General features: G+C 65.3%; 51 protein-coding genes (1 of these 51 cut by a window edge). 22 read left to right on the top strand and 29 right to left on the bottom strand.

Features of this window, described 5'->3' with window-relative positions:
* Together AC1ROX_RS16825 and AC1ROX_RS16820 are read left to right on the top strand one after the other, a co-directional pair.
* Window positions 1–28, top strand: the 3' end of a protein-coding gene (locus tag AC1ROX_RS16825) for a Bug family tripartite tricarboxylate transporter substrate binding protein (RefSeq protein ID WP_493127133.1). 941 nt of this gene lie to the left of the window's left edge; 28 of the gene's 969 nt are visible here — the last part of the coding sequence; the start codon falls outside the window, past its left edge; its stop codon occupies window positions 26–28.
* Window positions 29–82: 54 nt separating this feature from the next.
* The gene (locus AC1ROX_RS16820; protein WP_493127132.1) at window positions 83–1,975 is read left to right on the top strand and encodes an acyl-CoA synthetase; all 1,893 of its coding nucleotides are present in this window, start codon (window positions 83–85) and stop codon (window positions 1,973–1,975) included.
* On the opposite strand, the gene AC1ROX_RS16815 is transcribed toward AC1ROX_RS16820, so the two are convergent.
* Window positions 1,972–2,886, bottom strand: coding sequence for a LysR family transcriptional regulator (locus tag AC1ROX_RS16815; protein ID WP_493127130.1), 915 nt, complete (start codon window positions 2,884–2,886; stop codon window positions 1,972–1,974). The two genes, AC1ROX_RS16820 and AC1ROX_RS16815, sit on opposite strands and share 4 nt — an antisense overlap.
* Before the next feature lie 98 nt (window positions 2,887–2,984).
* On the opposite strand from AC1ROX_RS16815, the gene AC1ROX_RS16810 reads away from it, so the two are divergent.
* From AC1ROX_RS16810 to AC1ROX_RS16790, 5 genes are all read left to right on the top strand, one after another.
* Window positions 2,985–3,845, top strand: a complete 861-nt coding sequence (locus AC1ROX_RS16810) for a TauD/TfdA dioxygenase family protein (protein WP_493127128.1) — start codon at window positions 2,985–2,987, stop codon at window positions 3,843–3,845.
* A gap of 89 nt (window positions 3,846–3,934) precedes the next feature.
* Window positions 3,935–4,930, top strand: a complete 996-nt coding sequence (locus tag AC1ROX_RS16805; protein WP_493127126.1) for a tripartite tricarboxylate transporter substrate-binding protein — start codon at window positions 3,935–3,937, stop codon at window positions 4,928–4,930.
* Between the two features lie 68 nt (window positions 4,931–4,998).
* Complete coding sequence (locus tag AC1ROX_RS16800) at window positions 4,999–6,384, top strand: SrfA family protein (protein WP_493127124.1); 1,386 nt, start codon at window positions 4,999–5,001, stop codon at window positions 6,382–6,384.
* A 95-nt stretch (window positions 6,385–6,479) separates the two neighbouring features.
* The gene (locus AC1ROX_RS16795; protein WP_493127122.1) at window positions 6,480–7,205 is read left to right on the top strand and encodes an AzlC family ABC transporter permease; all 726 of its coding nucleotides are present in this window, start codon (window positions 6,480–6,482) and stop codon (window positions 7,203–7,205) included.
* Window positions 7,189–7,497, top strand: coding sequence for a hypothetical protein (locus AC1ROX_RS16790; RefSeq protein ID WP_493127120.1), 309 nt, complete (start codon window positions 7,189–7,191; stop codon window positions 7,495–7,497). Before AC1ROX_RS16795 ends, AC1ROX_RS16790 begins: the two co-directional genes overlap by 17 nt.
* Before the next feature lie 3 nt (window positions 7,498–7,500).
* Here the strand turns inward: AC1ROX_RS16790 and AC1ROX_RS16785 are convergent, their stop codons facing one another.
* Together AC1ROX_RS16785 and AC1ROX_RS16780 are read right to left on the bottom strand one after the other, a co-directional pair.
* Window positions 7,501–7,680 (bottom strand): YdcH family protein, encoded by a 180-nt coding sequence (locus tag AC1ROX_RS16785; protein ID WP_493127118.1) that lies wholly within the window; start codon window positions 7,678–7,680, stop codon window positions 7,501–7,503.
* A gap of 129 nt (window positions 7,681–7,809) precedes the next feature.
* Window positions 7,810–8,373 (bottom strand): TIGR02444 family protein, encoded by a 564-nt coding sequence (locus tag AC1ROX_RS16780; RefSeq protein WP_493127116.1) that lies wholly within the window; start codon window positions 8,371–8,373, stop codon window positions 7,810–7,812.
* A gap of 108 nt (window positions 8,374–8,481) precedes the next feature.
* Here AC1ROX_RS16780 and AC1ROX_RS16775 point away from each other — a divergent pair, with 108 nt between their 5' ends.
* Genes AC1ROX_RS16775 through AC1ROX_RS16765 form a run of 3 tightly spaced genes read left to right on the top strand, consistent with a single transcriptional unit; the run spans window position 8,482 to window position 10,339 of the window.
* On the top strand, window positions 8,482–8,706 hold the full coding sequence (locus AC1ROX_RS16775; RefSeq protein ID WP_493127114.1) for a YdcH family protein: 225 nt from the start codon (window positions 8,482–8,484) through the stop codon (window positions 8,704–8,706).
* 8 nt (window positions 8,707–8,714) lie between these two features.
* Complete coding sequence (gene purE / locus AC1ROX_RS16770; RefSeq protein ID WP_493127112.1) at window positions 8,715–9,248, top strand: 5-(carboxyamino)imidazole ribonucleotide mutase; 534 nt, start codon at window positions 8,715–8,717, stop codon at window positions 9,246–9,248.
* Window positions 9,248–10,339 carry a 5-(carboxyamino)imidazole ribonucleotide synthase gene (locus AC1ROX_RS16765; protein ID WP_493127110.1) on the top strand — a complete coding sequence of 364 codons (1,092 nt, stop codon included), beginning with the start codon at window positions 9,248–9,250 and terminating at the stop codon, window positions 10,337–10,339. The genes purE and AC1ROX_RS16765 overlap by 1 nt, the downstream gene beginning before the upstream one ends.
* Here the strand turns inward: AC1ROX_RS16765 and AC1ROX_RS16760 are convergent.
* The gene (locus tag AC1ROX_RS16760) at window positions 10,296–10,946 is read right to left on the bottom strand and encodes a COQ9 family protein (RefSeq protein ID WP_493127108.1); all 651 of its coding nucleotides are present in this window, start codon (window positions 10,944–10,946) and stop codon (window positions 10,296–10,298) included. The genes AC1ROX_RS16765 and AC1ROX_RS16760 overlap by 44 nt on opposite strands.
* 124 nt (window positions 10,947–11,070) lie before the next feature.
* On the opposite strand from AC1ROX_RS16760, the gene rpsU reads away from it, so the two are divergent.
* Window positions 11,071–11,274 carry a 30S ribosomal protein S21 gene (gene rpsU / locus AC1ROX_RS16755; RefSeq protein WP_020696578.1) on the top strand — a complete coding sequence of 68 codons (204 nt, stop codon included), beginning with the start codon at window positions 11,071–11,073 and terminating at the stop codon, window positions 11,272–11,274.
* A 408-nt stretch (window positions 11,275–11,682) separates the two neighbouring features.
* Here the strand turns inward: rpsU and AC1ROX_RS16750 are convergent, their stop codons facing one another.
* From AC1ROX_RS16750 to AC1ROX_RS16725, 6 genes are all read right to left on the bottom strand, one after another.
* Window positions 11,683–12,306, bottom strand: a complete 624-nt coding sequence (locus AC1ROX_RS16750; protein WP_493127106.1) for an HAD family hydrolase — start codon at window positions 12,304–12,306, stop codon at window positions 11,683–11,685.
* Entirely contained in the window at window positions 12,303–13,703 is a 1,401-nt protein-coding gene (locus AC1ROX_RS16745) for a hypothetical protein (protein ID WP_493127104.1), read from the bottom strand. Before AC1ROX_RS16745 ends, AC1ROX_RS16750 begins: the two co-directional genes overlap by 4 nt.
* Window positions 13,688–14,956: a hypothetical protein gene (locus AC1ROX_RS16740; RefSeq protein WP_493127103.1), complete on the bottom strand. Its 1,269-nt coding sequence runs from the start codon at window positions 14,954–14,956 to the stop codon at window positions 13,688–13,690. Before AC1ROX_RS16740 ends, AC1ROX_RS16745 begins: the two co-directional genes overlap by 16 nt.
* 109 nt (window positions 14,957–15,065) lie before the next feature.
* Complete coding sequence (locus tag AC1ROX_RS16735; protein WP_493127101.1) at window positions 15,066–16,475, bottom strand: NAD(P)(+) transhydrogenase (Re/Si-specific) subunit beta; 1,410 nt, start codon at window positions 16,473–16,475, stop codon at window positions 15,066–15,068.
* Between the two features lie 16 nt (window positions 16,476–16,491).
* Window positions 16,492–16,914, bottom strand: coding sequence for an NAD(P) transhydrogenase subunit alpha part 2 (locus AC1ROX_RS16730; protein ID WP_493127100.1), 423 nt, complete (start codon window positions 16,912–16,914; stop codon window positions 16,492–16,494).
* A 134-nt stretch (window positions 16,915–17,048) separates the two neighbouring features.
* Window positions 17,049–18,197, bottom strand: coding sequence for a Re/Si-specific NAD(P)(+) transhydrogenase subunit alpha (locus AC1ROX_RS16725; RefSeq protein WP_493127098.1), 1,149 nt, complete (start codon window positions 18,195–18,197; stop codon window positions 17,049–17,051).
* Window positions 18,198–18,340: 143 nt separating this feature from the next.
* Here AC1ROX_RS16725 and AC1ROX_RS16720 point away from each other — a divergent pair, with 143 nt between their 5' ends.
* Window positions 18,341–19,357 carry a 2-hydroxyacid dehydrogenase gene (locus tag AC1ROX_RS16720; protein WP_493127096.1) on the top strand — a complete coding sequence of 339 codons (1,017 nt, stop codon included), beginning with the start codon at window positions 18,341–18,343 and terminating at the stop codon, window positions 19,355–19,357.
* Here AC1ROX_RS16720 and AC1ROX_RS16715 read toward each other — a convergent pair.
* Window positions 19,354–20,010 (bottom strand): SanA/YdcF family protein, encoded by a 657-nt coding sequence (locus AC1ROX_RS16715; protein WP_493127094.1) that lies wholly within the window; start codon window positions 20,008–20,010, stop codon window positions 19,354–19,356. The genes AC1ROX_RS16720 and AC1ROX_RS16715 overlap by 4 nt on opposite strands.
* 46 nt (window positions 20,011–20,056) lie before the next feature.
* Here AC1ROX_RS16715 and AC1ROX_RS16710 point away from each other — a divergent pair, with 46 nt between their 5' ends.
* On the top strand, window positions 20,057–21,682 hold the full coding sequence (locus tag AC1ROX_RS16710) for a thiamine pyrophosphate-dependent enzyme (protein ID WP_493127092.1): 1,626 nt from the start codon (window positions 20,057–20,059) through the stop codon (window positions 21,680–21,682).
* Here the strand turns inward: AC1ROX_RS16710 and AC1ROX_RS16705 are convergent.
* The 4 genes from AC1ROX_RS16705 to AC1ROX_RS16690 form a co-directional block, all read right to left on the bottom strand.
* Window positions 21,679–21,870 (bottom strand): DUF6726 family protein, encoded by a 192-nt coding sequence (locus AC1ROX_RS16705; protein ID WP_493127090.1) that lies wholly within the window; start codon window positions 21,868–21,870, stop codon window positions 21,679–21,681. The genes AC1ROX_RS16710 and AC1ROX_RS16705 overlap by 4 nt on opposite strands.
* Before the next feature lie 35 nt (window positions 21,871–21,905).
* Window positions 21,906–22,820: an NAD-dependent epimerase/dehydratase family protein gene (locus tag AC1ROX_RS16700; RefSeq protein WP_493127088.1), complete on the bottom strand. Its 915-nt coding sequence runs from the start codon at window positions 22,818–22,820 to the stop codon at window positions 21,906–21,908.
* Window positions 22,817–24,148 carry an ABC1 kinase family protein gene (locus AC1ROX_RS16695; RefSeq protein WP_493127086.1) on the bottom strand — a complete coding sequence of 444 codons (1,332 nt, stop codon included), beginning with the start codon at window positions 24,146–24,148 and terminating at the stop codon, window positions 22,817–22,819. The genes AC1ROX_RS16700 and AC1ROX_RS16695 overlap by 4 nt, the downstream gene beginning before the upstream one ends.
* An 80-nt stretch (window positions 24,149–24,228) precedes the next feature.
* Complete coding sequence (locus tag AC1ROX_RS16690) at window positions 24,229–25,998, bottom strand: M3 family oligoendopeptidase (protein WP_493127083.1); 1,770 nt, start codon at window positions 25,996–25,998, stop codon at window positions 24,229–24,231.
* A 552-nt stretch (window positions 25,999–26,550) separates the two neighbouring features.
* On the opposite strand from AC1ROX_RS16690, the gene AC1ROX_RS16685 reads away from it, so the two are divergent.
* Window positions 26,551–30,057 carry an indolepyruvate ferredoxin oxidoreductase family protein gene (locus AC1ROX_RS16685; protein ID WP_493127081.1) on the top strand — a complete coding sequence of 1,169 codons (3,507 nt, stop codon included), beginning with the start codon at window positions 26,551–26,553 and terminating at the stop codon, window positions 30,055–30,057.
* A gap of 1,071 nt (window positions 30,058–31,128) precedes the next feature.
* A complete protein-coding gene (locus AC1ROX_RS16680) occupies window positions 31,129–31,887 on the top strand; it encodes a hypothetical protein (RefSeq protein ID WP_493127080.1) in 759 nt (252 codons plus the stop codon).
* A 379-nt stretch (window positions 31,888–32,266) separates the two neighbouring features.
* Here the strand turns inward: AC1ROX_RS16680 and AC1ROX_RS16675 are convergent, their stop codons facing one another.
* Entirely contained in the window at window positions 32,267–32,428 is a 162-nt protein-coding gene (locus tag AC1ROX_RS16675; protein WP_493127078.1) for a type II toxin-antitoxin system VapC family toxin, read from the bottom strand.
* 36 nt (window positions 32,429–32,464) lie between these two features.
* A complete protein-coding gene (locus AC1ROX_RS16670; protein WP_493127076.1) occupies window positions 32,465–32,617 on the bottom strand; it encodes a FitA-like ribbon-helix-helix domain-containing protein in 153 nt (50 codons plus the stop codon).
* Window positions 32,618–32,921: 304 nt separating this feature from the next.
* Between AC1ROX_RS16670 and AC1ROX_RS16665 the strand changes: the two genes are divergently transcribed.
* Window positions 32,922–34,139, top strand: coding sequence for an LLM class flavin-dependent oxidoreductase (locus AC1ROX_RS16665; RefSeq protein ID WP_493127074.1), 1,218 nt, complete (start codon window positions 32,922–32,924; stop codon window positions 34,137–34,139).
* Between the two features lie 6 nt (window positions 34,140–34,145).
* On the opposite strand, the gene AC1ROX_RS16660 is transcribed toward AC1ROX_RS16665, so the two are convergent.
* Window positions 34,146–34,628: an Lrp/AsnC family transcriptional regulator gene (locus AC1ROX_RS16660; protein WP_493127072.1), complete on the bottom strand. Its 483-nt coding sequence runs from the start codon at window positions 34,626–34,628 to the stop codon at window positions 34,146–34,148.
* 123 nt (window positions 34,629–34,751) lie between these two features.
* On the opposite strand from AC1ROX_RS16660, the gene AC1ROX_RS16655 reads away from it, so the two are divergent.
* From AC1ROX_RS16655 to AC1ROX_RS16645, 3 genes are all read left to right on the top strand, one after another.
* Window positions 34,752–35,138, top strand: coding sequence for a nuclear transport factor 2 family protein (locus AC1ROX_RS16655; RefSeq protein ID WP_493127070.1), 387 nt, complete (start codon window positions 34,752–34,754; stop codon window positions 35,136–35,138).
* A gap of 177 nt (window positions 35,139–35,315) precedes the next feature.
* Complete coding sequence (locus AC1ROX_RS16650) at window positions 35,316–35,594, top strand: hypothetical protein (protein WP_493127068.1); 279 nt, start codon at window positions 35,316–35,318, stop codon at window positions 35,592–35,594.
* 97 nt (window positions 35,595–35,691) lie between these two features.
* A complete protein-coding gene (locus AC1ROX_RS16645; RefSeq protein WP_493127066.1) occupies window positions 35,692–36,054 on the top strand; it encodes a PRC-barrel domain-containing protein in 363 nt (120 codons plus the stop codon).
* A gap of 72 nt (window positions 36,055–36,126) precedes the next feature.
* On the opposite strand, the gene AC1ROX_RS16640 is transcribed toward AC1ROX_RS16645, so the two are convergent.
* From AC1ROX_RS16640 to alaS, 4 genes are all read right to left on the bottom strand, one after another.
* On the bottom strand, window positions 36,127–36,543 hold the full coding sequence (locus tag AC1ROX_RS16640; protein WP_493127064.1) for a hypothetical protein: 417 nt from the start codon (window positions 36,541–36,543) through the stop codon (window positions 36,127–36,129).
* A 68-nt stretch (window positions 36,544–36,611) separates the two neighbouring features.
* On the bottom strand, window positions 36,612–36,902 hold the full coding sequence (locus AC1ROX_RS16635) for a hypothetical protein (protein ID WP_493127062.1): 291 nt from the start codon (window positions 36,900–36,902) through the stop codon (window positions 36,612–36,614).
* A 1-nt stretch (window position 36,903) separates the two neighbouring features.
* Window positions 36,904–37,248 carry a hypothetical protein gene (locus tag AC1ROX_RS16630; protein ID WP_493127060.1) on the bottom strand — a complete coding sequence of 115 codons (345 nt, stop codon included), beginning with the start codon at window positions 37,246–37,248 and terminating at the stop codon, window positions 36,904–36,906.
* Window positions 37,245–39,914, bottom strand: a complete 2,670-nt coding sequence (gene alaS, locus AC1ROX_RS16625; protein ID WP_493127058.1) for an alanine--tRNA ligase — start codon at window positions 39,912–39,914, stop codon at window positions 37,245–37,247. The genes AC1ROX_RS16630 and alaS overlap by 4 nt, the downstream gene beginning before the upstream one ends.
* A 56-nt stretch (window positions 39,915–39,970) precedes the next feature.
* Between alaS and AC1ROX_RS16620 the strand changes: the two genes are divergently transcribed.
* Window positions 39,971–40,666 (top strand): YkgJ family cysteine cluster protein, encoded by a 696-nt coding sequence (locus tag AC1ROX_RS16620; protein WP_493127056.1) that lies wholly within the window; start codon window positions 39,971–39,973, stop codon window positions 40,664–40,666.
* Between the two features lie 179 nt (window positions 40,667–40,845).
* Here the strand turns inward: AC1ROX_RS16620 and recA are convergent, their stop codons facing one another.
* From recA to AC1ROX_RS16605, 3 genes are all read right to left on the bottom strand, one after another.
* A complete protein-coding gene (gene recA, locus AC1ROX_RS16615) occupies window positions 40,846–41,916 on the bottom strand; it encodes a recombinase RecA (RefSeq protein WP_493127054.1) in 1,071 nt (356 codons plus the stop codon).
* A 371-nt stretch (window positions 41,917–42,287) separates the two neighbouring features.
* Window positions 42,288–43,478 (bottom strand): CaiB/BaiF CoA transferase family protein, encoded by a 1,191-nt coding sequence (locus AC1ROX_RS16610; protein WP_493127052.1) that lies wholly within the window; start codon window positions 43,476–43,478, stop codon window positions 42,288–42,290.
* Window positions 43,479–43,493: 15 nt separating this feature from the next.
* Window positions 43,494–44,141 carry a hypothetical protein gene (locus tag AC1ROX_RS16605; protein ID WP_493127050.1) on the bottom strand — a complete coding sequence of 216 codons (648 nt, stop codon included), beginning with the start codon at window positions 44,139–44,141 and terminating at the stop codon, window positions 43,494–43,496.
* Between the two features lie 47 nt (window positions 44,142–44,188).
* Between AC1ROX_RS16605 and tcuA the strand changes: the two genes are divergently transcribed.
* Both tcuA and AC1ROX_RS16595 read left to right on the top strand, forming a co-directional pair.
* Window positions 44,189–45,679 (top strand): FAD-dependent tricarballylate dehydrogenase TcuA, encoded by a 1,491-nt coding sequence (tcuA, locus tag AC1ROX_RS16600; protein WP_493127048.1) that lies wholly within the window; start codon window positions 44,189–44,191, stop codon window positions 45,677–45,679.
* Window positions 45,680–45,775: 96 nt separating this feature from the next.
* Window positions 45,776–46,753 carry a Bug family tripartite tricarboxylate transporter substrate binding protein gene (locus AC1ROX_RS16595; protein ID WP_493127046.1) on the top strand — a complete coding sequence of 326 codons (978 nt, stop codon included), beginning with the start codon at window positions 45,776–45,778 and terminating at the stop codon, window positions 46,751–46,753.
* Window positions 46,754–46,838: 85 nt separating this feature from the next.
* Here AC1ROX_RS16595 and AC1ROX_RS16590 read toward each other — a convergent pair whose 3' ends face one another.
* The 4 genes from AC1ROX_RS16590 to AC1ROX_RS16575 are packed head-to-tail and all read right to left on the bottom strand — an operon-like array spanning window position 46,839 to window position 56,101.
* Window positions 46,839–47,102, bottom strand: coding sequence for a carboxymuconolactone decarboxylase family protein (locus AC1ROX_RS16590; RefSeq protein ID WP_493127044.1), 264 nt, complete (start codon window positions 47,100–47,102; stop codon window positions 46,839–46,841).
* Window positions 47,103–47,147: 45 nt separating this feature from the next.
* Window positions 47,148–47,390 carry a hypothetical protein gene (locus tag AC1ROX_RS16585; RefSeq protein ID WP_493127042.1) on the bottom strand — a complete coding sequence of 81 codons (243 nt, stop codon included), beginning with the start codon at window positions 47,388–47,390 and terminating at the stop codon, window positions 47,148–47,150.
* 40 nt (window positions 47,391–47,430) lie between these two features.
* Window positions 47,431–47,862, bottom strand: a complete 432-nt coding sequence (locus AC1ROX_RS16580; protein WP_493127041.1) for a hypothetical protein — start codon at window positions 47,860–47,862, stop codon at window positions 47,431–47,433.
* 55 nt (window positions 47,863–47,917) lie between these two features.
* Entirely contained in the window at window positions 47,918–56,101 is an 8,184-nt protein-coding gene (locus AC1ROX_RS16575; protein ID WP_493127040.1) for a beta strand repeat-containing protein, read from the bottom strand.
* Between the last annotated feature and the right edge of the window lie 27 nt (window positions 56,102–56,128).

Raw genomic sequence — 56,128 nt, 5'->3', positions numbered from 1 at the left:
GAAGGACCTCGATATCAAGCTGGAATAGGCGCGGCGCCCTGTGAGACAGTGCCGCCGCACAGGGAGGCAGACGGAAGCGATCATGGCCAAGCGCAAGACGGGAAAAGGCAGCAGCAAGTCGAAGGCTCCGGCCAAGCGCAAGGTCGCCGCCAAGGCGAAGAAGCCTGTCCGGCGGGTCGCCAAGAAAGCGGCACCGAAGAAGGCCGCCTCGCCGAAGAAGGCGCCTGCTCCCAAGAAGCTCGCCACCCAGAAGCCGATCGCCCGTCCGGGCCTGCGCCGCTCGGTCAAGAGCCGTACGTCGGTGACCCGCCTGGCCTCGCCGCGTCCGGTCTCGCACAAGACCGTCCTCGCCGCGCAGAACATCTACGAGCGCGATCTCGACAGGACACAAGCCAACTATGCGGCGCTCACCCCGCTCCAGTTCATCGAGCGCACCGCCAGCGTCTATCCCGACCACGTCGCGCTGATCCACGGCGAGCGCCGCCAGAGCTGGGCCGAGACCTATGCGCGCTGCCGTCGCCTCGCCTCGGCGCTGGTCAAGGTGGGCATCGGCGTCGGCGATACGGTGGCGATCATGGCGGCCAACATTCCGGAGATGTACGAGGCGCATTTCGGCGTGCCGATGACCGGCGGCGTGCTGAATTCGCTGAACACCCGCCTCGATGCGGCGATGGTCGCCTTCATCATCGACCATAGCGAGACCAAGGTGTTCCTGGTCGACCGCGAGTATCATCGCGTCGTCACCGAGGCGCTGGCGATCGCCAGGACCCAGCCGCTGGTCGTCGACATCGACGATCCCGAATGCGAGGACCGCGCGCAGATCGGCGACACGACCTGGGAAGAGTTCATTGCCGACGGCGATCCCGATTTCGCCTGGTCCTATCCGTCCGACGAATGGAACGCGATCACGCTCAACTACACGTCGGGCACGACCGGCAATCCCAAGGGCGTGGTCTACAGCCATCGCGGCGCCACGCTCTCGTCCTACGGCAATGCCACGCAATGGCCGATCGGCCTGCACCCGGTCTATCTCTGGACCCTGCCGATGTTCCACTGCAACGGCTGGTGCTTCCCCTGGACCCTGGCGCTGGTCGCCGGCACCTCGGTCTGCCTGCGCCGCCCGGCGGCCAAGTCGATCTTCGACGCGCTGGCCGACAACGATGTCAGCCACATGTGCGGCGCGCCGATCATCATGCAGCTCATCATCAACGCGACCGACGCCGAGCGCCGGCCGCTGGAGCGCAGGGTCGAGTTCATGACCGCGGCCTCGCCGCCGCCCGCCGCCGTGCTCGAGGCGCTGGAGAAGCAGAATTTCCGCGTCACCCACGTCTACGGTCTCACCGAGGTCTACGGCCCGGCCACGATCTGCTCCTGGCACGAGGATTGGGATGCGCTGCCCGCGCACGAGCGCGCCCGGCTGAAGGCGCGCCAGGGCGTGCGTTATGCGGCCCAGGACGGCGTGACCGTGATGGAACCCAAGACCATGAAGGAAGTGCCGCGCGACGGCACGACCATGGGCGAGGTGATGTTCCGCGGCAACATCACCATGAAGGGCTATCTCAAGAACCCGGCAGCCACGCGCGACGCTTTCGCCAACGGCTGGTTCCACTCCGGCGATCTCGGCGTGATGCACGAGGACGGTTACATCGAGCTGCGCGACCGCTCCAAGGACATCATCATCTCGGGCGGCGAGAACATCTCGACCATCGAGGTCGAGGGCGTGATCATCGCCCATCCCGCCGTCGCCAATGCCGCCGTGGTCGCCAAGCCCGACGAGAAATGGGGCGAGACGCCCTGCGCCTTCGTCATGCTGAAGCCCGGCGCCACGGCCACGGCAGAGGACATCATCGCCCACTGCCGTGCCAATCTCGCCGGCTACAAGTGCCCGCGCTATGTCGTGTTCCGCGACCTGCCGATGACTTCGACCGGCAAGGTGCAGAAGTTCGTTCTCCGCGAATGGGCCAAGGCGGCCTAGGCCGCTGCTTTGGTCTTGCCGGCGACGGCTCTCAGGATCTGGATGAAGGCGCGCGCCGCCGGGCCGCGTTCGTTGCGCCGGAAGGCCGCCGCGAGCTCGGAGATGATCGGCGTCCCGCTCATCGGCCGGTAGGCCAGTCCCGGCAGGCGCAGGCATTTGCTCATCGACGCCGGCACCACCGCGACACCCAGCCCGAGCGCGACCAGCCCCACGACCGCGAAGAGATTGCGGCCATAGATGTCGATGCGCGGCGTGAAGCCGCCACGCTTGCCGAAATCGATCGTGTGCTGCCAGTAGCTGATGCCGATGCCATGGTCGGCCGTGATGAACGGCGTGTCGGCGAGGATCGATGGGTCGATCGCCTTGCGCCGCGCGGCCGGATGGTTCGCCGGCAACGCCAGCACGATCGGCTCGCGCATCAGCGTCAGATCGGTGAGGCCCGGCCCGTAGTCGATGGGCGGCCGCACGAAGCCGATGTCGATGCGCCCCTCCTCCAGTTCGCGCAACAGCACCTTCATCTCGAGTTCGCGCACGCGGACATCGACGTTGGGATGTTTGGCGCGGAAGGCATGGACGGTGGAGGAGAGCACGTCGGTGTAGATCGCGGTGGTCACGATGCCGACCTCGACGATGCCCATCTCGCCGCGGCCGGCGCGCCGCCCGACCGTTTCCGCCCGCTCGACCTGGCGCAACGCGACGCGCGCCTCTTCAAGAAAGAGCAGGCCGGCGTCGGAAAGCTCGACCGTGCGCTTGGTGCGATGGAACAGGACGGCGCCCAGCATGCGCTCCAGCGACTGGATCTGCTGCGTGAGCGACGGCGGCGCGATGCCCAGCCGTTCCGCGGCGCGCGTGAAGTGGAGCTCTTCGGCAACGGCGATGAAGTAGCGTAGGTGCCTTGTGTCGAGGGACATGGCTTATCTTAGGTAAATCCTAATTATATGCCATTCACAATATAGTAGCGCCTAAGATCGGACTGGCTTCTAGTTCTCCTGCAAGACGGGAGGAAACAATGCAAATCGAAGTTCTGCCGACGAATGCCGGACTGGGCGCCGAAGTCCGCGGCATCGACATGCGCAAGCCGCTCTCGGCCGAAGAGCTCGAGGCGTTCCGCGCCGCCTGGCACCGTCACGTCGTGCTTCTGGTGCGCGACTGCCCGGTGAACGACGAGCAGCTCATCGCCTTCAGCCGCCAGTTCGGCGACCTGCAATTCTCCCCCAGCACCGAGGTCACCGAGAAGTTCGGCGAGTTCGGCGCCGTCGCGCCCGAGATCACCGTCGTGTCCAACATCCTCGAACAGGGCAAGCCGATCGGCACGCTGGGTTCGGGCGAGGCCTTCTGGCACACCGACAGCTCGTTCATCGATACGCCCGCCGCCTACAGCATCCTGCACGGCATCGAACTGCCGTCAGCCGGCGGCAACACCGAGTTCGCCGACATGTACAAGGCCTACGACTCCCTGCCGGAGGCCCTGAAGAAGCGCATCGAGGGGCTGAAGGCGATCCACAGCTTCACGCACACCTCCTCCGGCGTCCTGCGCAAGGGCTACGAAGAGATCACCGACGTCAGCAAGGCGCCGGGCGCGCATCATCCGCTGGTCCGCGTCCATCCCGAGACCGGCCGGAAGGCCTTGTTCCTCGGCCGCCGCCTCAACAGCTACGTGCTCGGCCTGCCCGTCGAGGAGAGCGAGAAATTGCTCGACGAGCTGTGGTCCTACGCCACGAAGCCCGAAAACACCTGGAGCCATGCGTGGCGTCCCGCCGACACGGTCATGTGGGACAATCGCTGCGCCATGCACCGGCGCGACGCCTTCGATGCGTCGCAGCGGCGCCTGCTCCATCGCACCCAGACGAAGGGCACACGGACTTCCTGAGCCGCCGCCGACGGAAGCACGGTTTCGACAACCCCAATCAACGAGGACATCAGCGGCACAAAGAAAGACGTAAAGGGAGGAAAACAAGAATGCGGCACTTTGCAGTCGGCAAGGCGCTGGTCGCACTCTGTGCGATCGCGTCTTTCTTCGCGTTGCCCCTGCCGGTACAGGCGCAGAACTATCCGAATCGTCCCATCACCATCGTGAGCCCGTTCGCCGCCGGCGGCCCGAGTGACGCCGTCACACGCGTCATAGCGCAGTCGATGTCCGAGAATCTTGGCCAGCCGGTGCTGATCGACAACACCGCCGGCGCCGGCGGAACGATCGGCACGGCCAAGGTCGCCCGCGCCACGCCCGACGGCTACATGCTGCTGCTGCACCATATCGGCCACGCCACGAGCGTCGCGCTCTACAAGAAGCTGCCCTACGACCCGATCGCCGACTTCGCGCCGATCGGCATGGTCGCCGTGGTCCCGAGCGTGATCAGCACGAAGAAGGACCTCAAGCTCGAGAACATCGCGGGGCTGGTCGAGTATCTGCGCAAGAACGCCTCGACCGTCATCGTCGGCGATGCCGGAATCGGCTCGGCCTCCCAACTCTGCAATTTCCTGCTCGCCGAGACTCTCGGCGTGAAGCGCTTCGAGTCGGTGAGCTACAAGGGCACCGGCCCCGCCATCAACGACCTGCTGAGCGGCCAGTACGACATGCTCTGCGACCTCGTCTCGATCGTCTCGACCTACATCCAGTCGGGCCGCCTCAACGGCTATGCCGTCACGACGGTCGGGAAGGTCCCGACCCTGCCTCAGCTTCCGACCCTGGACGCGTCCGGCTTCGCAGGGTTCGACTTCAGCACCTGGTACGGGCTTTACGCGCCCGCCGGCACACCCGAGCCGATCATCGCAAAACTCTCCGAGGCGCTGGCCCATGCCCTGCAGGATCCGCAGGTGAAGGCACGGCTGGAACCGCTGGGCGCCGAACCCTATCCGGTCAGCCAGGCCACGCCGGCGGCACTGCGCACCTATCTCAAGTCAGAGATCGATCGCTGGACGAAGATCCTGCGAGCCGGGGGAGTCCAGCCAAACTGACGCGGCCCCTGCGGCAACAACGGCAAACCATCGCGCCGCCATAATCGCCGGGCTAGTTTCTGTATCCCATGCCCGGCGAAGCAACGCTCATCGTGACGACCCGCAGCGGCGTGCGCCCCCTGGGCGTGCGCGGCGAGCCGTTGCACAACGCCGCGCCCCAGCTCCGCCGCGTCGTGCGCCGGCGGCTGGGCGACGAGGCCGCCGACCTGCTGGCCGATCCCCAGCTCCATGAAAACGACCAGGGCATCGACTGGTACGCCGGCTGGTCCGGCCCGGTGCGCGCCGTCAGCGATCTCGCGCCGGCCGAGCGCGACGCGGTGCTGGCCGCTGTCGAGCGCACGCTGGCCGAGATCCGGCGGCTGGGCGACATGCTGGCGGGCCACGGTCCGAAGGAAGAGACCGGCGTCGTCGGCCTGTCGCTGAAGCTCGCGGCGCGCGCGCCCTCTCCCTCCTTCGTCTTCCTGGTCGGTGATCGTCCTGTGATCGTCGCCTGGGGCTACGAGAAGGAAGCGGCCAACGCGCTCCTGCCGCTCGCCCTGCCGCGCGTGCCCGAGGCACGCGCGGCCAATGCGCAAATCCTGGAGCGGCGCCCGGTCCTCGAAGCCGCGCAACGAGCGCCGGTGTCCACCCTGCCTGCCGTCATTCCGGCCGCCGGCATTCCCTGGTGGCGCACGCTCGCCGCCGCCCTGCCGCTCCTCCTGCTCCTGCTGGCGGGCGCCTGGGCGTTGCGCGGCCTGCTGCCCGTCCCGCCCGACGTCGCCATCGCCACCCTCGAGGGGCCGGACGCTCCGCCGGCGCCGGACGCCCCGCCCGATCCGTTGCCCGCGCTGAAGGCCTCCTACTCGGCCGAGCAGTCGCGCGAGCGCGTCCTGAAGGTCGAGCTGGGGCTCGCCGAGGCGGAACTGAAGCGGCGCATCGCCGACTGCAAGCCAGCCGAGCCGCCCAAGCCGCCGCAGGTCGCCGTCGCGCCGCCGCCCCCACAACCACCCGCTCCCGCCCCTGCGCCGCCGAAGGTCGCACCGCCGAAGCCTACCCCCGCACCGGCGCCGGCACCGCAGCCGCGCAACCCGGCCGACAATCGCCTGCGCCTGCCCAACGCGCCCACTAACGACTATTCCTTCATGCAGGGTTGCTGGCGTACCGATCCGTTCCGCCACGAGACGGGCCAGATGCAGCCCGGCATCTCGTCCTACTGTTTCGATGCCGGCGGCGGGGGCCAGCTCGAATGGCGGCGCGGCCGCACCGCCTGCCGCACGCGCGCCCAGGCGCGGTTCGAGGGCGCCGTACTGCGCCTGCGCGACGCCGACTCGACCTGCAACGACGGCTCGCGCTGGTTCGCCGACCAGCTCGTCTGCCAGCGCGGCGCCGACAATGTCGCGATCTGCAGCGGCCAGTCGCGCAACGCCTATGGCGCGCCCGTCACCTGGTCGGTCAACCTGCACAAGCTGAACTGACCCGACTAATGGGCGGCTGAGGTAAACTCGGTTCCGGGGCGGTTAGGCCTCCCCTAGAGTGCGCGCCGCACCCCCATCTTCATCCGGTAGTTTCAGTGTCCCTTTCCGCGCGCGTGACGTGGCGCAGTTTTCAGGCCGGCGCCCTGCGCATGATCTTTCCCGGCCTTGCTTCCTTCCCCTTCGGCATCGGCTTCGGCGTCGCCGCGGCCCAGAAGGGCCTCAGCGCCTTCGAGACGACCTTGATGAGCTTCACCGTCATGGCGGGCACCAGCCAGATGGTGGCGCTCGACATCTGGGCGCAGCCGCTGCCGCTGATCGCGCTGGCCGTCTCGGTGTTCGTGGCCAATCTGCGCTATTTCGTGATGGGTGCGGCACTGCAGCCGCACATGCCGCATCTGCCGTGGTGGCTGCAGCCGCCGGTCTGGTACGTCACGGTCGACCAGAACTGGGCGGTCAACATCGCGGAGTATCGCCGCGGCCACGGCGATCTCGGCAAGTTCCTGGGCGGCGGCTTCATCATGGCTTGCATCTGGTCGGGCTCGACCTTGGCCGGCCACCTTGCGGCCGGCGGCATCCTCTCCGACCCCACGATGGCGCGACGCCTCGGCCTCGACTTCGTCGGTGTCGCGGTCTTCGTCGTGGTGGCCACCATCCTGTTCCGCGGCAAGCGCGACGTCGCCCCGTGGATGGTGGCGATCGCAGCCGCCCTTGCCGCCCGATGGGTGATCGGCGGCAACTGGTACATCGTGATCGGCGGCCTGGCCGGTGGACTCTTCGGCGCGCTGCGAGACCTCAGGAGAGACAATGTCCGCCAGTCCTGAGAATCTCGTCGCGATTTTCGTGATGGCGCTCGCGGCGATGGCCGCCAAGGGCGGCGGATTCATCGCCATGCGCTGGCTTGGCCGCCATCGCTTCGTGACCGCATTGCTCGATCACGCGCCCGGCGCCGTGCTGGTGTCGGCCGCGATCGTGCCGCTCACGCAGACGGGCGGCGCGTTCGTGGTCGGCGCGGTTGTCGGCGCCGTGCTCACCCGCAAGGTCGGAGGGTTCACCCCCGGCCTGTTCGGTGGCGTCGGCGCCGTGGCGCTGGCCCGCTGGGCGGGCCTCACCTGAAGATTAGTGGGATGTTGGCTCGCTGAGCCTGACGATCTCGTCCTTGATCATGAGCTTGCGCTTCTTGAGGCTGCAGATCGCATCGTCGTCGGGATGCGGCCTCGAATTCTCTTGCTGGATCGCGTGCTCAAGATTGGCGTGCTTGCTCTTGAGCGCTTCGATGTGATGGTCCGCGGTGCTCATATCGGATACCTCCGAGTTTGTTGACGGGGACGAGAGAACTCTGACTCCGACATTGGGGCGGTGTCACGCCAAATCAACCGATCCATCAACCGGTCGTTAAGAATTGTGCATAACCCTGAAACAGACCGCTCAGGCCGCCAGGCCCACGGCCTCCGCGACTTCCAGCGGCGCGAGCGCGGGAAACGTCGCACGCATCAGGGTTGCGACCGCCTTGCGGTCCTCGTCGTCGGGCACCACCCCGAGGCACACGGCATAGACGCCGAGATTGCCCACGGCGGCGCGCAGGCGCTTTTCCGGCAGCCGGTCGCGGTCGGCGGGTGGCGTGTGCAGGCCTGCCAGCTTGAGTTGCTCGGCATGCTCGGCCGCCAGTTCCGCATCGGCGACGCGGCGGCGGACGGCGTCGACCGTCTCGGGCAGGGCACCGGGCCAGACCTTGTCCTTGAGCCGCCGCCGCATCTCGCGCAACGGCTTCACGACCTCGGACTGCCAGGCGTCGCTTGCGGCGAGGATGGCGCGCAGCCGGTCGGCGGTCAGGGTCGGCCGGCCCGAGGCGCCCAGCCAGCAGCAGAACAGCAGGACGTTGACGTCGCAGCCGCGCCGCTCCTGCAGGTCGAGGCAGGCTTCGGCCACGCCGTCGCCGGCATAGATCTCGAGCGAGAAGTTCCAGAACGGATGGGGGAGAAAATCCGACACGGTTGCCTGTGACTTGCTGGGGGCCTTTGGGCGCTTCCCTTTGGGCGGGCTACGGGGTACACGGCCGGGAGCGACGTGGCTAGCCTGCCCTGGACGAGTGCGCCCCGCATGAACGACCTGACGTCCTCGGAACCGCCGGACGCCCAGACCATCAAGGCCAAACTGGAGGCCCTGAAGAGCGAGCATCGCGACCTCGACGAGGTGATCGATCGCCTGATCGAGAAGCCGCCGTTCGACCAGCTCCAGCTCCAGCGCCTCAAGAAGCGCAAGCTCGGGCTGAAGGACCAGATCCTGCGACTGGAAAGCCAGCTCATTCCCGATATCATCGCCTGAGAAGAGTCATGGCCACGAAAACAACCAAACGCCGCCCGGCTGCGAAGCCGGTGGTCGGCCTCATCATGGGCAGCCAGTCCGACTGGGCGACCATGCGCCACGCCGCCGAGACGCTGGAGGCGCTGGGCGTCCCCTTCGAGGCGCGCATCATTTCCGCCCACCGGACACCCGAGCGCATGATGGACTATGCCTCGGGCGCCAAGGGACGCGGCCTGAAGGTGATCATCGCCGGCGCCGGCGGTGCCGCTCACCTGCCGGGCATGACGGCGGCCATGACCCCGCTGCCCGTCCTGGGCGTTCCGGTCGAAAGCGCCGCCCTGAAGGGCCAGGACAGTCTTCTTTCCATTGTCCAGATGCCGGCCGGCATTCCCGTCGGAACCCTGGCGATCGGACGTGCCGGATCGATCAATGCTGCCCTTCTTGCTGCATCCATCGTCGGTCTTGGCGACACCAAGATCATGGCGGCACTCGAAGCCTGGCGCACCCGCCAGTCGCTGGCCGTCGCCAAGATCCCCTCCGACGACGCCCCAGCCCACCGCTGATGCCTGCGTTCCGACCTCTGCCGCCGGGATCGACCATCGGCATCCTGGGCGGCGGCCAATTGGGCCGTATGACCGCGCTCGCGGCCGCGCGGCTGGGCTACCAGTGCATCGTCTACGCTCCCGATGAGCATCCGATCGCCGCGCAGGTCTGCGCCGGCCATGCCCGGGGCGCCTATGAGGATGCCGGGGCACTGGCCCGCTTCGCGGCCCAAGTCGACGTCGTCACCTACGAGTTCGAGAACGTGCCCGAGAGCGCCGTCCTCGAATGCGGGAAGCTGAAGCCGGTGCGGCCGGGCGTGAAGCCCATCCACTTCGCCCAGCACCGGCTCCGCGAGAAGGACTTCCTGCGCAAGCTCGGCATCGGCACGGCCGACTACCAGCCCATCCGCTCCGAGGCAGACATCGCGGGCGCCACCGCCCTGCCCGGCATCCTCAAGACCAGCACCGAGGGGTATGACGGCAAGGGCCAGGCGCGCGTGGCCGACCGGGTCGGGTTGGCGGCGGCCTGGAACAAGCTCGGCCGGCGCGAATGCATCCTGGAGGCGATGGTCGATTTCGACTGTGAGGTCTCGGCCATCGTGGCGCGGGGCCTCGACGGCACGACGCGCTGCTTCCCCATCGGCATCAACGGCCACCGTGATGGCATCCTGCGCACCACGACCGTGCCGTCAGGACTGCCGGCCAAGACACTGGCCACCGCCGAGCGCTTCGGTGTCGAGTTGGCCCGGGGCCTCGAGCTGGTGGGCCTGGTGGCGCTGGAGATGTTCGTGACGAAGGACGGAAGCGTGCTGGCCAACGAAATGGCGCCGCGGCCGCACAATTCGGGGCACTGGACGATGGACGCCTGCGCCACCAGCCAGTTCGAGCAGCTGGTGCGCGCCGTCTGCGGCCTGCCGCTGGGGTCCGTCGACGTGCTGGCGCCGTCGCGCATGGAGAACCTGATCGGCGACGAGGCCAACGACTGGCCGCGCTATCTCGCCGATCCGACGGCCCGCCTGCATCTCTACGGCAAGGCGGAGGCCCGCCCCGGCCGCAAGATGGGTCACGTCACCTACGTGTTGCCGTCCGCTTGGGCCCACCCCAAGACCTGATCTGCCCCTTCAGCTTCTCGAACTTCATCACATCGTCGATGCGGCGGTCGAGGAAGGCCCAGGTGGCCTCGGCGCCCGGCGAGCGGTCGTTCAGCCAGTAGAGCAAGGTCGAGGAATAGACGCCCGCCAGGGTCGCCCGCTTGGTGTAGAAATTGAAGTCGGTGCTGGTGTCGCCGGCCGCGTACCACATCGCGTCGACCGTCCTGTAGAGCAGCTTCAGCGCCAGCCCGGCATTGAACGGCAGCGACAGCATCGACAGCGCCCGCCGCGCCGCCTCGCGCTGGCCGGCATGACGCTCCAGCCGGATGCGGACGGCGCGCGTGATGCGGTCCCGGATTTTGAGGGCCGAGGCGCCCTCCTTCTCCATGTCTTCGACCATGCGCTGGTCGGCGCGCTCACTGACATAGGTCACGACCTGGAGTGGCCCACCCGGGAACAGCCGTTCGGCCTCGCCCACCGGCAGGTCGAGCGTCCTGCCGCTCGCCGCCAGCGCCGTCCGGGTCCACCCCTCGAACGCGGCCTCGGCCATCACTGCGTCGGCCAGTCGGTCCCGCAGGCCGGCGTCGGGGTCAATTTCCGCTAAATTTGGGGTGTTATTCTCGATCATATCGTGAATATAAGCCCCAGACGGGGGGTTCCCAAGGGTATCCCCCTGTGATACCTACGCCGCCTCTGAATTCCGGCCCCGGACGATCCGCAGGGCCAAGCCGCATTGGAAGGAAGCGATCGAAGTGCAGGTTCTCGTTCGTGAAAACAACGTCGATCAGGCGCTGCGCGTCCTGAAGAAGAAGATGCAGCGCGAAGGCATCTTCCGCGAGATGAAGCTCCGCCGCAACTACGAGAAGCCCAGCGAGCGCCGCGCCCGCGAGCGCGCCGAGGCCATCCGCCGCACGCGCAAGCTGATGCGCAAGCGCATGGAGCGCGAGGGCTACTAGTCCTCCCTTGTCGACACGAGACGACAACCCCCGGCATTCCCGGGGGTTTTTGTTTGGTTAGCGCGAAGACTGAGTTTCGGAGCGCGCCACTCCAATGGCGCTCATACCTTCGAGTGACGAAGCTTGAGCGCCACTGGAGTGGCGCGCTCCAATGAGGCCTTATCGAAAGATCAATTTAGGTTCGACGCCTCAGCGACGACTGCCGCCATATGGTGTTCGCGCAGTCGACGGAAGACTTCCCGGGCCGGAATGCTTGGCCTCGGATCAGTAAATGCTTCTTTGACCGTCCGTCTCAATTCATCTGCCGACGCACATGCGCCGGGGTTCACACGACGAAGCGGATTACCTTTGCTGGACATGGCTTTCCTGCGTATTGACGCGTGAGTTAAAATCTCGGCGCCGCTTTCTTCAAGTCATGAGCGCGACGATAGCTGCCTCCAACTCAGCCACATCGGTCACGACCGCATCGGGTATCTCCGCCTCCGAGCGTGGCCGCTGACGGCGCCAGCGACCGGAGCGGAACTGGATCGTGGCCATGCCGGCAGCCTTGGCCGGCGCGATGTCGGCGTCGATGCGGTCGCCGACCAGGATGCATTCGGCCGGTGGGACGTCGTGATCGCGCGTGAACAGGCCGGCGATCCCGGCCCGCTCCAATCGCTCCCAGCGTGGCTCGCGCGCACCGAGCACCAGGCCGCGTGCCTTGAGACGTTTCAGCAGATACTCGATCTCGGGCCGGATCTGGAAGGCATCGAGTTGTCCTGTCATGGCCTCGACCCTCCGCGCCACACGAGCCATCGTCGTGGGCTCGCCGCCGCACAGCGTCTCGATCATGTGGTGCACGACATCGGGCGCAAAGGCAGCCACCGCCTGCTCGGAGGCTTCCTCGACCATCGCCGGATCGACGCGGATGCCTTCCAGCCCACAGGCCGCCGCAATGGCGCCATCGACCGCCATCTCCCAGGCGAACTCGAGATCGACCGCGCCCCCGATGTCGAAGATGACGGCGCGATAGGCCGATTCCCTGGGGTTCATCGAATCCGACATCCCCACGGCTCGCTCCTGACAGGGCTATCGTAACGCCCGGGAAGAACCGTCCACAGACAATCCCATCTCTCTTGCTCTTGCAGGCGTGCTAGCTCCGCGTCGACAGGTTTACCGTCCTTCCACGTACCTTCGAAACGCCGGCCGTCACGTGTGACGAACACGCCTGCTCCCTGCGGAACGCCGTCGGCCCAGTTGCCCTTGAACTCGCCCTGCCGTCCCTTCGCGGTTCCCTCGCCCGTCAGCCTTCCCGCATACCATCGTCCGTCCCACTGCCATCCCCCAGGCATCGTCAACACGCCGGTGGCCCACTCCCCCAGGTTCCAGGTTCCCCGGTACTGCCGCTCGTCAGGGAATGTCACCGCCCCCTCCAGCAAGACGCCATCCTTCCAAAGGCCGTCGTATCGGATCTCGTATTTTATAAGCTGACCCAGTCCCCATACTGTGTCGTATTCTGTACGCTCGCCGCGCCCCGTGATTCGACCACCTTCCATTTGCCCCGAATAGCGAACAACCCTCTTTCCATCGCGGAACCACTCGAGAGTGCCTTCGCCATCGGCGCGCCCGTCGACACACCGCCCCGTCCAGACAGCACGCATCCGTCTCCACGGATTGCCAGAATTCCTTCTCGGCCACCAATTGCGCGCATACGGATTGCTCACGTCGCAGTTTTCGGCCGCCTCGATCCACTGCGGCGGCCTCAAGAGGGCATAGGGTGCGGCCAGTAGGGCAATGGCAATCACCACGCCCATGACGATCAGAGGCACCGGGACCGGCGACCAGTTGGCGAAGGCCCGATAGCTCGTCTGCGGCCGCAAATCGGGATTGGCGCTCCCCCATCTGCGGATGCCATCTTCGAAAAGCTTGAGCAGTTCCAGTCGTGGAATATCCAGTCCGCTGGAGTAGATCGGATAGCAGTTCGGACGCGCTCTCGAACTGCGCCAGTACCATCCACGCTTGTCGCTTTCGAGCCGGGCATAGAAGGATTCCGGATCGACGAGCTGTAACGCGACGATCTCGTCGCGCCCCCGGCTCCCGATGGTGGCAGTATGCGCTCCCCTTAGATCTGACCACCGGATCAGGTCTGGCGAGTGCCTGCCAAGAACCGTGATCCCTTCACGGCCAATTAGGAGAGCGACCGGTCGCCGAATCGCCAGCCCGATCCCTTGCCAGAGGCCGAATATCGCGACGCCAATGTATATCGCGCCGTAAACATAAGCGGCGATCGGATGGGTGGAGACTGCAGTCGACCAGAGGAGGTAGCCAAGGCCCCCGAAGAAGACGCCGGCGCCGATTGCCTTCCATCCGACGATCGCCTTGTGTCGAATGGCGATCGGTTCGGGCGGAGGGCCTTCTCCGGGTGTCACGGAGATCACAGGTTTCGACATCTCGCCGTTCCGACACCCGTGAAGCGGTCTCCGAATGGCCTTGAGGCTCTATCCCACAGGCAATCCCATTTCTCCTGATCCTGGAGACGAGCGACTTCGGGATCGACGGGCCGACCATCGCGCCACTTCCCTTCGAAGCGTCGGCCGTCATGTGTCACGAAAACGCCTGTGCCCTCGGGAACGCCGTTGGTCCAGTTACCTTCGTACTGCCCCTGCGGTCCGCGAGCGACGCTCTTGCCCGTGAGCTGTCCTCGGTACCAGCGATCCTCGAGATGATAGCCGCCCGGCGCTGTCAGCACGCCTCTGGTCCAGCTCCCCAAGTCCCATTTGCCGCTGTAGCGCCGGCCGTCAGGATAGGTCGCGCTCCCCTCCTGCAATTTGCCGTCCTTCCACGTGCCTTCGTATTTGATTTCCGATTTGGCCAACTCGCCTTGTCCGGTGATCCGGCCTCCTTCCAGGTGTCCGGAATACCGCACCGTCAACACGCCATCACGAAACCATTCGAGCATACCCAACCCTTGAGCGCGGCCATCGACGCACGGTCCCGTCCAAGTGACGGTCGTCGTTTTCGCACGTCTCCACTCCCTACCATCGTACCGATTGCGCACTTCGCAATTCTCCGCCGCGTCGATCCAGCGTGGCGGACTGAATAGCGCGAAGGGTGCCGCCAGAAAGGCAACCAGCAGCACCAGACCGATCGCGAACGGTGCCCGCCCCGGTAAGCGGGTGAACAGGGTCTGGTAGCTCGTTTCGGGCGATGGATCGGGATTGGCCGTGCCCCACCGACGGATCGACTCGTTGACGGCCAGGAGAACCTGCCCCGGCTTCAAATCGAGCCCGGTACAGGTGAGAGGATAGTACTCGGGCCGCAGTCCGGTGTCCGGCCCCAGCCATCGTGGCTTGTCGGCGTCGAGGCGGGCATAGAAGGATCGGGGATCGACGAGTTGCAGCGCGACGATCTGCTGGTTGTCCTGCTTTCTCCCGATGACGGCGGCGTGTGCTCCCTTGATGTCGGACCACAGGATGAAATCCGGCGTGCGCCCCCGGTAAGCCGTGATCCCTTTTTCGGAGATCTGGATAACAAAAGGCACGGGCCGGATCAGGTTCCTGACGATGGCGCAAACACCAAGCGCGCCAAGCGCGAGGATGAGGAAGCCGTATACATGGGCCGCTACCGGGTGCGTCGAGACGAACGACCGCCAGACCCACCAGGCGAGCACCGGAAGTCCGATGACCACGACAATGCTGAACACCCCGCCCAGGACCTGCCGGCCGAGCGTCGTCCTCTGGCGAATGGTGATTGTCTCTGACGGGGAAGGCCTGGCTCCTTCCCCCGGCGTTGCGTCGGCTGTCGCCGATTCGCTAATGCGCGGAGCCCTCCAGCGCCTTCACGATGTTCTCGCACATCACCTTGGCGTCGGCGAAGAGCATCATCGTGTTGTCGCGGAAGAACAGTTCGTTGTCGACGCCGGCATAGCCCGAGGACATGCCGCGCTTCACGAACAGCACGGTCTGCGCTTTCTCGACGTCGAGGATCGGCATGCCGTAGATCGCGCTCTTGGGGTCGGTCTTGGCGGCCGGGTTGGTGACGTCGTTGGCGCCGATCACGAAGGCCACATCGGTCGAGGCGAAGTCGCGGTTGATATCGTCGAGTTCGAAGACCTCGTCGTAGGGGACGTTGGCCTCGGCCAGCAGCACGTTCATGTGGCCGGGCATGCGGCCCGCCACCGGATGGATGGCGTAGCGGACCTGCACGCCTTCCTTCTTCAGGAGGTCGGCCATCTCGCGCAGCGCGTGTTGGGCCTGCGCCACCGCCATGCCGTAGCCCGGCACGATGATGACGGACTGCGCGTTCTTCATCAGGAAGGCCGCATCCTCAGCGGAGCCCGCCTTGACCGGCTTGTCGTTCTTCACGGCCGGGCCGCCGGCTGCTGCACTGTCGGTGCCGAAGCCGCCCAGGATCACGTTGAAGATCGAGCGGTTCATACCCTTGCACATGATGTAGCTCAGGATCGCGCCCGAGGAGCCGACAAGCGCGCCGGTGACGATGAGCGCGGTGTTGCCCAAGGTGAAGCCGATGCCCGCCGCCGCCCATCCCGAATAGGAATTGAGCATCGACACTACAACGGGCATGTCGGCGCCGCCGATCGGCAGGATCAGCAGGAAGCCCAGCGCCAGCGACAGCACGACCAGCAGGACGAAGGTCGAGGTATGGCCGCGCATGGCGAACCAGACCAGCAGCACGATCAGCGCGATGCCGAGCAGCGCGTTCAGCGGATGCTGGCCCTTGAAGACCAGCGGCGAGCCGGTGACCAGGCCCTGCAGCTTGGCGAAGGCCACGACCGAGCCGGTGAAGGTGATGGCGCCGATCACGGTACCCAGTCCCATCTCGATCAGGCTCTGGGCCTTGATCTTGCCGGGCAGGCCGATGCCAAACGCCTCGGGTGAAAGGAATGCAGCGGCGGCCACGAAGACCGCGGCGAGACCGACCAGTGAATGGAAAGCCGCCACGAGTTGCGGCAGCGCGGTCATCTGGATGCGCAGCGCCACGAAGGTGCCGACCGCGCCACCGATCACGAGGCCGGCGAGGATCAGCCAGGGCGAGACGACGCCCGGCGAGAGCACGGTGACGCCGATCGCGATCACCATGCCGACGATGCCGTAGAGGTTGCCGCCGCGCGAGGTGGTCGGCGAGGACAGACCGCGGAGCGCCATGATGAAACAGATGGCGGCGATCAGATAGCCGTAGGCGGCCAGTTCCTGGGTGAACATTCCCTGCTGCTCCCGCCTACTTCTTGACCGGCTTCTTCTTGAACATCGACAGCATCCGGTGCGTGACGATGAACCCGCCGAAGATGTTCACCGCGGCCAGCGCCACGGCGATGAAGCCGAAGAGCTGGGCGGCGCCCAGGCCCTTGAGGCCGGCCGCCAGCAGCGCGCCGACGATGATCACGGAGGAGACGGCGTTGGTGACCGCCATCAGCGGCGAATGCAGCGCCGGCGTCACCCGCCAGACCACGTAGTAGCCCACGAAGCAGGACAGGGCGAAGATCGTCAGCAGCGCCACGAACGGCATGTGGCCGTCGGGAACGGCGACCGGGCTCGCCGCCGCCGCATCGGTGATTTGCTGCGCCAGGGCCTTGAGCTGGGCGGCGACGTCCTGCGCCTGGGTCGCGAGCTTGGAAGCTTCGCCTGCGATCTTGTCGTCCATCTATCGGCTCCCGAAGCTCAGCGAAAGGTTGTCATCCCGAGCGAATGCGAGGGATCCTTCATCAGGCATTGCCAAGGATCCCTCGCTGCGCTCGGGATGACAGCTCATGTTGGATGAAGGCCAAATCTGCATGCCTAAGCCTGGGTCAGCGAGGGATGCACGATCTGCCCGTCGCGGGTGACCAGCGTGCCCTTCACGACCTCGTCCTCGAGGTTGATCGTGAGCGCCTTGGTCTCCTTGTCGACCATCGGCGTGATGAAGTTGAGCAGGTTGCGCGAGAACAGGGCCGAAGAGTCGGTCGCCAGCTCGCCCGGGAGGTTGGCCGGACCGACGATTTTCACGCCGTATTTCTCGACCACCTTGCCGAACTCCGAGAGCGGGCAGTTGCCGCCCTGCTCCACGGCCATATCGACGATCACCGAGCCGGGCTTCATGGTCTTCACCATCTCCTCGCTGACCAGTATCGGCGCCTTGCGGCCGGGGATCAGCGCCGTGGTGATCACGATGTCCTGCAGCTTGATATGGTCGGCGACGAGAGCCGCCTGCTTGGCCTGGTACTCCGGGCTCATCTGCTTGGCATAGCCGCCCGCGGTCTCGGCCGCCTTGAATTCGTCGTCCTCGACCGCCACGAACTTGGCGCCGAGCGACTGGACCTGCTCCTTGGTGGCCGGGCGCACGTCGGTCGCGGTGACGACCGAGCCGAGGCGCCGCGCCGTGGCGATCGCCTGCAGGCCGGCGACGCCGACCCCCATGATGAAGCTGCGCGACGGCGCCAGGGTGCCGCCGGGTGTCATCATCTGCGGGAAGATGCGGCCGTAATTGTTCGCAGCCAGCAGCACGGCCTTGTAGCCGGCGAGATTGGCCTGCGAGGAGAGGATGTCCATCGACTGGGCGCGCGTGATGCGCGGGATCAGTTCGAGTGCGAACGAGGTCACGCCGCGCGAGGCCAGCGCCTGCACCAGCTCCCGATTGGTCAGCGCGCCGAGCGGCGACATCAGGGTCTGGCCCTGGCGCAGCAGTCCGAGCTCGTCGAGCCCTTCCTCGGCCGTCATCGGCCGCTGGATCTTGAAGACGATATCGCCCGCGGCGATGGCCGAGGCCGCGTCCGGCACGATGGTTGCGCCGGCCTCGCTATAGGCCTGGTCGGTATAGGCGGCGACCGTTCCGGAGCCCGCCTCTATCGTGATTTCCGCGCCCAGCGCCTTCAGTTTCTTGACGGTCTCGGGAGTGGCGGCCACGCGGGTCTCGTGGGGCCGGCGTTCTTTGACAATGGCGATTTTCATGGAGCGCTTCAGATCCGTTTGAACGCGGCAGGACGCTTTGTGCGCTGCACCTTGCACAGCGATTTGTTCTTTGCCAAGCCGGTTTTTTGCCGCGCAAGAGAGCGCGATTTAACTGCAATGAAACGCGCGTCATACTTAGGCCCATGCCCGCTCCAGCTTCCGCCCGCCCCGCCCTCCTCACCGGCTTCCATTTCACCAAGGCCACCCTCGCCGCCTTCTCCGAGCGCGGCGACATCGTGGGACAGATGGTCAGTCCCACGCCCACGGTGGCCGACATCCCGCCCGGCACGGCCGAAACCGTGCAGGCGATCGTCAGCACCGGCAGCGTCGGCATATCGGATGCAATGATGGCCGCCCTGCCGCGGCTCTCGCTGTTCTGCTGCTACGGCACGGGCTATGAGAGGGTCGATCTCGAAGCCGCCCGTCGGCGCGGGATCATGATCACGCACGGCGCCGACGCGAACGCGCCGGACGTGGCCGAACTGGCGCTCGGGATCCTGCTCGCCTCGACCCGCCGGCTGGTCCGTGCCGACAAGATGATCCGCCGGGGCGAGTGGAAGCAGCGCATTCCCAACCGCTTCGGCGCCATCGCCGGCCTGACCGGCGGCAGGGTCGGCATCCTGGGCCTCGGCGCGATCGGCCTGGAGTTCGCCAAACGCATCAAGGGCTTCGACGTCGAGATCGGCTACTGCAACCGCAGCAAGCGCAGCGACGTCGACTTCCAGTATTTCCCCGACGTGATGGCGCTCGCCACCTGGTGCGATTACCTGATCGTCTGCCTGCGCTCGGATGCCTCCAACCGGCACATCATCAATGCCGAGGTGCTGAAGGCGCTGGGCCCGCGCGGCCACGTGGTCAACATCTCGCGCGGCTGGGCGGTCGACGAGGCCGCGCTCGCCCATGCGCTGCGCAACGACATCATCGAAGGCGCCGCGCTCGATGTGTTCGACGAGGAGCCCTACACCGGCACCGAGCTGCTCGACCTCGACAACCTGGTGATGACACCCCACTTTGGCGGCGGCACGCAGCACGCCCAGCGCCGCATGACCGATCTCGTGTGTCGCAACCTCGACAACCATTTCGCCGGCAAGCCCGTCGCATCGCCGGTGCCGGAGTTCCGCGACTGGGCAAACTCCCCCGAGGCGCCGAAGCCGCGCTAGTTCGGCGGGTCCTTGCCGATGGCGATTCGCGGCCCCGTGTATCTCGGCGGCGTGTCGAACCAGACGTCGAAATAGGCGCGCAGGGCCGAGGGATAGCGGCGCAGGATCGTGACGATGCTGTAGGCGCGCACCACGTCCTGCGATTCGAAGCCCCAGGCTTCGATGCCCTGCTGCCGGGCGAGGAAGATCGCGCGCGCGAGGTGGAAGCGCTGCGACACGATGATCGTGCGTGACTGGCCGAACACCGATTCGACCCGCACGATCGAATCCCAGGTCCGCACGCCCGCGAAGTCGCGATAGATCGCCTCGGCCGGCACGCCGCGCTCGATCAGGCCGGCGCGCATCGCCGTCGGCTCGTCATAGTCGGGGCGGCTGTTGTCGCCGCTCACCAGCAGGTACTTCACCTTGCCGGCCTTGTAGAGCGCCGCCGCCGCATCGAGCCGATAGACGAAGTAGCGGTTCGGCCCGCCTTCCGGGCCGATCGGCGCAGCACCCAGGACCAGCGCGACGGGCACGTCCGGCAGCTTCGCCGGATCGGTGGTGATGTACGGCGCGGCCAGCGCTTCGAGGCGACGCTCGGCTGCCCACGATAGGAGAGACAGCAGGAGCGCTATCGCGCCCAGCGCGAGCACCGCGTACAACATCAACCGCATGTCATCGCCTTGATCCGCACTCCCTGCCGCCCCTAGAGAGCCCAGCATGCCCCGCCTCAGCACCGCCGAAGCCACGGTCGAAACCCTCCTGCGCCACGGCCTCGACACGGTCTATGCCCTGCCCGGCCTGCATCAGGATCCGTTGTTCGACGCCTTCTATCATGCTTCGGACCGGCTGCGGGTGATCCATCCGCGTCACGAGCAGACGGCCGCCTACATGGCGCTGGGTGCGGCGCTCGCGACCGGCAGGCCGCAGGCCTTCAGCGTCGTGCCCGGTCCCGGCCTGCTGAACGCCGGCGCAGCGCTCCTCACCGCCTACGGCATGAACGCGCCGGTGATCGGCCTGATCGGTCAGATCCCGCAGGCCGACATCGACAAGGGCCATGGCTATCTGCACGAGATCCACGATCAATTGGGCCTGATGCGCCACATCACCAAGTGGGCCGAACGCATCCGCAGCCCGCAGGAGGCGCCGACCCTGGTCAGCCAGGCGATCTGGCACGCGACCTCGGGCCGGCCTCGTCCCGTCGCGCTGGAATGTGCGCTCGATACATGGGCCAAGCGCAGCGAGGTGGCGATCCCCGACTCACCGCTGCCCCTGCCGCCGGAAACGATCGACGACGAGGCCGTCGAGACGGCCGCGAAGATCCTCGGACAGGCCGAGCACCCGATCATTGTGCTGGGTGGTGGCGCCATGGATGCCACGGCCGAGATCATCAAGCTCGCCGAGATGCTCGAAGCGCCGGTCAGCTCCTACCGGCGCGGGCGCGGCATCATCCCCTCCTCGCATCGCCTCGCCGTCGACATGCCGATCGGCCATCGCCTGTGGAAGGACGCCGATGCCGTGCTGGCGGTCGGTACGCGCTTCTTCATCCAGAACGGCAACTGGGGCATCGACGACAAGCTCAAGGTCGTCCGCGTCGATATCGATCCCGACGAGCCCGAGCGTTTCCGCAAGCCCGACGCCGCTCTCGTCGGCGATGCCGCGCCGCAGCTTCGTGCGCTGATCGCGGCGCTCGTCAAGCACAATCGCAAGCGCACCTCGCGCGCCGAGGAGCTGAACGGCCATCGCGCCTGGTTCGCCGAGCGCCTGTCGAAGCTGGAGCCGCAGCTCTCCTTCCTGAAGGCGATCCGCAACGCGCTGCCGGAGGACGGCATCTTCGTCGACGAAGTCTCGCAGATGGGCTTCGCCTCGCGCGTGGCACTTCCCATCGAGAAGCCGCGCACTTTCCTGTCACCCGGCTATCAGGACAATCTCGGCTGGGGCTTCGGCACGGCCCTGGGCGCCAAGGCCGCGCTGCCGGATCGCAAGGTGCTGGCCATCGCGGGCGACGGCGGCTTCATGTACCAGGTCGGCGAACTCGCGACCGCCGTCCGCCACAATATCGCGGTCGTCGTCGTGGTGTTCGACAACGGCGCCTTCGGCAACGTGAAGCGCATCCAGCAGGAGCGCTACGGCAACCGGCTGATCGCCTCTGATTTGCAGAACCCGGACTTCGGAAAGCTGGCTGATTCCTTCGGCGTCGCCTCGTTCAAGGCGCTCGATGACAGGCAACTGGAAGGCGCGCTGCACAAGGCATTCGCGCTGAACGCGCCCGCCCTCGTCTGGGTCCCGCACGGCGATGTGCCGAGCCCCTGGGACATGATCATGATGCCGAAGGTGAGAGGCTAGTCGATCGCGTCGGCGGTCTTGTCGAGCGGATAGGCGACGACGTCACCGGCCACCGGCACGATCTTGGCCGTCGCGCTGGTCACGCGCACGGGAAATGCCACGACACCGCAGCCGGACAGGGCCATCGCGACACCTGCCAGCACCGCGACGCGGACGAGACGCTTGGGAGGGAGAATGCGGGTCATCATGCCGAGAAAACGCTCGCTATCCGGAATAGTTGCAGCTACCGCAGCGCAGCAAGAACCTCTCGGAAGCCCGCACGGCAGGTGAAGCCCAGCACGCGGGTAGCCTTGCTCGCGTCATAGACGCGATCGATCGTGTCGAACATCGTCCAACCGCGCTTTTCATAGAGTGCGACATACTCGGGGAAAAGACGAGCGACCACCGACGGCGTATCGGTGATCAGTTCGTGGCAGTCCTCGCGGCGAAAAGGCGTCGGGGCAGAGACGATGAACGTGTCGAAGCCGAGCTCCCTCGCCTTGGCCAACGCGACGACATGCGCCTCGGCCGCATCCTCGACGCTGAGGCGGCGGAACAGGAATTCGTTGGCCTTGGTGTTCTCGCCCGACTGCTTGATGGCGTGCGCCATGTCGTCTTCCTCGGGGAAGAAGCGCGAGGTGCGCAGGACGATCACCGGCAGTCTGTGCAGGTGATTGAACAGGCGGCACAGCTCCTCGGCCGCGAGCTTGGTGACGCCATAGATGTTGCGCGGCTTGAGCGGCGCCATCGTCTCGTCGATCCACACCGCTTGCTTCGCCCCACCCGCCTTCCCGTCGCGAATCTCCTGCGAGATCATCAGCGAGGTCGTCGAGGTGAAGACGAAGCGGTCGACCGTCGAGCCCGGCGCCACCGCCTCCTCCAGCAGGTTCAGCGTGCCCTGTACGTTGACGGCCACGAACTCCGAATTGTCGTGGGTCTCGATGTGGGGCTTGTGACGCGCCGCGGCGTGCACGATGGCCGTGATGCCCTCGTCGCGGATCACGCGATGGACCAGCGCGCGGTCGACGACCGAACCCACGACGCTCGTCGTGGCGCCCGGCTCCGGATCGAGCCCCACGACCTTGCGCCCGTCGCGCACAAGCCTGGGCACGAGGGTCTGGCCAAGCCAGCCCGACGAACCCGTCACAAGGATGTTCACGCGAGCCCGGCCTCTTTCAGCGCCAGGTCCTGCCGCTGCGTCAGCGCATCGACATCGAAACCATCGATCAGCTCCTCGAAGAGCTGGTGCCAGTTGATCGAGGCGCGGAGGTGGATGAATACCGAGCCGAGGCCGATGGCAGCGCGGTCCATGAATACGAACTCGCGCGGCGGCCGCACGCCGCCCATCTTGCGCAGCTCGCCGAACACGTTCTGCGCCATCTCGCGGCCATAGCCCTCGGCCATGCCCTCGGTGAGGCGGCGCGGCCGGTCGTCCATCAGCGGGCCATAGAGGAAGGCGGCCCAACGGTTGAGGATGGCGACCATCTCCTTGCTGAGACCCGTGAAACCCCAATCCTCGTAGGCCGCGACGGCGCGCGCCTCGTCGTCGGTCATCAGCGCGCGATAGAGCTCGATCGAGCCGCGCACGAAGCGCGGCGGGAAGATGCGGATGCAGCCGAAATCCATCAGGTTCACCGAACCGTCCGGCCGCACCGAGTAATTGCCGAGATGCGGATCGCCGTGGATGGCGCCGTAGAAATAGAACGGCACGTACCAGGCGCGGAACATCGCGATCGCCAGCGCGTCGCGCTCTTCCTGCGAACGGGTCTTCCAGTTGAGCAGCGGCTCGCCGTTCAGCCAGTCCATGGTGAGGAGCCGCTCGGTGGAATGCGAGGCCACGACGCCGGGCACGTGCACGCGGGCCTCGTCGCGCAGCATGTGGCGGTAGAGCGCCGCGTGCTTGGCCTCGCGGCGATAGTCGAGTTCCTCGCGCAGGCGGTTGGTGATCTCGGCATGGATCTCGTCGGTGCGGATCGCCGGATCGAAGCGCTGGCCGATCGCGAACACGACCTTGAGCTGGTTGAGATCGGCTTCCAGTGCCGAGGACATGTCGGGATACTGGAGCTTGGCCGCGACCTCGCGCCCGTCGAGGAGCGAGGCACGATGGACCTGACCCAGCGAGGCGGCGAACGACGCCTCCTTGTCGAAGCGCGCGAACTTCGTCTGCCAGTCGGGCCCGAGTTCGGTGGCCATGCGGCGGCGCACGAAGGCCCAGCCCATGGCCGGTGCGTTGGCCTGCAACTGCGCCAGCTCGCGGGCATATTCCGGCGGCAGCGCGTCGGGGATGGTGGCGAGCAGCTGCGCCGCCTTCATCAGCGGGCCTTTCAGTCCGCCCAGCGCCGCCTTCAGCTCGCCCGCATGCTTGTCGCGGTCGAGGTTGAAGCCGAGATAGCGCTGCCCCGCCAGCTTGACCGCCAGCCCGCCGACTGACGTGCCGACCCGCGCATAGCGGCCGAGCCGCCCGCCGAAGGAATCGCCTTCACTCATGGCTGGGGGCGCGCGACTCCAGTCGCGCGTCTTCGCCTGATGCCAAGGATGATCGCGCCACTGGAGTGGCGCGCCCCCAGCTACAGCTTCTCGAGTTCATCGATGAAGCCCGAGATCACGTCGAGGCCCTTGTCCCAGAAGGCGGGATCGGAAGCGTCGAGGCCGAACGGTGCCAGCAGCTCCTTGTGACGCTTCACGCCGCCCGAGCGCAGCATGTCGAGATACTTTTCCTGGAAGCCGTCGGGCCTGGCCTGGTAGGCGGCATAGAGCGAGTTCACCAGGCAATCGCCGAACGCGTAGGCGTAGACGTAGAACGGCGAGTGGATGAAGTGGCCGATATACGACCAGTAGTGCTTGTACTCGTCGTCGAAGGTGAAGGCCGGGCCGAGGCTCTCCTTCTGCACCGCCATCCAGATCTCGCCGATCGCATCGGGCGTCAGCTCGCCCTCGCGCCGCGCCATGTGGATGCGCGATTCGAAATCGTAGAATGCGATCTGGCGCACCACGGTGTTCAGCATGTCCTCGACCTTGCCGGCCAGCATCGCCTTGCGCGTGGCCTTGTCCGGCGCGGTCTTGAGCAGCGACTGGAAGGTCAGCATCTCGCCGAACACCGAGGCGGTCTCGGCGAGCGTGAGCGGCGTGTCAGCCATCAGCGGGCCCTGCTTGGCCGCCAGCACCTGGTGCACGCCGTGGCCCAGCTCGTGCGCCAGGGTCATCACGTCCCGCACCTTCCCCTGATAGTTCAGCAGGAGATAGGGATGCGCCGACGGCACCGTCGGATGGGCGAAGGCGCCCGGCGACTTGCCCGGCCGGGCCGGTGCATCGATCCAGCCGGTACCGAAGAACTTCCGGCCCACGTCGGCCAGCTCGGGCGAAAAGGCATTGTAGGCGTCGAGCACGATCTTTTCGGCCTCGGGCCACGGGATCGTGCGGTCGTCATGTTCGGGCAACGGCGCGTTGCGATCCCAGTAGGGCATGGTCTCGACGCCGAACCACTTGGCCTTCAGCTTGTAATAACGGTGCGCGAGCTTCGGGTACGCCGCCTTCACCGACGCGGCCAGCGCATCGACGACCTCGTCCTCGACCACGTTGGCCAGGTTACGGAACGATTGCGGCCGCGGGTATTTGCGCCAGCGGTCGTCGATTTCCTTGTCCTTGATCAGCGTGTTGGTGATCAGCGAGAAGACCGCGATATTGTCGCCCTGCACCTTGCCGAACGACTTGGCGGCTTCCTTGCGCACCCCGGCATCCTTGTTGGACAGCCTGTCGAGGATCTGCGGCTCGCTCAGCATTTCGTTGCCGAACGGATAACGCAGCCGCGCGATCGTCTCGTCGAACAGGCGCGACCAGGCGCTGCTGCCGACCACCGACTGGTCGTGCTGGTACTTTTCCAGCTCGTCGGAGAGCTGGTGCGGGCGGAACAGGCGCGCGTCGCGCAGCCATGGCGCATACTTGGCGAGCTCCGGCGCCTTCAACTTCTCCGCGAGGTCGGCCTCCTCGATCTTGTTGATCTCCAGCCGGAAGAACAGGAGCCTGGAGCCGATGTTGTTCAGCTTCTCCGAGATATCCTGGGCGAAGCGGTTGCGCTCGGGATCGGACTGGTCCTGCGCCGAATAGAGCTGGGCATAGGAGCCGATGCGCCCCAGCAGGTCGCTCATCGCCTCGAGGCGGACGATGGCGCTGCCCAGCGCCTTGCCGTCGAGCCCGACGATCCCGCCTTCGTAATCCTTGGCAAACGCCTCCGCCTCGGCCGCCGCGCGCTTCAGGTCGGCATTGAGATCCGTCCCGCTCGGACTGGAATAGAGGTCGGCTAAGTTCCAGGTCGGCAGATCGCCCAGCACAACGTTCATCTACAAACTCCCTGCGTCGCCGCTGATATGGGGCGCGACCTGCTACGTGCCTAGAGGCGCGCCGGATCGCAGTCGTCCGATCTACCACGCTTCCCGGCTCGACGGGGACCAGCTCGAAGCCGCGCATCTCGCCCGTCGTCGGGAGGCTCCGGCCCGGGGCAAATGGCGCGCGATGTCAGTTAAGCGAGAATTGTCATCCCGAGCGTAGCGAGGGACCGTTGGGACCACCGATGAAGGGTCCCTCGCTACGCTCGGGATGACAATGTGCGTTAAATCGGGGCGGCCAGATAGAGCCGGGAATCCTTAGGCCGCAGTCGACGGAGAGAGGGGATGCCGTGCTCGATGGTCACGTTGGGCGTCACGCCGACGTCGAAGTCATGGTAGCCGACGCTTACAACATTTCACATAAACAGGGCACCGTGAAACGGCCACACCGCGCCGCCGGTCCGGGCTTACGTAAACCGTCGTTTTTCGGTCACCATCGCCTTCCGCATTGCCCGACGCGTGCAAACGTCGCTACCGTTCCCATATTGAAATGTCAGGGAGGTTGCCATGCCCCTCGCGGTGACCCTGGACGACAAGTACGTACTGGAACGTGGACGCGTTTACCTGACCGGGACGCAGGCGCTGGTGCGCCTCCCCATGATGCAGCGCCAACGCGACGTTGCGGCCGGCCTGAACACCGGCGGCTACATTTCCGGCTATCGCGGCTCGCCGCTGGGCGGCTTCGACCAGGCCCTGTGGCAGGCCAAGAAGTTCATCAAGAAGAGCCATATCGAGTTCCAGCCCGGCACCAACGAGGACCTGGCCGCGACCGCCCTGTGGGGCACCCAGCAGATCCACCTCTACCCCGGCGCGCGCTACGACGGCGTGTTCGGCATGTGGTACGGCAAGGGCCCGGGCGTCGACCGTTCGGGTGACGTCTTCAAGCACGCCAATTATGCCGGCACCTCGAAGCATGGCGGCGTCGTGGCCCTCGCGGGCGACGACCATATGGCGAAGTCCTCGACCGTCGCCCACCAGAGCGAGCCGGCCTTCATGTCGGCCGGCATGCCGGTCATCCACCCCGCCGGCGTCCAGGAATATCTCGACTGGGGCCTGCATGCCTTCGCCCTCTCCCGCTACTCGGGCCTGTGGGTCGCCTTCAAGGTCCTGAGCGAGACGGTCGACAGCTCGGCTTCCGTCTACATCGACCCGCACCGGGTCGAGATCCACACCCCCACCGATTTCGTCCTGCCGCCCGACGGCGTGCACATCCGCTGGCCCGACGATTGGCTGGGCCAGGAGCGCCGCGTCGTCACGGTGAAGCAGCCCGCCGCGCTGGCCTACTGGCGCGCCAACAAGCTCGACCGGCTGATGCTGGGCCGGCCCGACGCCCGCTTCGGAATCGTCACCGTCGGCAAATCCTATCTCGACGTGCGCCAGGCGCTGGACGAGCTGGGCGTCGGCGACGCGGAGGCCGAGGCGCTGGGCCTCGCCATCTACAAGGTCGGCATGGTCTGGCCGCTCGAGACCGAGGGCGCCACCGCCTTTGCCGCCGGCAAGCGCGAGATCCTGGTCATCGAGGAGAAACGCAACCTGATCGAGCAGCAGCTCAAGGACGCGCTGTTCAACGCCCCGGCCGACCGCCGGCCCGTCGTCGTCGGCAAGACCGACGAGCGCGGCCAGAAGCTGCTCAAGACCGACGGCGAACTGACGCCCTTCGAGATCGCCTCGGCGATCGTCGCCCGCTTCGGCCTCGACTCCTTCAGCAGCCGCACCAAGGAACGCTTCGAGGCGCTGAAGCGCCGCGCCGGCCGCCAGGTGCGCAACGAGGCCGGCCTCGCCCGCGTCCCCTATTTCTGCTCGGGCTGCCCGCACAACACATCGACCAAGGTGCCCGACGGCTCGATGGCGATGGCCGGCATCGGCTGCCATACGCTGGCCATCGGCATGGAGCGCAACACCAAGACCTTCACCCATATGGGCGCCGAGGGCGTGCCGTGGGTCGGCGCCAGTCACTTCACCGACATGCCGCACGTCTTCCAGAACCTGGGCGACGGCACCTACTTCCATTCGGGCTATCTCGCAATCCGTCACGCGGTCGCGACCAACACCACCATCACCTACAAGATCCTCTACAACGACGCCGTGGCCATGACCGGCGGTCAGCCGCACGACGGCAACGTCCATCCCTGGACGATCAGCCAGCAGGTCTACGCCGAGGGCGTGCGCCGCATCGCGCTGGTGAGCGACGAGCCCGACAAGTACCCGGTCGGCACCGAATGGGCGCCGCATGTCAGCTTCCATCACCGCGACCAGCTCGACGAGGTCCAGCGCGAGCTGCGCGAGGTCAAGGGCGTGTCGGTCCTGATCTACGACCAGACCTGCGCCGCAGAGAAGCGCCGCCGCCGCAAGCGCGGCACCTTCCCCGATCCCAACAAGCGCGTCTTCATCAACGAGGCGGTCTGCGAGGGCTGCGGCGACTGCTCCGTGAAGTCGAACTGCCTCTCGGTCGTGCCGGTCGAGACCGAGTTTGGCCGGAAGCGCGCCATCGACCAGTCGTCCTGCAACAAGGACTTCTCCTGCCTGAACGGCTTCTGCCCCTCCTTCGTGAGCGTCGAGGGCGGATCGCTGAAGAAGGGCAAGGCGGTCGCCGCGAAGAAGACGGACGCCGCGACTGCCACGGCGGCTGAGCCCGAAATGCCGGCCGCGCCGACGCTGCCGTCGGTCGCGGACAAGCCCTACGGCGTCCTCATCACCGGCATCGGCGGCACCGGTGTCGTCACCATCGGCGCCATCATGGGCATGGCCGCCCATATCGAAGGCAAGGGCGCGACCGTGCTCGACCAGCTCGGCATGGCCCAGAAGGGCGGCGCGGTGATCAGCCATGTCCGCATCGGCGCCACGCCCGAGGCGCTGCACGCCGTGCGCCTGGCCGCCGGCGGCGCAAACGTGCTGCTGGGCTGCGACCTGGTCGTCAGCGCCAGCCCCAACGCGCTGGCGAGCCTCGAGCCCGGCGTCTCGCACGCCGTCGTCAACACGCACGAGACCATCACCGGCGAGTTCACCCGCCATCCCGACCTCGCCTTCCCGAGCAACACGCTGAAGCTCTCGGTCGAGGCTGCGGCCGGCGCCGACGGCGTCGAGTTCCTCGACGCGACCGGCATTGCCACGGCACTCATGGGCGATTCGATCGCCACCAACATGTTCGTGCTGGGCTACGCCTACCAGAAGGGCTTGATCCCACTGGCCCACGAAACGATCGAACGCGCCATCGAACTGAACGGCGCCGCCGTGCCGATGAACCTCGCGGCCTTCCGCTGGGGCCGCCGCGCCGCCCACGATCGCGCCGCCGTCGAGAAGATGGTCGCGCCGAAGGAAACCAAGGACAACGTCGTCGCCTTCACGCGCACCCAGCCGAAGACCCTCGACGAGATCGTGGCCTCGCGCACCAGGCACCTGACCGGCTACCAGAACGCGGCACTGGCCCAGCGCTACAAGGCGCTGGTCGACAAGGTCCGCGCCGCCGAGACGAAGATCGGCCACACGGGCCTGGCCGAGGCCGTCGCGCTCTATTACTCGAAGCTCCTGTCCTACAAGGACGAGTATGAGGTCGCACGGCTCTACAGCGAGACCGCCTTCCAGGCCGGCCTCAGCAAGCAGTTCGACGGCGACTACAAGCTGAAGTTCCACCTCGCCCCGCCGCTCTTCTCCAGCCGAGACCCGCAGACCGGCCAGCTCATCAAGCAGGAGTTCGGCGCCTGGATGCTCCCGGCCTTCCGGATGCTGGCGAAGCTCAAGGGCCTGCGCGGCACCCGGTTCGACGTGTTCGGCTACACCGAGGAACGCAAGACCGAGCGCCGCCTCATCACTGACTACGAGACCCTGATCGACGAGCTGCTGGCGACCCTATCCGCGCAGAACCACGCGCTGGCGATCAAGCTCGCCTCCATCCCCGACGACATCCGCGGATACGGCCACGTGAAGGACGCGCATCTGGTAAAGGCCAAGAAAAAGGAAGCCGACCTGCTCCACCACTGGCGAAATCCCGAGGCGATGAAGGCAGCGGCGGAGTGATGCCTTCAAGGGGCTTCAGGCTTCTGAACTCTTCTGGATATCCTTCAACATAGATTGATCAGATATATTTTGCTGCCCTAGGTGAGCCTGACGGAATGGTCACCAGGCACCCTGCGCACACAATCCATTCCAATCCCCAATCTCACCGTACTATGTATGCTTAGAAATCAACGACTCCAAAAGTAGACAACCTATGCCGGCAATGCCGCATCCAGACTTCTCCGCACCCGAGAAGCAGACCACAATCTGGCGATATATGGATTTCGCGAAATTCCTGGCAATGCTTGAGAATTCCGCCCTGCATATGACCAGTATCGCAGCCTTAAGCCGAGATGATCCCTACGAAGGCCAACTTACAAATCTTCAAGCACGCCTTATTAGCGATTTGGACAGTGCTCCAACCTCGGAAATACTGAGAACGCTAGGCCTTCAACCCTCAACAGGTAGCGAGGGCGCGCACTCCTTTCTTCGGAGTTTTCGAAGACTTTTCGTAGACTCGCGCGTGATACTCAATTCCATTTTCGTCAACTGCTGGCATATGAACTCATCTGAGTCAGATGCCATGTGGAGATTATATTCCCTCCAAGGACAAGGCATCGCCATCCAATCATCTTATGATCGATTGGAACGATCACTTCATATGGCATTGCAAGAGCTGCAGATCGGAGTAGTCAATTACCACGACTACGATTCTCACTCGATTCAACTTGGCAATATCTTCTTTCCTGCGATGTCAAAGCGCACCAGCTTCGATCACGAAAAGGAACTACGAATTGCGACACTAAAAATAGAGGACAATGAACACCCGAATCCCATTGGGATTAGCGTTACATGCGACGTAGAGATACTCATAGAGAAAGTCCTGATATCTCCCAGATCCCCGGCATGGAATGTTGATCTGGTCAAATCACTACTCCGCCGATATCGCCTCAATCCGAATTTGGCCACTCAATCCAATCTCTACACGCGAGATCATAGATCCGCGACTTGAGAACCGGAGTAACTGTAGATCTTCGCCAAACACTGCCACGACGGCACTTATTCGTCCTCGAATCGCTTCTCAGACGCCGAATGCTTGATGATGGTTGTAATTTACTCCATATCCACAACATCAAAAAAGGGCAAACGATGAACTGGGATGACAATTGGACCCGCGCGCTCGTAACGGTTGGCGCGGCAGCCGCTGGAGCAATAGCGACTGCATTAGTTGGCGCCTATGCTGCAAATCGCAAAATTCGGGAAGTGGAACTGCAGTACCTTTACAAGCTACGCGATGGTTATCTTGATAACGCCAGGAAAGTAGCGGGCGAGGTATATATTCCCATTAGCATTGCTCTTACGAGCCTCTCCAATAGCTACGAGAGACTCGCCGTGAATTCAGCAGAAACTCCGACCGAGAATGCTAAGGCAGAATTCAGAGCCGAGTGCCTACAATATATCGATACGATTGATGAGCTTCTTGCACGAGGTGCGGACGCTTATCTTACTACTGAACTTGATGAAAGGCTTAATGACTTTAGGAACTTTGTCCGCAATTCCATTGATCAGCAGCATGTAATTATACGACGCATTCTAACTACAGATTTAACTCTATTTGGGTTATCTTTTTCTCCGCGAGCGAGCATAGATTCGAGAACTAAGTCGCGCTTTCAGCGGACTCCTATTCCGGATCTCTCAGTTGGCACTATTGGCATTCGACTTAAGTACTCTCAGAGAATTCTTGCAGCACCTCTTGAGTCATCAGAATTCGAGGCTCGACTCAAAACGGAGATTCCTCAGGTAAAATTTTTGGTGAAAGAAGTCGTCCTGGGATCAAATCCTCCCAGCTAACGAGCCAGGCCGACCAAGCCATGCGGGAAAGGTGGACTCTGTGACAAGCCAGTAGACGCAAAACATCGGGAGCTAAGTATTAAGGCGCCTGCTTGCTCACCATAGTTCTATATTCGAGGATTTGTGCCGCGTACCATCGATGACAAGACTCAATGTGCCCGATATGCATGCCATGATCGACCACCGCCTGGCCAAATCGGGTGTTGGCGGTGACGACATAGGTTCCCAGACGCTTCGCGAGCGCCAGGTAGAGGCAGTCGTAGACCGGGTGTTTGAGCTGGAGGCCATCGCATCGCCTCCGGAAGATCCTGCTCTAGCGGCATGCTCGCGACCGGCGCCTTGGTAAGTTCGCTCAGCCGCTCCTCGGCTTCCGCGGGCGTCAGCTCACCTCGAACCGTGCGCGCCACAGGGCGTTTGCGGCTCGGAGCAACCATAGCGAGGGCGCTGCCAGATCCTTCTCTAGCAGCTCTTCGGCTACGTCGCTCCCCGGCTCCTCCAGCACCCATTTCAGAACGATCGATGCGTCGACGACGATCGTCATCGGGAGTCGCGATCCTCGCGGCTGAGGTCGGCTGCCTCAGCCTGGATCCTGCCGGCGGTCTGGGCGCGCAGGCGCCCGGCCCCGTTTGCGGAACTCGTTGCGGCCGCTGCGCAGGGCCTCTTCGAGGATCAGGCGGTGCTCGGCCTCGGCGCTGAGGCCGTTGGCGGCGGCGCGCTCCTTAAGGGCCAAGACGAGGCTTCTGGGATGTCTCGAACCAGAAGCTGCGCGATGGCGGGGTGATATGGTAAGATGTCAACCTCGCTGGATGTCGATCAGCAGGCCGTTGGAAAGTCGGCGTTCCGGCAAATAAACGAAACAAACGCAATAAACGACTCAAACGAATCGAGAACCTCATGCCTTGGAAGAGGTATGATAATACCGCGGACGAGTAGATATTGTATCTCGGCACCTCCACAACCCCATTTCATTGACCGATTGCAGCCCATTTGCGCCAGCGCAAATCCACGTCATGCTCTCCTCAAGGAGGAACGACATGAAATTCGGCATCTTCTACGAGCTGCAACTGCCCCGCCCGTGGGCGCCGGGTGACGAGCATCGGCTCTATCAGAACGCACTCGACCAGATCGAGCTGGCGGACCGGCTGGGCTACGACCACGCGTGGCAGGTCGAGCATCACTTCCTCGAAGAATATTCCCACTCGCCGAGCCCTGAGTCCTTCCTCGCGGCGGCGAGCCAGCGGACCAAGAACATCCGCCTGGGCCACGGCATCTTCCAGGTGACGACCAACCATCCGACGCGCGTCGCCGAGCGGGTCGCCACCCTCGACCTGTTGTCGAACGGGCGCTGCGAGTTCGGCATGGGCGAGAGCGCCTCGATCACCGAGCTCGAGCCGTTCGGCGTCACCATGGAGAACAAGCGCGAGATCTTCGAGGAAGCGGTCCGCGCCATCATGCCGATGTTCAAGGACGGGCCCAGCGAGCACCAGGGCAGGGTCTGGAACATCCCGCTGCGCATGGTCGTGCCCAAGCCGCTGCAGAAGCCGCACCCGCCGCTCTGGGTCGCCTGCTCGCAGCTGCAGACGCTGACCAAGGCCGGCGAATGGGGCATGGGGGCGCTCGGCTTCCAGTTCGTCTCGGCCGATGCCGCGCATGCCTGGGTGCACGCCTACTACAACGCCTTCGTGAAGCGGCAGAAGAAGCTCGCCGACTACAAGACCAATCCGAACATCGCGCTGGTCAGCTTCTTCATGTGCGCCAAGACCGACGAGGAGGCGCGCGAACGTGCCGACGGCGACACGTTCTTCCAATTCGCGCTGCGCTTCTACGGCCAGTCGGCTGACCGGCGCCGCCCGGCCGCCGGCACGGTCAACATGTGGGACGAGTACCAGAAGTGGAAGAAGGCCAATCCGGAGCAGCATGCCGCCGCGCTGCGCGGCGGCCTGATCGGCTCGCCGGAAACCATCCGCCGCAAGCTGAAGAAGTTCCAGGCCTCCAACATCGACCAGGTCGTGCTGCTGAACCAGGCCGGCAAGAACCGCCACGAGGATATCTGCGAATCGCTCGAACTGTTCGCCAAGGAAGTGATGCCCGAGTTCCAGGGCGCCCATCCCGAACTGCTGAAGTGGAAGGAGCGCGTCCTCGATCGCCAGATCGAGCTGGAGGAGATCGACACGACGGCCTTCACCGATCGCTACGGTGGCACGATGAAGGGCATTGCGCCCACGACGCAGAGTGTCCGCGCCGCCGAGTGAGCGGCGTCAGGGCGCAAGGTGCCCCAGCGGCAGCACCGCGCCGGCCTTCAGGGTCTGGATCGCGATGGTGCTCTTCACCTCGCGGACCAGAGGCAGGTCCAGAAGCTTGCCGACCAGGAAGCGCTGGTAAGAGTCGAGGTCGGGCACGGTGACTTCCAGGAGATAGTCGGCATCGCCCGCCACCATGTGGCAGGCGATGACTTCCGGGAAGGCGACAGCCTCCTCCTCGAAGGTCGTGGCGCGATCGTCGGCATGGCCCTCGATCTTCACGCCGACGAAGACGGTGAGGCCGAGCCCGATGCGCTTGCGGCCCAGCATCGCGCGGTAGCCCTCTATGTAGCCCTCGTGCTCCAGCCGGTTGACCCGACGCAGGCAGGGCGACGGCGACAGGCCGACCTTCTCGGCAAGATCGACATTGCTCAGGCGGCCGTCGGCCTGCAGCGCAGCCACGATGCGCCGGTCGATCGCGTCGAGTTCTTCGCTTGGCATTTTTCTCCTCCCGGCTGGCCCACAGCGCAATGACGTGCCAACGGATAGGCTTTTGTGGGCTATAGACGCAAGGACATGCCGGCCGTCCCTGGAGGAAATTTGCCTCCCGCCAAGGAGGCCTGCATGACCGACCAGACCGAAACCGAGAGCTTCGCCGTTCCCAACGCCATCGCCGACACACTCCAGCGCTATATCGACGGCGCGCGGTCGGGCGACATCGCTTTGCTGCGCTCGGCCTTCACAGACGGCGCGCGTGTAAGCGGCAGTTACGGCGGCAAGCCGGTGACGTGGAGCCTGGCCGAGTTCTGCGACGCCGTCGCCAAGGGTGGCCCCGCGCCAGGGCTGGAGGCCCGCATCGTATCGATAGAGCCCGCCGGCGGTGCCGCGATGGCGCGGCTGGAAGCGCTCAACTGGCGCGGCACGCGCTACACGGATTTCTTCGTGATGGTCCGGCGCGAGGGCGATTGGCGGATCGACAGCAAGGTCTTCCACGCGCACGCGCGCGCCTGAGGCGCTCCGCAGCGGTGGAAAACCCCGCCGCGGGTCGCAGCAATGTCACAAGCGGCACCATGCCGGTGCCACTTCAGTTCGCTAGTTAACGTTGAAAGGAGAAACCGCACCGAAGATGCGGCCAGTTGGTCTTGCCCTGCGGACGCGATGGGCCTTTAGTGATGCGAGGGGAAGACGATGTCACGCAGCCTGGATGCTCCACTCAGTCCCAACGAGGAAGTGACGTTGCGTCGAGTTGCGCTCGGTATTTCCCCGATGAAGGACCTTGCCCCGCGTGACCTGATGCGCCTGACATCGCTGTCGCTCGTGGAGATCGACGCCGGCGTGGCACGCCTCACCGACTTCGGCCGCCAGCGCTATCGTTCCCTTCCCCGCGCCGCCAATGCGAGGGACGTCTCCTCCTATGAAGCGATGATCGTCGCCGTCGGCGAAAGGTTGCGCAAGGCGCCCGAATAGGGCCGTTCAAGTTCAATGTGAAGTCTTTGCGACCTCCCGCAACTGGCTGGGTGAGCCCGCGTTCCTCAGGCACCCAATCACCGAACAGGAGAGAGCAATGACCGACCTGACCCTCACGCCCAAGAACCTGATCGCCGCCGAGCGCGTCACCGGCACCGACGTCTACAACCTGCAGGGCGACAAGCTCGGCACCGTCGAGGACATCATGATCGACAAGGTGAGCGGACGCGCCATCTATGCCGTGATGTCGTTCGGCGGCTTCCTCGGCCTCGGCGAGAAGCACCATCCGCTGCCCTGGTCGACGCTGAAGTACGACGAGCGCCAGGGCGGCTATGTCGTGGCCCTCGACAAGAAGATCCTGGAGGGCGCTCCCACATACGACGATGCGGAGAATTTCAGCTGGACGCCGGACTATGGCCGCCAGGTCGACAAGTATTACGGTGTGCCGACCTACTGGTAAGCGCGAAGTCCGAACGCTACCGGCCGGTTGCCTCCGTGGAGGCGATCGGCCGGTATTTTTATGCCGGTATTCTTATGGCGTGACCTTCTGGCAGCCGGCGCCCTGCCAGCGATAGCCCTGCGCCGAGCCCGAGACCATCGTCCATTCGACGATGCAGCTCTGGCGCACCAGGGTCGGCGGGAAGCCGCCCATCGGGACCCACCAGCCGCCGCCCCAGCCCCATCCCCAACCGCCGAAGCGCTGGTACATCGGCGGCATGCCGGGATCGATGTAGGACGTGTCCCATCGCCATTGCAGGATCTTGGCGCCATCCTCGAGCTGGTAGGTGTTGTCGGGGATGCGGCCCATGCTGTTCAGCAGCCCGGCCTCCGGCGCGCCCGCCATGGCGCGGAGCTGATTGTCGAACACGGCCTCACGCTCCGCCCGTGTCTCGCAGCCGCCGAGCAGGATGACGAGGCCAAGGAAAGCAAGGGCTTGCCGGGTCGACATGGGTTCATTCTAGCGCGCCGGCGCGCACCGTTCACGAGCAATGACGGTTCGTCAGCCGACCCATGCGATTATTTGATCGCGCCCAGGTATTTCTTGCAGTCGTAGGTGAGCTGGTTGGTCATCTGGTCGTCGCAGGGCTTTTGCCGCTCGATGAGGATCGCGGTCGCATAGAAGACGAACACGCCCAGGATCCAGACAGTGATCGACCAGCTCATGGCGTTGTCCAGCCGCCGGTGGAACGCCGGCGTGGCGCGCGACGGCGCCGCCACCGACACGGCACCGCGCACCAGCATGATGGTGAGGGGGAAGGTCGCGACGCCGCTGGCCAGGTAGATCAGGAAAATCGTCAGCGCGCCCATGTCACCATGTCAGCTTGGGCATGGGGATCGGCCCGTTCTGCTTGGGTGCCCAGCCGCGCGCTTCCATGCAGTTCGCCATGCTGCGCTCGAAGCTGTACTTGTACCCTTGGTTGGCCATGTCGGAGTAAAGCCCCTGCTGGCCGTAGCGCTCGCGCTCGGAGGCGAACGTCGCCCGGCGCTCGTCGTCGATGTTGCGCTCCTGCTGCGCCCTCGCCCGGACCTGGGTGCGGCACTGCGATTCGTCCTTCGTGAACTGCTCGGCGTTGCTGCCTTCCTTGGCGAAGTCCTTGGGCGCGCAGGCCGACATCGCCGCCGCCGCCATCACGAGGGCGAGCGCGAGCTTCATGCGGCGCCTGCCAGCGCCGCCTCGATGGCCTTCAGCGCATCGGACGCCTTGCTTCCGTCAGGACCGCCGCCCTGCGCCATGTCGGGCCGGCCGCCGCCGCCCTTGCCGCCCAGAGCCGCCACGCCCGCCTTCACGAGCTCGACGGCGCTGTGGGTCTTGGCGAGGTCTTCCGTGACGCCGACCACGGCCGAGGCCTTGCCGTCCTCGACGCCGATCAGCGCCACGACGCCCGAGCCCAGCTTCTTCTTGAACTCGTCGGCCATGCCCTTGAGGTCCTTGCCCGGCACGCCGTTCAGCACGCGGCCGATCAGCTTGACGCCGCCGACCTCGCGCACCTCGTCGGCCGCCGCAGCACCGCCCGAGCCGCCGCCGGCCAGCGCCAGCGCCTTGCGCGCGTCGGACAGTTCGCGCTCGATCTTCTTCTGGCCCTCGACCAGCGCCGCCAGCCGCGCCGGCAGGTCCTCGGGCCGCACCTTCAGGGTCGCCGCCGCCTCGGCCAGCAGGTCGGCCTGGTGACGGACATGCGCCTCGGCCGCATTACCGGCCAGCGCCTCGATGCGGCGGACGCCGGCCGCGACCGCGCCCTCGCCCACGATCTTGAACAGGCCGATATCGCCGGTGCGCCGCGCATGCGTGCCGCCGCACAGCTCGACCGAGTATTTCTCGCCGCCGGGAACGTCGGCATCGCCGCCCATCGAGAGCACGCGCACCTCGTCGCCGTACTTCTCGCCGAACAGCGCCATGGCGCCGGCCGCGATCGCCTCGTCCGGCGTCATGAGACGCGTCTCGACCGCCGAGTTGTGGCGGATGCGGTCGTTCACCTCGTCCTCGATCTTGCGCAGCTCCTCCGGCGAGACCGCCTTGGTGTGGCTGATGTCGAAGCGCAGCCGGTCGGGCGCGACCAGCGAACCCTTCTGCGTGACATGCTTGCCGAGATGGCGGCGCAGCGCCTCGTGCAGCAGGTGGGTCGCCGAATGATGGGCGCGCAACTGGGCACGGCGGATGGGGTCGATGGTCATGACGAGATCGTCGCCGACCTTAAGCTCGCCCTTCTCGACCTTGGCGTGATGCGCATGCAGATCGCCCACCATCTTCTGGACGTCGGCGACCGACGCCTCGTTGGCGCCGCTCACCAGCCGGCCGGCATCACCCTGCTGTCCACCCGACTCGGCGTAGAACGGCGTCTGGTTGGTCACGATCCAGCCGGTCTGGCCGGCCTTCAGGGACGAGACTTCCTTGCCGTCGAGCAGGATCGCCTTGATCTGGCCCTCGGCGCGCTCGGTGTCGTAGCCCAGGAACTCGGTGGCGCCGGCCTTCTGGCGCACGTCGAACCAGATCGCCGTGTCCGCCGTCTCGCCCGAGCCGGCCCAGGCCGCGCGCGCCTTGGCGCGCTGCTCGTCCATCGAGGTCTCGAAGCCCGCCGTGTCGACCTTGATGTCGCGCGCGCGCAGCACGTCCTGCGTCAGGTCGAGCGGAAAGCCGAACGTGTCGTAGAGCTTGAACGCGACCTCGCCCTTCAGCGTGCCGCCGGCGCTCAGGCCCTTGGTCTCGTCCTCGAGCAGCTTGAGGCCGGTGCCCAGGGTCTTCTTGAAGCGCGTCTCCTCGAGCTTCAGCGTCTCGGTGATCAGCGGCTGGGCGCGCGACAGTTCGGGATAGGCATCGCCCATCTCGTGCACCAGGGTCGGCACCAGCTTGAAGATCACCGGGTCTTGCGCGCCCAGGATGTGCGCATGGCGCATCGCGCGGCGCATGATGCGGCGCAGGACGTAGCCGCGGCCTTCGTTCGACGGCAGCACGCCGTCGGCGATCAGGAAGGAGGTCGCGCGCAGATGGTCGGCGATGACCTTGAGCGAGGCGCTCTGCGCGCCGTCGGGATCGACGTTGATCTCGTGCGCCGTCGCCTCGATCAGGGCCCGGAACAGGTCGATGTCGTAGTTGTTGTGCTTGTGCTGCAGGACGGTCGCGAGCCGCTCAAGGCCCATGCCGGTGTCGATCGAGGGCTTGGGCAGAGGAACGCGCTCTTCCTTGGTCACCTGCTCGAACTGCATGAAGACCAGGTTCCAGATCTCGATGAACCGGTCGCCGTCCTGGTCGGCGCTGCCCGGCGGGCCGCCCGGGATGCTCTCGCCGTGGTCGTAGAAGATCTCCGAGCACGGGCCGCACGGGCCGGTATCGCCCATCGCCCAGAAATTGTCCGAGGTCGGGATACGGATGATCTTGTCATCCGACAGGCCCGCGATCTTCTTCCAATGGCCGGCCGCCTCGTCGTCGGTGTGATAGACCGTGACCAGCAGCTTGTCCTTCGGAAGGCCGTAATCCTTCGTCAGGAGGTTCCAGGCGAGCTCGATCGCGTGTTCCTTGAAGTAGTCGCCGAACGAGAAGTTGCCCAGCATCTCGAAGAAGGTGTGGTGCCGGGCGGTGTAGCCCACATTCTCGAGATCGTTGTGCTTGCCGCCGGCGCGCACGCATTTCTGCGAGGTCGCCGCCCGCGAATAGGAACGCGTCTCCAGGCCCGTGAAGACGTTCTTGAACTGAACCATGCCGGCGTTCGTGAACATCAGCGTCGGGTCGTTGCGAGGCACCAGGGGGCTCGACTCCACGACTTCGTGGCCGTTCTTGCGGAAGTACTCTAGGAAGGTGCGGCGGATTTCGCTGACGCTTTGCATGCCGGCCTTGTAGCGTGCGCCCGCCCGCCAAGTCCAGAACAGGGAACCCAGGCTAAATGGCCGCCGAGGCCCATTCTACCGCCACTCTTCGCCTCTCCGTGGGAGACCTCCGGATCGTCCATCCGATCACCGTCCCGACCGGCCCGGTGGCCGCGGCGGACGTCGTTCCTGCCCTCCAGGGGCTGGTGAACGCGGTGGTCACGGCGGCCGAGGCCGGCAAGGCGATCTCCTGCCGCAAGGGTTGCGGCGCCTGCTGCCGCCAGCTCGTGCCGATCTCGCGCACGGAGGCTGAACGGCTGCTGGTGACGGTCGCGGCCCTGCCGGCCGGGCGGCGCGCCGTGCTGCAGGCCCGGTTCGCCGCTGCCGAAGCCGCCCTCGCCGCCGCCGACCTGAAGGAACGCAAGGGCCGGCCCGACCGCGAACTCTCGACCGGCTACTTTGCGCTGGGCATCGCCTGCCCCTTCCTCGAGGAGGAGAGCTGCTCCATCCATCCGGACCGGCCGCTGGTTTGCCGCGAGTATCTCGTCACGTCGCCCGCCGAACTTTGCGCCGGGCCCGAGCAGGAAGGCGTGACGCCCGTGCCGGTGCCGAAGGTCTCGCTGGCGGCGCGAGGCCTGCAGGACGAACGCGAAGAGTGGTTTCCGCTGGCGCTGCTGATGGATTGGGCGAAGAGCCGCCCCAAGGCCGGGGCGCGGCGCACGGGGCCGGAGTGGATTCAGAAGTTCCTGAAGGGGATGTCGCGGAAATCCTGAGGGTGTGCTGCACCGCTCGTGTCTTTTCTGCGCTGTGCGGGCTCTCGCGCATTTGAATGCGCTGCCGCCCGCCCCGCCCATTTTCTTTAGGCGCCAAAGGCGCCCAAAGAAAATGGGCGGTGCCACGCGTGGGGTGTGGCACCGCCCTTAGGGACCCGGAGACAGGGGATCGGGGTCCGCTATTCCTCGTCGTCGTCGTCTTCCTTGCCGCCCTCCATCAGGGCGTTGGCGAGGATGCCGGCGTTGGCACGCACCTTGTTCTCGATCGCATTGGCGACCTCGGGGTGCTCCTTGAGGTAATTCTTGGCGTTCTCGCGGCCCTGGCCGATGCGGGTGCCGTCGTAGGAGTACCAGGAGCCCGACTTCTCGACGACGCCGGCCTTCTCGCCGAGATCGATCAGTTCGCCGGCCTTGGAGACGCCCTCGCCGTACATGATGTCGAACTCGACGACCTTGAACGGCGGCGCCACCTTGTTCTTCACGACCTTGACGCGCGTGGCGTTGCCGACGACCTCGTCCTTGTCCTTGAGCGCGCCGATACGGCGGATGTCGAGGCGGACCGAGGCGTAGAACTTCAGCGCATTGCCGCCCGTCGTCGTCTCGGGGCTGCCGAACATGACGCCGATCTTCATGCGGATCTGGTTGATGAAGATCACCAGCGTGTTCGACTTGGAGATCGAGGCGGTGAGCTTGCGCAGCGCCTGGCTCATCAGGCGGGCATGCAGGCCCGGCAGCGAATCGCCCATCTCGCCTTCGAGCTCGGCGCGCGGCACGAGGGCGGCGACCGAGTCGATCACCAGCACGTCGATGGCGCCGGAGCGTACCAGCGTATCGGCGATCTCGAGCGCCTGCTCGCCGGCGTCGGGCTGGGAGATCAGCAGGTTGCCGATATCGACGCCCAGCTTCTTGGCGTAGCCCGGATCGAGCGCATGCTCGGCGTCGATGAAGGCGCAGGAACCGCCCTTCTTCTGGGCCTCGGCGATGACGTGCAGCGCGAGCGTCGTCTTGCCCGAGCTTTCCGGACCATAAATCTCGACGATGCGGCCCTTGGGCAGGCCGCCGATGCCCAGCGCGATATCGAGGCCCAGCGAGCCGGTCGAGATCGCCTCGATCTCCAGCGCCTCGCGCTGGCCGAGCTTCATGATGGAGCCCTTGCCGAAGGCGCGCTCGATCTGGGCGAGCGCGGCATCCAGCGCCTTGTTCTTGTTTTCCATGCCTTCTTTTTCGACCACCTTGAGCATCGCCGACATTGGCTCTCTCCTTCTTCCCATGCCCCTGTCAGGAGCGGCAATGCGGATAAGTCCGCCGCGGGTTGGATCGTCTGGTGGCGCCAATGTACCCATTTTGTTCCATTCGGCAATGAAACAAATAACTCCCTGATTGAACTAATGTTCTTGACACTAGTTCTAGTTATGTTCCCTGCGGATTATCCCCGGGTCTGGATATTTTCTCTCATGCCACCAAGGCGCGGAGAGCGGCACCACGGCGGGAGATCGCGCGACGTGCCGGGCCGCCTTCTTCGAATCGTTTGTTTCTTTTATTTCGTTTGTTTCGTTTATTCGCCGGAATTCCATCACGAGCGGCCGCCGGTGCGCCTTCCGCGCGGGATCGGAGACCGGCCCTACCGCGGACCGAGCGTGCCGGCTTCCTTCAGCCTGCCGACCTCGACGATACCATAGCCCAGCGCCTCCAGCACTTCGTCATTGTGCTGGCCGATCTCCGGCGGATCGGACGTGAGCGGCGGCCGCCAGCCCATCATCTGGAAGGGCAGCAGCGGCAACTGGGTCTGCACGCCGCCCGGCAGGGTGGTCGGCGCCAGCGAGCCGTTGGCCAGCAGATGCGGATGATCGAACAGGTCCTGCGGCCGGGCGACCGGCGCGAAGGAGATGTCGGCGTCGAGGCACATCTGCTCGAGCGCCCCCTTGGTGTAGGCCTTGAAGACCTCGGCAACCTTCGGCACCAGCCACGGCCGCGCCTCGATACGCAGGTTGTTGGTGGCGAGCTTCGGGTCGGCGGCCAGCTCGGGCTGCTTGAAGAACTCGCAGAAGCGCTTCCACTGGCCGTCGCTGGTGATGCCGATGAAGACCTGCAGCCCGTCGGCGGTGTTGAAGATCTCGTAGACCGCCCACGAGCTCACCCTCTCCGGCATCGGCGGCGGCGGGGCACCGTTGATCGCGGTGATCGCGAGATGCTGGCCCATCAGGAAGACCACCGATTCGAACAGCGCGCTCTCGACCAGACCACCCTTCCCCGTCCGATCGCGCTGCTTCAGCGCCAGCACGGTGCCGAACGCGCCGAACATGCCGCCCACGATGTCGATCACCGAGGTGCCGGCGCGCAACGGCCGGCCGCTGGGACCCGTCATGTAGGCGAGCCCGCCCATCATCTGCACGACCTCGTCGAGCGCCGGCCGCTTCTCGTAAGGGCCGGGCAGGAAGCCCTTCAGCGCGCAGTAGACGAGACGCGGATTGATCTTCTCGAGGTCTGCCGGACCCAGCTTGCGCTTGGCCATCGAACCCGGCGCGAAATTCTCGATCAGCACGTCGGCCTTCTCGAGCAGCTTCACCAGCACCTTGCGGCCCTCGGGCGAATCCGCATCGAGCGCCAGGCTCTTCTTGTTGCGGTTGAAGTAGCCGAAGAAGCCGGCGCCAAAGCCGCGCAGCTTGCGCGTGCGGTCGCCGTCGACCGGCTCGACCTTGATCACCTCGGCGCCGAGATCGGCCAGGATCATCCCGCAGGACGGTCCCAGGATTGTGTGGGTGAGCTCGACGACGCGGACGCCCTTGAGAGGCGGTTCAAACGATGAGGTCATGCCCCATCAGATACCTCACCCGGTCGGGGCGAGCCACGTGTCGATATCCTTGGTGAACGGCAGGCCCGCCGCCTCGCCCAGCACCTGATGGACGACGCCGGCGCCGACCAGGAACGTCTCCTGATGCGGAACGGCATTGGCCTTGAGCATCGTGCGGATCGCCTTGCCGTCGTGGCCCCAGCCGATCGCCTCGACCTTGCCGTCGAAGGCGCGGTTGACGATCGACAGGAACTGGGCGCGCTCCTCGTCGGTGAGGGCCGGCACGGCGTCGATATCGCCCAGCAGAAACAGCCGGCCGCCGAACTTCGCGACCAGGGCGGCCACCGAATTGCGGGCTTCGACGATGATCTCGCGGTTGGGCCCACGGCGCACCCGGGCTGCCAGCGACAGCGGCATCACCGCGGCACCCAGATGGGCGCCGGTGTTCATCAGGGATGCGGTGAGTTCCTTGTAGGTGATCCCCAGCCGCTCGGCCCGCCGCACGCGCATTTTCGCGACTTCGGGGCTGGGCGTCTTCCAGGCCTTGGCGGCGGCGCGGCGCCAAACCCAGGCGCCCCACGACATGTCGAAGGTCGGCCCGTTATTGTGCCCGATGCCGGGACGGCGTAGCAGGACCTCGACATTTGCATGCCGGGTCGCAAGACGGTCGAAACGATCACCCATTGCGCCTATTGTATCGCAAATTTGGTGCCGGAATCGAGGAGCGAGGCGTGGACGATTTTCAGGTCGATGTGTTGGTGGTGGGTGCCGGCAATGCGGCGGCGTGCGCGGCTCTCGCGGCGCGTGAGACGGGCGCCTCGGTCGCCATGCTGGAGGCCGCTCCCGAAGAGGAGCGCGGCGGCAACAGCACCTACACGGCCGGCGCCATGCGCGTGGTCTTCCATGGCGTCGACGACCTGGTGCAGCTCTACGACCTCACCGAGGACGAGAAGCGCGACGTCGATTTCGGCAGCTACACCGCCGACGAGTATCTCGACGACATGGGCCGCGTGACCAACTACCGCTGCGACCCCGAGCTGACCGACATCCTGATCGGCCGCAGCTTCGAGACCATGAAGTGGATGCGCTCCAAGGGCGTGCGCTTCCAGCCCTCCTACGGCCGGCAGGCCTTCAAGGTGAACGGCAAGTACAAGTTCTGGGGCGGCCTCGCCGTCGAAGCCTGGGGCGGCGGGCCGGGCCTCGTCGACCTCGAGCACAAGGCCGCGGTGAAGGCCGGCATCCCGATCCACTACGAGACGGCGGCGGTGTCGCTGATCGAGGAAGACGGCGTCGTGCGCGGCGTGATCGCGCGCCACAAGGGCCGCAAGGTCAGGATCGGCGCCAAGGCGGTCGTGCTGGCCTGCGGCGGCTTCGAGAGCAATGCCGAGATGCGCACGCGCTATCTCGGGCCGACCTGGGATCTCGCCAAGGTGCGCGGTACCCGCTTCAACACCGGTGCCGGCATCAACATGGCGCTGGCGATCGGCGCCAAGCCGCACGGCAACTGGTCGGGCGGCCACGCCGTCGGCTGGGATATGAACGCGCCGGAGTTCGGCGACCTCGATGTCGGCGACAACTTCCAGAAGCACTCCTACCCGCTCGGCATCATGGTGAACGCCAACGGGCTGCGCTTCGTCGACGAGGGCGCTGACTTCCGCAACTACACCTACGCCAAGTACGGCGCGGTGATCCTGTCGCAGCCGCAACAGTTCGCGTGGCAGATCTTCGACTCGAAGGTGCTCGACAAGCTGCGCGACGAGTACCGCATCAAGCGCATGACCAAGGTGCGCGCCGACACGATCGAGGAGCTGGCGACCAAGCTCGAGGGCGTGAACCAGGAGCAGTTCCTCAAGACCATCAAGGAATGGAACGCGGCGGTGATGACCGACGTGACATTCAACCCGGCGATCAAGGACGGCCGCGGCACGCGTGGCCTCGCGGTGCCGAAGAGCAACTGGGCCAACACGATCGACGCGGCGCCGTTCGAGGCCTACGCCGTGACCTGTGGCCTCACCTTCACCTTCGGCGGCCTGAAGATCAGCAACGAGGGCGAGGTCGAGAGCACCGACGGCCACGCCATCCCCGGCCTGTTCGCCGCGGGCGAGCTGGTGGGCGGGCTGTTCTATCACAACTATCCGGGCGGCACGGGCCTGGTGTCCGGCGCGGTGCTGGGCAAGCTCGCGGGCGACGGCGCCGGCAAGTACGTGGCAGGGAAGAACTAGGCCCCCGCTTGCTGCGGAGCGGGATTGGCTTCAAGGTCTCGGCAAAGGTCAAGTTTGCGCGACGCGGGTAACCGCGCGCGATCGAGGAGGAAATACATGTTCCCAATCACCCGGCGTCACGCTCTGGCCCTCGGCGGCTCGTCGCTGCTGCTGCCGTCCGCCTCGCGCGCCCAGGCCAACTGGCCGACCGGCCCGGTCACTTTCGTCGTGGGCTACGCCGCGGGCGGCAGCACCGACATCAACGCCCGCGAGCTGGCGAACGTCATGACGCCGGTGATCGGCCAGCAGATCATCATCGACAACAAGGGCGGCGCGGCCGGCTCGATCGGCCTGCGCGCCGTCGCCAATGCCAAGCCGGACGGCCAGACCATCTTCGTGGCCGTCGGCACCAACGTGATCATCAACCCGCATGTCCAGAAGGGCATGATCGACACGCTCGCCAGCCTGGCGCCGATCTGCCAGATCACGGACTACCAGTATGTGCTGGTGGTGGGTAACTCGGTGCCGGTCAAGAACGCGGCCGAGCTTGTGGCGCTCGCCAAGAAGGATCCCGAGAAACTCACCTATTCCTCGTCGGGCGTGGGCGGAAACAACCACCTGGCCGGCGCGCTGTTCGCCGAAGCCGCCGGCGTCAAGCTGACCCACGTTCCCTACAAGGGCACCGGGCCGGCAGTGGCCGACGTGATCAGCGGCCAGATCACCATGAACTTCTCGTCGCTGCCGCCAGCGGTGTCGCAGGTCAAGGGCGGCAACCTCAAGGCGCTGGCGGTGACCGGCGACAAGCGCATCAAGTCGCTGCCCGACGTGCCGACCCTGAAGGAACAGGGCATCGACGTCGTCGTGACCAGCTGGCAGGGCCTGTTCGCGCCCGCCAAGACGCCGCCGGACATCCTCGACAAGATCGACAAGGCCGCCAAGGAAGCGATGAAGAATCCGAAGTGGGAAGAGGCTCTGGCGCGCGACGGCCTCGAAATGCCGCCCGACCGTACCCGCGCGCAGTTCACCAAGTTCGTCGCCGACGAGCACGCCTTCTGGGGCACGACCCTGAAGAAGCTCAATATCCAGATGGAATAGTGCTGGGGGCGCGTCACTCCAGTGGCGCGTCATGCGATGCGGCAGCAGGAAGATCGCGCCACTGGAGTGGTGCGCCCCCAGCATCCTACCTCTTCGGCACCATGCAAAAGCCCTGCGCCTCGATCCCGAGCGCAGGATTGAACTTCGAGCGGAAGTTCTCCATCGCGATCGCCGCCGTCAGCTCGACGATCTGGGCCTCCGTGAAGTGCCGCTTGAGGTCCTCGACCAGCGCATCGTCGACCTTGCGGTCGGTGTAGGTGATGCGCTCGGCATATTCGAGCGCCAACCGCTCGGCCTCGCTGAAGAGCGTGCTGTCACGCCAGGTCGTGACCTCGGCCAGCTTCTCCATGCCGCCTTCCGTCGTCTCCAGCACACGGCTGGAATTGATATCAATTCAAAACGGGCAGCCGTTGATCGTCGCGACGCGCACGTAGAGCAGCGCCGGAAGTCCCCTGGGCAGGAGCCCCGACTGCTCGATCGACTGGCCGAGCATGCCGGCGGCGCGCAGGATCGGCGGGCAATGCGCCATCACCTTGGTCGGGTTCAGCAGGCCGCCGAACATCTCGCGCTGCTTGTCGAAAGCAGCCTTGAGGACGGGATCGCCGCCATCCTCCTCGATCTCGCTGACACGGGGCATCCATCACCTCCTGCAGTCCGGGGGCCGGACGTTACAGGCTTCAGGCGGTCCGATGAAGGTCGGGCCGCGCGATCAGCCAGAAGACGATGGTCGAGGCCAGAGCGCAGGCCAGCACGAAGGGCAGCAGGAAGGCGAGATTGGCCAGCAGGTTCAGCCAAGCGGTGTTGGCGGCCTCCCCTTCGAAGCCCGCCGTGCCGGCGAACAGGGCCATGAAGATCAACGCCAGCACCAAACCGGCAACGGCATAGGCCCGCAGCCCGTCCCAGCGCTTGCGGCGCATGAGCAGGAACGACGGTAAGCCGACCAGCAACGCGAACGGATAGGAGACGTAGCCGGCGAAGGCCGCATAGCCCAGCGCCTGCGAATTACCGCCGGCGGCGAGCACGACGACGGCCAGGATCAGCGCCGGCATCATCGGCGCGACCAGGAAGCCGGCCACGGTACGATACGCCCTGCTACGCGCAGACGGCATGAACTCCTCCCGTCGGTCGGACCGGCAAATCCGGTCCGGGCCATCGTCTCTAACGTCAGACGATCAGGAAGTCAGTGTGGTTCAGCGATCCGCCCTGCAGGTTCTGCATCGTCGCGAAAACCACCGCAGCGCCGGCGCCCGAGCCGTCGGCATCGTACATCACGTTGCCCGTGGCACTGGCGAAGATGATGCGATCGTTGGCGTCGAGCGCCGCGGTGCCGGCCACGAACGCATCCGCCGCAAGCGCCCCCTCCGCGCCAAATCCCCCCCAGAAGGCATCCTTCTCGAGATGGATGTGATCCTGACCATGCGTGTAGCCGACGATCGTCGCGAGATTGCCGGGACCACTCACATTGAAGAGGAAGGTGTCGCCGCCGCCGTTGCCGATCAGGGTATCCAGGCCTGCCAGGCCCGAGAGGACGTTGCTTCCACTGTTCCCGATCAGCGTGTCGTTCGCATAGCTTCCCGTCAGGTTCTCGATCGAAGCATATGTATCGCCTGCCGCATGGCCGCCAGCGTTGATCGAGTGATTCTCAAGCGAGGCCGTGACGCCGATTGGGCCGCTCTCAAAAAAGCCGGACTGTGCGTAGGATACCGTATCGATCCCATCGCCGCCGTTCAGCACATCGGCGCCTGCGCCACCTTCGAGGAAGTCGTCTCCTGCATCACCGTACAGTTGATCGTCGCCCTCGTATCCATAAAGCGCGTCGTTGCCGCCACCTCCATGCAGCACGTCGTTACCGCCGCCTGCATAGAAGCGTTGAGCGCCTTCGCCCCCGTTGAATGTGTCGTCGAAGTCGGATCCAGAGAAGGAGTTCACATTCGAGAACGTGTCGGTCGATGTGTCGGCCCCGTAGGTCGCGATCACGGTGCCGGCGTTGATACCGCTCATATCGACCGTGATGCCGGCAGTCGCATGCACGTACCAGATCTCCGTGGAGTACATTGCGGCCGAAGGATCGAGGTGGGCATTGCCGACGATCGTATCGGCGCCACCGAACCCTTCGAAGCGGTTGATATTGTCCCAAGCGTCGTTCGGCGTACCTGCCCCCATCGTCGAGGCGTCGTAGGAATCCGCGAAGTGCGAGCCGTAGATCGTGTCTATGGAAACGAACGTGTCGTTGCCGGCCGCTCCCGTGACCGTGCCGGCGTTCATGTTGATGGAAACGCCGCCAACCGCCGTATCATAGCGGACGACATCGCTGTTCTGGGCGCCGATCAGAGTGTCGTCACCCGCTCCACCGATGAAGAAATTGACGTAGTTGTACGACCCGATCAGCGTGTCATTGAAGTTCGACCCGATCAGGCCATTTATGTTTGTGAAAGTGTCTCCCGCTGCCTCGCCAGTGTTCGTAGCGGGGTCGATGAGCGAGACCCTCACGCCGACCTGAGCATTTACGTAAGACGAGTAGTTGGCGTACTCGTCAATCAAAGTACCGCCCTCGAAACCGCTTCCGATACCGCCGTCGAGCGCATCGGCACCGAGACCGCCGATCAGGATATTGCCGAAGCCGTCGCCGGTCAGCGTGTCGTTGAAGTTCGTACCGATCAGGCCTTCGATGCCCTGGAAGAGATCGCCCGCGGCGTCGCCGGCGGTACCGGTGAGTGTCGCCAGGTTGGCTGTGACAGCTCCTCCGGCATTCCGATAGGAGGCGAAGTCGAAGCCCGTGCCACCGGACAGGGCGTCCGCGCCGGTTCCGCCTTCCAGAATGTCATCTCCCGCGTTTCCTTCCAGGAAGTCGTTGCCACCCTGGCCAAAGAAGTTGTCGCTCCCGGTCCCACCAACGAAATGGTCGGCCGAATTGCCGCCGTTGATGCCTCCGACTCCGCTGAAGGTATCGGTTGCGGTGTTGGTTCCGTAGGTGGCAACCACCGTGCCGGATCCCTGCCCGTTCATGGTTACAGTGATGCCGGAACTCGCGTTGAAATAGTCGAGGTAGGTGTTGCCGTTGCCGATCACCAGGTCGGCACCGCCCTGACCCTCGAACCGGTTGAAGTTGCCCGAAGAGCCGGCATTCGTGCTCAGGTTGGAGAAGCCGGTTGCGTCGAACCTGTCGTCGAACTCCGATCCCCTGATGCGCTCGATCGAATCGAGCGTATCGGTGCCGATATTCGATCCCGACACCCGGCCGGTGACGATGCCGGCCGCCAGTTGCACGTCGATGGCCATGCGGTTGCCGCCGTCATACTCGACGATGTCCATGCCGCCGCCGCCATGGAACACGTCGTCGCCACCTTCGAAGCCGTCGAAGATCTCGACATTGTTCGTGCCCCAGAAGACGTCGTTGTAGAGCGAACCGACGAAGCGGTTGACGTTGGCGAGGGAGTCCGTGCCGACGCCGCCACCCGTCGCCGTACCTGTATAGGCATTGCCGACCAGACTGAGGGTAACCGTGACGCCGCTCGTGGCATCGGCGTACAGCGCCTCGGTGTTGCCATTGCCGATGATCGTATCGTTGCCGCCACCACCGCGGATCAGCTGATACGCGCTGAAATCACCCGCTCGAGCCGATAGCGGCGAATATCCCGTCGCATCGAAGGTGTCGGCCAGGGAGGTGCCGTAGACGGCCTCGATGTTCCACATCTGGTCGGTGTCGATGATGCCGGCCTGGCCGGTGATGGTGCCAGCCAGCCAGTTGACCGAGATGCCCTGTGACAGGCCGGCGACCAGGCTGTAGTCGACGCGGTCGGTGGCGTTATCGAACGGGCTTGTCTGGGCGTTGCCGTAGAACGTGTCGTTGCCCGCGCCGCCGAAGAGGACGTCGGCGCCGGCGCTGCCATACAACACGTTGTTGCCCGAGTCTCCGATCAGAAGGTCGGCAAAGGTCGAACCGCTGAGATTCTCGATCGAGATGTAGGTATCGCCTGCCGCCTCTCCCGTGTTGGAGTATGGCACCGAAGTATCCAGCGTCGCGGTCACGCCCGACGAGGCATTCTGGTAGAAGGCCGTGTCGATACCTCCTCCGCCATTGAGGACGTCGGCCCCGCCCAGTCCGCGCAGGGTGTTGTTGTTGTCGTCACCGATCAGGATGTCGTTGAACGACGAACCGGACAGCCCCTCGATCGAAGTAAATGTATCGCCGGCCGCCTCGCCGGTGTTGGCCGACGGGTTGGCAAGGGACGCCGTCACGCCGGTGGTGGCGTTCCCATAGGCCGCAATGTCAAAGCCCAGGCCGCCATCGAGCTGGTCGGCGCCAAGGCCGCCGAGCAGCCAGTTGTCGCCGCCATTGCCGATGAGAGTGTCGGCAAACGCGGAGCCGGTGAGCCCCTCCATGTTGGCGTAGGTATCGCCCGCCGCCTCGCCGGTATTGATCGCCGGGTTGGCAAGCGATGCGGTGACGCCCGTCGTGGCATTGAAGTAGGACGCATAGTCGAAGCCCGCGCCGCCGTCGATAAAGTCGGCCCCGAGATTCCCCTGGAAAGAATTATCGAAAGCGTCGCCGACGAGGATGTCGTCGAAATTCGAACCCGCGAGAGATTCGATCGAGATGTAGGTATCCCCTGCCGCATCCCCCGTGTTGATGCTCGGGTTGGCCAGCGACGCCGTGATGCCGGCGGTCGCGGTGGTGTAGCTCGCATAGTCGGCGCCGCCGCCGCCATTCAGGACGTCGGCACCGCCGCCGCCGCGCAAGGTGTTGGCGACGCCGTCGCCGATCAGGGTGTCGTTGAAGGCCGAGCCCTCGAGCCGCTCGATACCGATATAGGTATCGCCTGCCGCCTCGCCGGTATTCGCCGACGGATTGGCAAGGGATGCCGTGACACCCGTCGTCGCGTTGACGTACGACGCGTAATCTCCACTGCCGGCGCCGCCGTCCAGGACATCGGCGCCCAGGCCACCGATCAGCATGTCATCGCCGGTGCCGCCGATCAGCGTGTCGTTGCCATCGAGACCGCGCAACGTGTCGCCCGACGCGCCGCCGGTGATCGTGTTGTCGAGGGCATTGCCCGTGCCCGAGAAGGGTCCCGAGCCGATGAACTTCAGATTGTCGGTGACAGCGTCCAGCGTGTAGCTCGACATCGCCGTCTCGATCGTGGTCTCTTCCGAGAGCGTGTGGACCTCGTCGATCCCCTTGCTCGCCAGAGCGGCATTCTCGGCCGGCGTCAACGTTGCCAGGTTCGCCGATGTGTCGGCCAGGATCACATAATCCGCGCCGGTCAGGGCAACGGTTCCCAGTGCGCGATACTGCGCCACCGACAGTGCCAGTGCATCGTTAGTCACGTTGATTACATCGATGCCCTTGCCGGCCAGGGTCGCGATCTGCGCCGTCGTCAGCGACGCCACCGCAGCCCCCGTATCGGCGAGAGTGACCACGTCGGCGGGGGTGAGCATGCCGGCGGTAATCGCAAGAGCCTGCGCCGCCGTCAGCGACAGGACATCGTCGCTCACATTGATCCTGTCGACGAGCCGCGCCGCCAGACCGGCAAACTCGGCTGCACTCAACGTGGCCAGGTTCGCACCCGTGTCGATGAGGGCCACCGTGTCTGCCGCCGTCAACTGCACGGTGCCCAATGCCTGTAGTTTCGCCACCGTCAGCGTGAGTGCATCGTTGGTGCTGTCGATCCGGTCGACGCCCTTGCCGGCGAGCGCGGCAAACGTTGCCGCCGAAGCCGAATTCAGGTTGGACTGCGAGTCCAGGACGGTCACGTCGTCGGCGCCGGCGATCGTGACCGAGCCCAGAGCCTGCACCTTGGCGAGCGTCAGCGAGAGCTGGTTGTTCGTCGAATGGATCTGGTCGATACCCTTCCCCGCCAGCGTGCCGAGCTGCGCAACAGTCAGTGACTGCAAGGTGCTCTGGGAATCGGCCATCGTCACAAAGTCGGCGGCCGTCAGGACATTCGTAGGCAGGTCCAGAACGGTCGACCAAGTCACGGACAGAACGTCATCGGTGGCATCGATCTTATCGACACCTCTATCTGTATAGTATTTGAAGTAAGCGTCGCTGAAACTTGCACTCGTGTCGGCGAGAGTCACCACGTCCGCGCTGGTCAGCATACCGTTGTCGATAATTTTGTTGAGCTGCGCCCGGGACAGCGCCAGCGCATCGTCGGTCGCATCGATCTTGTCGACCCTGTAGAGAAAAGATTCGAGCTCCAAGGGCGAGAGCGTCGCGATGTTCGCGCCGGTATCGCGCAGGGTCACCAAGTCGTTTACCTGAAAGCCCACGATTTCGCCGAGGGCACGATACTGGGCGACACTCAGGTTCAATGCATTATCGGTTGCATCAATTGAGTAGAAGCGCCTCTCGGCAAACAAAGCCAATTGCTCGGGCGTGAGAGTAGCCAGCTCGCTACCCGTGTCGGCCAGCGTGGCGTGGCCGCTGGAGACATTGATCATGCCGCCAAGCGAGGCATATTGTGCCTTGTTGAAAACAAGGGGAGCGCCGTAAGACCCTTCAATGTAATCGACACCGCTCGCTGCCAGAGCCGCGAGCTGCGCGGGAGTGAGTGATTCTATCTCGGCGTTGGTACCACTCATCGTTACGGCGTCCGCAGACGCGATGGTGATCACGCCGGCCAGCCCCAGCGCCTGCTGCACGGTCAGCGTCAACGTGTCGTCGTATACGTCAATCCTGTCGATGCCCTTGGCGGCGAGTGCCTGAAAGTCTGTCGCCGACATCTCGAGGACCGTCCATCCCCAGATGGTCAGCGTCACGACGTCGGCGGCGGTCAACGACACCGCGCCGAGAGCCTGATACTGCTCCATCGTCAGCGACAGGACATCGTCAACTGCGTCGATCTTGTCGATGCCCTTGCCCGCCATTGCGGCAAAAGCCGAATCGGAAAGTGCTCCGATATTTGCGCCCGTATCGGCAAGCGTCACCACGTCCGCGGCAACCAGGGTCACCGCACCCAAGGCTTGATACTGCGCCACCGTCAGCGACAGCGCGTCATCGGTAGCATCTATTCTGTCGATGCCCTTACCCGCCAGTGCAGTGATCTGCGCCGATGTCAGTGCGGCGATAGCCGCGCCCGTATCGACGAGCGTCACGACGTCGGCTGCCGTCAGCATGCCGGGTGCCAATGCTGCTGCCTGAGCGACGCTCAGGCTGAAAACGTCATCGGTGGCATCGATTTTGTCGATGCCGTTGGGAATCATCGCCTCGAAGGCCGCCACTTCCAGGGCGCCGAGATTGGCGCCCGTGTCGCTCAGGGTGACGAGGTCGTTGAACGTCAGAGCGATGCCGTACAACGCGTCGTACTGCGCGGCGGTGAGGGTTAGCGCACCGTCTGTCGAATCGAACGCGTCGAAGCCCTTTATCCACAGGTCGTAGACCTGCGCCGGTGTCAGCGCCGCAATCTCAGCCCCCGTGCCGGTCACGGTCACTACGTCCGCCGCCGTCAGCGCCACGACGCCAAGCGCCAGAGCCTGCGCCACGGAGAGGGCCAGCGTGCCGTCCACGGCATCGATGCGGTCAACGCCCTTGTCCGCCAGCGCAGCGATCTGCGCCGGCGTCAGTGCGGCGATAGCCGCGCCCGTATCGACGAGCGTCACGACGTCGGCTGCCGTCAGCATGCCGGGCGCCAATGCCGCCGCCTGGGCGATGCTCAAGCTGAGGACATCGTCGGTAGCATCGATCTTGTCGATGCCGTTGGGGATCATCGCCTCGAAGGCCGCCACCTCCAGGGCACCGAGATTGGCGCCCGTGTCGACCAGAGAGACCACGTCGTTCGACGTCAGGGCGATACTATCTATGGCATTATACTGCGCCGCAGTGAGGGTCAGCGTGTCGTCTGTTGCGTTGAACCAATTGACTTCCTTTGCCCACAAATCGTGAATCTGGGCCGGCGTAAGCGCGGCGATCTCCGCGCCCGTGCCGGTCACTGTCACGACGTCCGCCGCCGTCAGGGCCACGCTGCCAAGCGCCAGCACCTGCGCCACGGACAGCGAGAGAGTGTCGTTCGTGGCATCGATTCGGTCCACTCCCTTGCCAGCGAGGGTGGCGTATTCAGCCGGAGTCAAGGTTGCGAGGTTCGCCGAGGTATCAGACAGGATCACGACGTCGGCTCCGGTCAGCGTGACCGCGCCCAGTGCGCGATATTGCGCCACCGAGAGCGTCAGCAGGTTGTCCGTCGCGTTGATCGTGTCGATGCCTTTGCCCGCGAGTGCGGCAATGGCCGCCTCGGCAAGGGCGCTGATGTTCGCGGCTGTGTCGGCGAGAGTCACCACGTCGACACTGGTCAGCAGGCCGGCGCCGACCGCAACGGCCTGCGCCGCCGTCAACGACAGGACATCATCGGTCGCATCGATCTTGTCGACGAAACGGGCCGCCAAACCGGCAAACTCCGCCGCACTCAACGTCGCCAGGTTCGCGCCCGTGTCGACGAGCGCCACCGTATCCGCCGCCCTCAGCGCGACGGTGCCAAGGGCCTGCAGCTTCGCCACGGACAGCGAGAGCACGTTGTTCGCGGCATTGATCCGGTCGATACCCTTGCCCGCCAGCGCGGCAAAGTCAGCGGCCGAAGCCGCCTCGAGGGCGGCGGACGTGTCGGCCAGGGTGATCGTGTCCGCGGAGGTGAACGTGACCGCCCCCAACGCATGGAGCTTCTCGACCGTTAAGGAAAACGCATTGTTCGTAGCGTCAATCCGGTCCACCCCGTTGCTTGCGAGGGCAGCGAGCTGCGCTATCGACAGGGTTGCCAGATTGGCGCTCGAATCCGCCAGCGTCACCGTGTCTTCTGCAGTCAGGGCAACCGTCCCCAGGGCCTGATATCGCGCCACCGTAAGCGACAGCACATCGTCCGTGGCGTCGATCCGGTCGATGCCCTTGCCGGCAAAGGCGGCAAAGCCGCCCACTGATATTACGCCCAGTGCCGCGCCCGTATCGGCCAGCGTCACCGCGTCGGCCGCCGTCAGCGCCACCGTCCCCAGCGCCTGATACCGGGCCACCGAAAGGGACAACACATTGTCCGTGGCGTCGATCCAGTCGATGCCCGCAGCCGCGAGGGCCGCAAAGCGGCCCACCGACATGGCACCGATCGTCGCGCCCGTGTCGGCCAGCGTCACCGTGTCCGCTGCCGTCAGCGCCACCGTTCCCAACGCCTGATACTGTGCCACCGAGAGCGTCAGCGCGTCGTCGGTGGCATCGATCCGGTCGATGCCCTTGCCCGCGAGGGCCGCAAAGCCTCCCACCGGCATCGCGCCGATCGTCGCGCCCGTGTCGGCCAGCGTCACCGTGTCCGCTGCCGTCAGCGCCACCGTTCCCAGCGCCTGATACTGCGCCGCCGTCAGCGTGAGCACATCAGCCGTGGCATCGATCCGGTCGAT

The sequence above is a fragment of the Reyranella sp. GW821-FHT14A01 genome, assembly GCF_058803965.1.
The sequence above is the reverse complement of the archived record's forward strand: the minus strand, read 5'-3'. Positions and strand labels throughout refer to the sequence as shown.

What these genes read in the sequence shown, in the direction of transcription:
- AC1ROX_RS16810 (WP_493127128.1), top strand. Translation starts at nt 2,985, where the DNA reads ATGCAAATCGAAGTTCTGCCGACGAATGCCGGACTGGGCGCCGAAGTC.
- AC1ROX_RS16640 (WP_493127064.1), bottom strand. Translation starts at nt 36,543, where the DNA reads ATGTCGACCCGGCAAGCCCTTGCTTTCCTTGGCCTCGTCATCCTGCTC.
- AC1ROX_RS16650 (WP_493127068.1), top strand. Translation starts at nt 35,316, where the DNA reads ATGTCACGCAGCCTGGATGCTCCACTCAGTCCCAACGAGGAAGTGACG.
- AC1ROX_RS16675 (WP_493127078.1), bottom strand. Translation starts at nt 32,428, where the DNA reads ATGACGATCGTCGTCGACGCATCGATCGTTCTGAAATGGGTGCTGGAG.
- AC1ROX_RS16745 (WP_493127104.1), bottom strand. Translation starts at nt 13,703, where the DNA reads ATGTCGAAACCTGTGATCTCCGTGACACCCGGAGAAGGCCCTCCGCCC.
- AC1ROX_RS16765 (WP_493127110.1), top strand. Translation starts at nt 9,248, where the DNA reads ATGCCTGCGTTCCGACCTCTGCCGCCGGGATCGACCATCGGCATCCTG.
- AC1ROX_RS16730 (WP_493127100.1), bottom strand. Translation starts at nt 16,914, where the DNA reads ATGGACGACAAGATCGCAGGCGAAGCTTCCAAGCTCGCGACCCAGGCG.
- AC1ROX_RS16685 (WP_493127081.1), top strand. Translation starts at nt 26,551, where the DNA reads ATGCCCCTCGCGGTGACCCTGGACGACAAGTACGTACTGGAACGTGGA.
- AC1ROX_RS16635 (WP_493127062.1), bottom strand. Translation starts at nt 36,902, where the DNA reads ATGGGCGCGCTGACGATTTTCCTGATCTACCTGGCCAGCGGCGTCGCG.
- AC1ROX_RS16590 (WP_493127044.1), bottom strand. Translation starts at nt 47,102, where the DNA reads ATGGAGAAGCTGGCCGAGGTCACGACCTGGCGTGACAGCACGCTCTTC.
- AC1ROX_RS16580 (WP_493127041.1), bottom strand. Translation starts at nt 47,862, where the DNA reads ATGCCGTCTGCGCGTAGCAGGGCGTATCGTACCGTGGCCGGCTTCCTG.
- AC1ROX_RS16665 (WP_493127074.1), top strand. Translation starts at nt 32,922, where the DNA reads ATGAAATTCGGCATCTTCTACGAGCTGCAACTGCCCCGCCCGTGGGCG.
- AC1ROX_RS16750 (WP_493127106.1), bottom strand. Translation starts at nt 12,306, where the DNA reads ATGAACCCCAGGGAATCGGCCTATCGCGCCGTCATCTTCGACATCGGG.
- AC1ROX_RS16610 (WP_493127052.1), bottom strand. Translation starts at nt 43,478, where the DNA reads ATGACCTCATCGTTTGAACCGCCTCTCAAGGGCGTCCGCGTCGTCGAG.
- AC1ROX_RS16785 (WP_493127118.1), bottom strand. Translation starts at nt 7,680, where the DNA reads ATGAGCACCGCGGACCATCACATCGAAGCGCTCAAGAGCAAGCACGCC.
- AC1ROX_RS16630 (WP_493127060.1), bottom strand. Translation starts at nt 37,248, where the DNA reads ATGAAGCTCGCGCTCGCCCTCGTGATGGCGGCGGCGGCGATGTCGGCC.
- AC1ROX_RS16585 (WP_493127042.1), bottom strand. Translation starts at nt 47,390, where the DNA reads ATGCCCCGTGTCAGCGAGATCGAGGAGGATGGCGGCGATCCCGTCCTC.
- recA (WP_493127054.1), bottom strand. Translation starts at nt 41,916, where the DNA reads ATGTCGGCGATGCTCAAGGTGGTCGAAAAAGAAGGCATGGAAAACAAG.
- AC1ROX_RS16715 (WP_493127094.1), bottom strand. Translation starts at nt 20,010, where the DNA reads ATGCGGTTGATGTTGTACGCGGTGCTCGCGCTGGGCGCGATAGCGCTC.
- AC1ROX_RS16695 (WP_493127086.1), bottom strand. Translation starts at nt 24,148, where the DNA reads ATGAGTGAAGGCGATTCCTTCGGCGGGCGGCTCGGCCGCTATGCGCGG.
- AC1ROX_RS16690 (WP_493127083.1), bottom strand. Translation starts at nt 25,998, where the DNA reads ATGAACGTTGTGCTGGGCGATCTGCCGACCTGGAACTTAGCCGACCTC.
- AC1ROX_RS16790 (WP_493127120.1), top strand. Translation starts at nt 7,189, where the DNA reads ATGTCCGCCAGTCCTGAGAATCTCGTCGCGATTTTCGTGATGGCGCTC.
- AC1ROX_RS16620 (WP_493127056.1), top strand. Translation starts at nt 39,971, where the DNA reads ATGGCCGCCGAGGCCCATTCTACCGCCACTCTTCGCCTCTCCGTGGGA.
- AC1ROX_RS16605 (WP_493127050.1), bottom strand. Translation starts at nt 44,141, where the DNA reads ATGGGTGATCGTTTCGACCGTCTTGCGACCCGGCATGCAAATGTCGAG.
- AC1ROX_RS16645 (WP_493127066.1), top strand. Translation starts at nt 35,692, where the DNA reads ATGACCGACCTGACCCTCACGCCCAAGAACCTGATCGCCGCCGAGCGC.
- AC1ROX_RS16705 (WP_493127090.1), bottom strand. Translation starts at nt 21,870, where the DNA reads ATGATGACCCGCATTCTCCCTCCCAAGCGTCTCGTCCGCGTCGCGGTG.
- AC1ROX_RS16710 (WP_493127092.1), top strand. Translation starts at nt 20,057, where the DNA reads ATGCCCCGCCTCAGCACCGCCGAAGCCACGGTCGAAACCCTCCTGCGC.
- purE (WP_493127112.1), top strand. Translation starts at nt 8,715, where the DNA reads ATGGCCACGAAAACAACCAAACGCCGCCCGGCTGCGAAGCCGGTGGTC.
- AC1ROX_RS16725 (WP_493127098.1), bottom strand. Translation starts at nt 18,197, where the DNA reads ATGAAAATCGCCATTGTCAAAGAACGCCGGCCCCACGAGACCCGCGTG.
- alaS (WP_493127058.1), bottom strand. Translation starts at nt 39,914, where the DNA reads ATGCAAAGCGTCAGCGAAATCCGCCGCACCTTCCTAGAGTACTTCCGC.
- AC1ROX_RS16680 (WP_493127080.1), top strand. Translation starts at nt 31,129, where the DNA reads ATGCTTGATGATGGTTGTAATTTACTCCATATCCACAACATCAAAAAA.
- AC1ROX_RS16820 (WP_493127132.1), top strand. Translation starts at nt 83, where the DNA reads ATGGCCAAGCGCAAGACGGGAAAAGGCAGCAGCAAGTCGAAGGCTCCG.
- AC1ROX_RS16660 (WP_493127072.1), bottom strand. Translation starts at nt 34,628, where the DNA reads ATGCCAAGCGAAGAACTCGACGCGATCGACCGGCGCATCGTGGCTGCG.
- AC1ROX_RS16815 (WP_493127130.1), bottom strand. Translation starts at nt 2,886, where the DNA reads ATGTCCCTCGACACAAGGCACCTACGCTACTTCATCGCCGTTGCCGAA.
- AC1ROX_RS16775 (WP_493127114.1), top strand. Translation starts at nt 8,482, where the DNA reads ATGAACGACCTGACGTCCTCGGAACCGCCGGACGCCCAGACCATCAAG.
- AC1ROX_RS16655 (WP_493127070.1), top strand. Translation starts at nt 34,752, where the DNA reads ATGACCGACCAGACCGAAACCGAGAGCTTCGCCGTTCCCAACGCCATC.
- AC1ROX_RS16760 (WP_493127108.1), bottom strand. Translation starts at nt 10,946, where the DNA reads ATGATCGAGAATAACACCCCAAATTTAGCGGAAATTGACCCCGACGCC.
- AC1ROX_RS16720 (WP_493127096.1), top strand. Translation starts at nt 18,341, where the DNA reads ATGCCCGCTCCAGCTTCCGCCCGCCCCGCCCTCCTCACCGGCTTCCAT.
- AC1ROX_RS16735 (WP_493127101.1), bottom strand. Translation starts at nt 16,475, where the DNA reads ATGTTCACCCAGGAACTGGCCGCCTACGGCTATCTGATCGCCGCCATC.
- AC1ROX_RS16595 (WP_493127046.1), top strand. Translation starts at nt 45,776, where the DNA reads ATGTTCCCAATCACCCGGCGTCACGCTCTGGCCCTCGGCGGCTCGTCG.
- AC1ROX_RS16800 (WP_493127124.1), top strand. Translation starts at nt 4,999, where the DNA reads ATGCCCGGCGAAGCAACGCTCATCGTGACGACCCGCAGCGGCGTGCGC.
- AC1ROX_RS16805 (WP_493127126.1), top strand. Translation starts at nt 3,935, where the DNA reads ATGCGGCACTTTGCAGTCGGCAAGGCGCTGGTCGCACTCTGTGCGATC.